Raw genomic sequence first — 57671 nt, 5'->3', positions numbered from 1 at the left:
CTCCACCATGGCATCAGCATGAAGAAGCCGAAGTAAATGATCGCGCAAACTTGGGAGATACGTTCACGAACTGGTGAAGGTGGCTCCACACCGAGGTAACCCAGGGTAACGAAAACAATACCGAAGACGATGTACACAGATTTGTGCCAGTCTGGACGATAACGTATTGATTTAACTGGAGAAACATCCAGCCATGGCAAGAAAGCCAGGATCACGACGGAACCGCCGAACAATACCACACCCCAGAATTTTGCATCGAGACCAAAAGGCATCATGCCGACAATGGCGACCAGTGCAATAGCTGCAATCGCGATTTTCAGCAATTGATGCAACTTGGTAGTCATCCAGATCAATACGACATAAGCTGCAGCGCCAAACTGTACGACGTACAGGAACTCGGAAGTGGTAGCACGCAGAATCGAGTAGAAAGGTGTGAAATACCAGGTCGGAGCAATATGCGATGGCGTTTTCAGTGAATCAGCCGGGATAAAGTTATTGTACTCAAGGAAGTAGCCACCCATTTCCGGTGCAAAGAACACGACTGCACTGAAAATCGTCAGGAACACAGTCACGCCAAAGATGTCGTGGAAAGTGTAGTAAGGGTGAGAAGGCACACCATCAACAGGGTGACCATCAGGGTCCAGGTTTTCTTTGATTTCGATACCGTCAGGGTTGTTGGAACCCACTTCATGCAAGGCGATCAAGTGAGCAACCACCAGACCCAGCAAGACCAGAGGAATAGCGATGACGTGGAAGGAGAAGAAGCGATTCAATGTCGCATCAGAGACCACATAGTCACCACGGATCCACAAGGACAGATCAGGGCCAATGAAAGGAATGGCACCAAACAGGTTAACAATAACCTGGGCACCCCAGTAAGACATCTGACCCCATGGCAGCAGGTAACCGAAGAAAGCTTCGGCCATCAGGCACAGGAAAATCGCGAAACCGAACAACCAGATCAGTTCACGTGGCTTGCGGTAAGAACCGTACAGGAAAGCACGGGTCATATGCAGGTACACGACGATGAAGAATGCCGAAGCGCCAGTCGAGTGCATGTAGCGCACCAGCCAGCCCCAGGGCACATCGCGCATGATGTATTCAACCGAAGCAAACGCCAGGTTGGCATCAGGTTTGTAATGCATGACCAGGAAAATACCGGTAACGATCTGGATAACCAGTACCAGCATCGCCAGGGAACCAAAGATGTACCAGAAGTTAAAGTTCTTTGGTGCGTAATACTTGCCCCATTGATCATTCCACAACTTGGTCAGCGGAAAACGGGAATCAACCCAGTTCAAGGCCTTGTCCACGACAGGTGCGTCTGCCGGGAGTTTTTTCTCAACAAATGCCATGATCAGGCCTCGCCTTTCTCATCTTTACCGATGACGATTTTGGTTTCCGACAAAAACATGTGAGGAGGCACATCCAGGTTTTGTGGAGCTGGTTTGTTTTTATACACACGTCCGGCCAGGTCGAAAGTCGAACCATGGCATGGGCAGAGGAAGCCGCCATTCCAGTCATCAGGCAAAGATGGCTGTGCACCCGACTGGAATTTGGAACTTGGAGAACAGCCCAGGTGGGAACAGATACCGACCGTTACCAGAATGTCGCTATGCTCTTTGCGTGAACGGGTCTGCTTGTCGCAGTACTCAGGCATCGCCATGGTGTAAGGTTTTTCCGATTTTGGATCGGCAACCTTGTCTTCAGTCTTTTTCAGACTGTCCATCATTTCTTGAGTGCGTTTCAAAATCCACACTGGCTTACCACGCCATTCTGTCGTTTGCATTTCGCCCGGCTTCAAGGACGAAATGTCCACTTCCACCGGCGCACCTGCCGCCTTGGCGCGCTCGGATGGCTGGAAAGTGCTTACCAGCGCACCTGCCGTTGCCAAGCCTGCCACACCACCCGCCGCGCAAGTGGCGACGAGTAAACCGCGACGGCCGGAATCGACCTGCTTTTCGATACTCATACCAACCCCAATCTGTCAATAATCAAAACTTGATGAAGCAAAAACCCAGCTTCTAGCAACCTTAAATTATAAATGACCCGGATATGGTTTTAAAGAAAAAGATATCCGAAACGCCAACTTGCTGGCATTTTTCAACAATTCAAGCCCGAATCGCATGTTCGGGCTGGCTGGATTTGTACTTTGAGCACAAAATCACGGGCAATAATAAGTATTTCGGCATTAAGAGAAAAGAAAATTGACAAAAAACTGCGGGCTTTTCATATACTTTGCGCATTAGAATCTTGCTACTTGAATTTTGGACATGCATTTTTGTAGTTTATTTTGCACCAAAATTCGCTCTTTACCACCCCTTTATCAGCCTCTCAAAGGAGAATTCCCATGGGTATGTTGCAAGAATTTAAAACATTTATCAGCCGGGGCAATGTCGTTGACCTGGCAGTTGGCGTCATCATTGGCGCTGCTTTTGGCAAGATCGTTGATTCTCTGGTTGGCGATATCGTCATGCCCGTGATCGGGCGCATCGTCGGTGGCCTTGATTTTTCCAACTACTACATCCCGCTGAATGGCCAGGGCACGCATCTGGTGCTGGCAGAAGCAAAAAAAGCGGGTGGTGTTATCGCTTATGGTAATTTTGTGACTGTCAGCGTCGGTTTCGTTATCCTGGCTTTTGTGATTTTCCAGATGGTGAAACTGGTCAATGCGCTCAAAAAGGCAGAGCCAGCACCGGAACCTGTGCCAGAGGTCACCCCTGAAGATGTATTGCTGTTGCGTGAGATCAGAGACGCCTTGAAGAAGTAAGAGAAAAACTTTTATTTTTCAAAAAAAACCAACTCAAAAAAACAATTGCAAAGTCCCCTCTCTTTCCAAGGGTGGGGCTTAACATCATCGCTAATCACACCGGATTATCAATATCCACAAAACTATGCTGCACCCCGAACGTGTCAGCAATAAACTGCCCCAAACTCTGTACCCCGAAACGCTCGGTCGCATGATGACCGCAAGCGATATAAGCCACGCCTGATTCACGCGCCAGATGCACCGTGGGCTCAGAAATTTCACCACTCAGATAAACCGAGGCACCTGCTGCAATCGCCTGGTCCAGCATATTCTGGGCAGCACCAGTGCACCAGGCAACGCGACCCACTGGCGCTGCCGGATCACCGATCAACAGGGGCTTGCGACCCAGTTTTAACTCTATGTGCAGGGCCAAATCGGCCAGGGTAGCGACCGCACTATCATCCAAAGTACCCAGCCAGGCGAGATCATTTTCACCAAAGCGACCGTCTGCCGTCAGGCCCAGGCGGCGGGCCAGGCCTATGTTATTGCCCAGTTCTGCATGATTATCCAGCGGCAGATGGTAGGCAAACAGGGAAATATCATTCTCCAGCAAGAGTTTCAGACGGCGCTGCTTTTGTCCTATGACGCGCATATCCTCGCCTCGCCAGAAGTAACCGTGATGCACGAGGATGGCGTCGGCCTGCATTTCCACGGCTTTTTCCAATAATGCTAAACTGGCAGTCACGCCACTGACGATATGTTTAATCGTGCTGCGCCCTTCCACCTGTACGCCGTTTGGGCAATAATCACGAAAGTAATTTACTTGCAGTTCTTTTGCCAGGAATTGCGCTAATTCGTCCCGATTCACTGATTTCATACTGATTCTTTCTATGCGTCGTCTTTGGTTATTGTTTGCCCAAACTGTCACTGTCGGTCTGGCGATCTGGTTTATTGTAACCACCTTGAAACCCGATTGGGTAAAAGGGGGGTATAACACCAGGCAAACCCAGATTTTGAATGCTGGCGCCATCGTCAAGGAAGCACCTGCCAATAGCGTACCCGCGCAAAGTTCTTATGGCGCGGCGGCAAAGCGGGCCATGCCATCGGTGGTGAATATTTTCACTTCAAAAGAAGTGCGCCAGCGTCGCAATCCCTTATTGAATGACCCCTTCCTCAGACGCTTTTTTGGTGATCAGCAAAACCCGCAAGCCGAGCGTTTGTCCAGCCTAGGCTCTGGCGTGATCGTCAGTTCAGAAGGCTATATCCTCACCAACAACCATGTAGTTGAAACTGCTGACGATATCGAAGTTGCTTTGGCTGACGGCCGCAAGACCAGCGCCAAGATAGTTGGTACTGACCCGGAAACCGATCTGGCAGTCATCAAAATCAATTTGCCAGATTTGCCTGCAATCACCCTGGGGCGCTCCGATACGGCCAGTGTCGGCGATGTCGTCCTGGCTATCGGCAATCCCTTTGGCGTAGGCCAGACCGTCACCATGGGCATTATCTCTGCGCTGGGACGCAATAACCTGACAGAAAATGCCTTTGAAAACTTTATCCAGACGGATGCAGCAGTCAACCCCGGCAACTCTGGCGGCGCTCTGGTGGATGTCAATGGCAATCTGCTGGGTGTTAATACGGCAATTTATTCACAAACGGGAGGCTCGGTAGGCATAGGTTTTGCCATCCCGGCAACCACCGTCAAGCAGGTCATGGAATCCATCATCACCAATGGCCATGTGGTGCGCGGCTGGATAGGTGTGGAACCACAAGACATTACGCCAGAACTGGCAGACAGTTTTGGTCTGAAGCAAAAATCCGGAGCAATCATCGCCGGCGTGATACGCGGCGGCCCGGCTGACAAGGCTGGCATGAAACCAGGCGACATCCTGATCGCCATCGAAGGTAAACCCGTTGGCGACACCACCCAGATGCTGAATCTGGTGGCACAACTGAAACCTGGTAACAAAGCCAAGATCACGGTCTTGCGCGATACCAAGGAACCTACACTGGAAATCCTGATAGGCAAACGCCCGTCAGCACGCAAAGAAGAAAACCGGGAATAGAAATCCATGCATTTGATCGACTTGCAAGCTTACTTGTCCGAGCTGGGCGACAACAATAACCGCGCCTGGTTCGTCATGAACAAACCGCGCTATGACATTTTACGGGCAGAATTTTTGCAACTGGTCACCGAAATGATCACTGAGATCAGCAAATTTGATCCCGCCATCATAGGACTGGAGCCGAAAAAAGCACTTTTCCGCATTAACCGCGACGTGCGTTTTGCGCATGACAAATCACCGTATAAAACCACCTTCTCTTCCTCTATAGTCCCGAGCGGACGCAAGAAGCCTAGTGAAGGCGGCGGGCCTGCGTATTATTTCCAGATGGATGGTACTGGCCGCCTGTTCTATGCGGTCGGTGAATACATGCCCCCCTCAGACCGTTTGAAGGCGATACGCAATCACATCGTCGCTGACCCGGATGGTTTTGCCAAGGTATTGAAAGACAAGAAGCTGAAAGCACAGTTTGGTACGCTGCAAGATGAAGGCAAGCTGCAGCGCCCGCCCAAAGGCTTTGATGCCGACCTGCCACATATAGAACAGATCAAGCTGAAGAATTTCATGGTATGGACAGAATGCCCGCTCAAGGGCATGGATACGGATGAATTGAAATCTACCCTGCTGACAGCTTACCGCAGTGCCATGCCGCTGGTAAGCTGGTTAAGGTCGGCCTGAAACTTACTGGCTGTTTGATTCGCCAGCTTCTGGTGGCGCCTGGGTTGCCCTGACGAATAGCGGGGCAATGAGCAAGCCCAATTCAAACAATAAAATCATCGGTATCGCCAGTGAGAACTGGCTGACAATATCGGGTGGCGTCACAATCGCGGCAATCACAAAGGCACCGACGATGACATAAGGCCGTATGGCCTTGAGTTTTTCCAGCGATACCAGACCCATGCGCACCAGGACCACGACTACGACCGGCACTTCAAAGGTCACGCCAAAAGCCAGGCACATGGAAATAATAAAATCCAGGTAATTTTCTATATCAGGCGCGACACTGATGGAGGCAGGTGCAAATTCATTGATAAATTTAAAGACACGGCCAAACACCAGGAAATAACAAAACGCTACACCACTAAGAAATAGCAGGGATGAAGAAATAACCAGTGGTGCTACCAGACGCTTTTCATGGGCATACAGACCGGGCGCAACGAAAGCCCAGACCTGATACAAGACCCATGGCAAGGCCACCATGAAAGCCAGCAGCAAGGTCACTTTCATAGGCACCAGGAACGGCGAAATAACACCCGTCGCGATCATTTTCGATCCGGCTGGCAGGGATGCCAGCATGGGTTGCGCCAGAAAATCATAAATCGCTGATGGCCCTGGCCATATCATCAAGACTGCACAGGCGACAAGCACGCCGCCAAGTATCTTGACCAGCCTGTCGCGCAGTTCGACAAGATGCGAGATAAAGCTCTCTTCAGGACTGTGTTCCGTTTGATCGCTCATGCGAATACCGCCAAATTATAAAAACGCAAAGACATAAGCGAAAATTAAAAGAAACTGCCGCCAGAACGGGGATAGGCACGGTGGCGCGCCATTCTTGCCGATCCAGAGATAATATGCTGGCGCTGACCGTGGCGGTTTTTATACCAGGCGGGCAATGCGGAAGTGCGGGCAAGTTTTTTACGACGGAAGCTTTTTACCTTGACCGCCAATTGCTCAGGTGTTGCTGTATGCAACAGGGCCGTATCGGTTTCCTGATCCAGGTTGCGCAATTCCTGCTCGGTTTCTGACCAGGTCTGATGTATGGATTGCTCTACATTGTGAGCGGCATCCTGTACATCTTTTTGCATCTTGCGCAATTCTTCCAGCTCAATTTCACGGCTGACTTCGGATTTGACTTCATTGATATAGCGCTGCGCACGACCCAGCAGGGTGCCAGCCATCCTTGCCACCTTGGGCAATTTTTCAGGACCGATAACAATCAATGCAACCACGCCTATCAATGCAAGCTTGCTGATACCAAGATCTATCATGCTGGCAACCCCGGCAAGGGTTGCACATCAGCGCAAGGAAAATGCATCACAGCTTGGATTTGTCTTTTGCTTCTACGTCTATGGTGCTTTTGTCAGCAACCTGCTGTGACGATCCCGGTTTTTCCTCTTCACCTTTGACGCCGTCCTTGAAGCCCTTGACGGCCTTACCCAGGTCGGAACCGACATTGCCCAGCTTCTTCGTGCCAAACACCAGCACGATGACAACCAGAACGATCAGCCAGTGCCAAATACTTAATGAACCCATTACTTACTCCCAGTGAGAGTCTTGCTCTCGAAAAATATGATAAAAACCTGTAATTGTCACCGCCAGCGAAAGCTGGTGCCAGTGCCGGGTCAATAAAAACCCGCTATCAGCGCTGCCCACGCCAAGGCTTGGGACCACCTATCACATGCATGTGCAAATGATACACCTCCTGCCCACCATCTGGCCCGGTGTTGATCAGGGTTTTATAACCACCTGACAAACTGCCATCGGCCTGCTGTACCGGAGCACAACCCTGCTCTTGCGCCAGCTTTGGCGCCAGCGCCAGCATTTTACCCAACAAGGCAGTATGTTCTGGCTGTATCGAAGACAAAGTATCGATATGAACTTTAGGAATGATCAACAGGTGCACAGGGGCAGCCGGGTTGATATCTTTAAAGGCCAGCAATTCGTCATCTTCATAAACACTGGCAGAAGGAATTTGTTTTGCAGCAATCTTACAAAAAATGCAGTTATCCACGTTTTATCCGTTTCTCAACAAGACGTATACTTATGCTCACGCATCCTTGCGTGCCGCTTTTTCTTCAATGCCAGAAATACCTTCACGCCTGGCCAGCTCATCAAGCACCTGTTGAGGGCTGAGATCATACTGGGCCAACATGACAAGCGAATGAAACCAGAGGTCGGCGCACTCATATAAAAGCTTGGACGCATCACCTGACACCCGGGCATCCTTGGCAGCCATCACGGTTTCTGTTGCTTCTTCGCCTATCTTTTTCAAAATAGCGTCGTCACCCTTGGAAAACAGGCGGGCGACATAGGACTTATCCGGATCGCCACCATTCACCAGCTTGCGGCTTTCTATGATCTCTGCCAGACGCTGCAAGGTCTGCTCTTGTGTATTGCTCATTGCACGATACTCATTTATAGATACTTTCCGGATCTTTCAAGACCGGATCAACCGCCAGCCAGTCACCATCATTGAGGCTGCCCTCAAACTTCTGGAAGAAGCAGGAATGGCGGCCAGTGTGGCAGGCGATGCTGTCAGTCTGTTCTATCTTCAGCAAGACCACGTCTTCGTCACAATCGATACGGATTTCCTTGACCTTCTGGATGTGGCCTGACTCTTCACCTTTATGCCAGAGTTTCTTGCGCGAACGGCTCCAGTAAACAGCTTCACCCAGTTCCACGGTTTTAGTCAGTGCATCGCGGTTCATCCAGGCAAACATCAGAATGTCGTTGCTGCTGGCCTCTTGCGCGATGACAGGCACCAGGCCGTTTTCATCCCACTTGACCTTGTTCAACCATTTTGCCGCGCTCATGACAACCTCATCGGTATATGTTGTGCAGCCATAAATTGCTTGGCTTCGCCTACTGTATGTTGTCCATAATGAAAAATGCTGGCAGCCAGTACCGCATCTGCCCCACCCACTTTGATGCCATCGGCCAGGTCCTGCAAACCACCGACACCACCTGAGGCAATGACGGGTATCGATACGGCATCTGACACTGCACGTGTCAGGCCCAGATCAAAACCGGAACGGGTACCGTCCTTGTCCATGCTGGTCAGCAGGATTTCGCCTGCACCCAGCTTGGCCATATGCTGCGCCCATTCAACCGCATCCAGGCCAGTGGCATTGCGGCCACCATGAGTGAATACTTCCCACTTGCCTGGCCCCACATTTTTGGCATCAATGGCCACGACTATGCATTGAGAGCCGTACTTATGTGCCGCATCTGCTACCAGTTGCGGATTGGTCACGGCAGAAGTATTGATGCCTACCTTGTCAGCACCGGCATTAAGCAAACGGCGTACATCAGCCACGGTGCGCACACCGCCGCCAACCGTCAGCGGGATGAACACTTGTGAAGCGACGGCTTCAATAATCGGCAGTATCAGGTCGCGGCCATCAGAAGAAGCCGTGATATCGAGAAAAGTAATTTCATCTGCGCCCTGCCCGTCATAGCGGCGGGCGATTTCTACCGGGTCACCGGCATCGCGCAGTTCCTGGAAATTAATGCCCTTGACGACGCGGCCAGCGGTCACATCAAGACAAGGGATAATACGTTTGGCTAAGCTCATTCAGTCTCTTCTTCATCATCGAATTCACCGCTGAGCTCGTCAGCACGGTCTTGTGCAGACAACAAATCCAGGGTGCCTTCGTAAATCGAACGGCCACAGATCACACCTTCTATGCCCTCGTCCTGCACAGCGCACAGGGCTTCAACGTCGGCCAGTACATGCACGCCGCCAGAAGCGATAACGGGGATGCTGACAGCCTGCGCCAGCTTGACGGTGGCTTCAATATTCACGCCACCCATCATGCCGTCACGGCCTATGTCGGTATAGACAATGGCTTCAACGCCATAGCCTTCAAATTTCTTGGCAAGGTCGATGACTTCATGGCCAGACAATTTGCTCCAGCCATCGGTGGCTACCTTGCCATCCTTGGCATCTATGCCGACGATGATCTGGCCAGGGAAGGCACTGCAGGCATCCGCCAGGAAACCGGGGTTTTTGACCGCAGCCGTACCTATGATGATGTAGGACAAGCCATCGTCAAGATAACGTTCTATGGTATCGAGATCACGGATGCCGCCACCCAGCTGCACCGGGATTTCTTCAGTATCGGTTTCTTCTGCGTAATCACGCACCGCTTGGATGATGGCTTTGACGGCCGCCTCGTTCTTGGGCTTGCCGGCAAACGCGCCGTTCAAATCCACCAGATGCAGACGACGCGCGCCCTGACGCAGCCAATGGCGCGCCATTTCGGCAGGGTCTTCAGAAAATACGGTGGCCTGGTCCATGTCACCTTGTTTAAGGCGTACGCAGTGGCCATCTTTCAGGTCTATAGCAGGGATGAGCAGCATGATATGAGAAAAAGTAGGAACGTCAATGAGACAATAAAAAAGACAATACCAGTTAAAAATCAGGGTAAACAATTTACATCAGACACTACAGAGCCACTTATGGTTTCCAGTGTACAAAATTCTTATACAGTTGCAAGCCAGCTGTGGCGCTCTTTTCAGGGTGGAACTGGGTAGCAAAGATATTGTCACGTGCTACTGCACAGGCAAAGAGGCTGCCGTAATCCGTCAAGCCCACCGCATGTTGCGTATTTGCAGGTTGGGCATAATAGCTGTGCACAAAATAAAAATAGGCATCATCAGCAATATCTTGCCACAAGGCATGAGACTGCGATTGATGCACACGGTTCCAGCCCATTTGTGGCACTTTGTAACGCGAGCCATCTGCCTGCAATTGCCCATCCAGTTCAAAGCGTACCACTTTACCGGGCAAGAGACCCAGGCCAGGGGTATTACCCTCTTCGCTGACATCAAACAACATCTGCTCACCCACACAAACACCAAACAGGGGTTTGCTGCGTGCAGCTTCCAGCAAGGCGTCTTGCAGGCCCGATTCGCGCAGGCAACTCATGCAGTCCGGCATGGCACCCTGCCCTGGTAAAACAATGCGGTCTGCACTACGGATATCGGCAACTTCGCCAGAAATCAGCACATTCGCTTCCGGTGCTACCGCACGCAGGGCTTGCGCTACCGAGCGCAAATTACCCATACCATAATCTACTACTACAATTTTATTCATAATGAATCACCAGCAAGCTGGTATCTCGTGTCTGCTATCTGTATTGGCATTACGATCAAAGGCTGCCTTTGGTCGAGGGGATGATTCCTGCCGCACGCGCATCCAGCTCAGTTGCCATGCGCAGGGCACGGCCAAAGGCTTTGAACACAGTTTCGCATTGATGATGGGAGTTGTCGCCGCGCAAGTTATCGATATGCAAGCTGACTAAAGCATGATTGACGAAGCCCTGGAAAAACTCACGGGTCAGATCGACATCAAAATTGCCTATCATGGCGCGGGTAAAGGGGATATGGTATTCCAGGCCTGGACGGCCAGAAAAATCAATGACCACGCGCGACAATGCCTCGTCCAGAGGCACATAAGCATGGCCATAGCGGCGTATGCCTTTTTTATCACCAATCGCCTTGGCAAATGCCTGGCCCAGGGTAATACCAACGTCTTCTACCGTATGATGAGCATCAATATGCAGGTCGCCTACGGCTTCTATGTCCAGATCAATCAGGCCATGACGGGCAATCTGGTCCAGCATATGGTCCAGAAAAGGGACGCCGGTATTGAGTTTTTGCTGGCCTGTGCCATCAAGATTGATGGCAACACGGATTTGTGTTTCATTGGTATTGCGGGTAACCGCCGCAATGCGTTCTATGGGCTTATTCATTTTGATGATAAAGATGCTGCCAGGGCAGCAAGAAAAAGAGCATTCTCTTCACGGGTGCTGACTGTAATACGCAGACAGTTACCCAGCAGATTATGCATTTTACCTACATTTTTGACTAAAATTTTTTGTTCGCGTAATTTCACAAAGACTTGTTCGGCATTCGCAACACGTATCAGCACAAAATTGGCAGAAGAAGGAAAGACTTGCACCTCTGGCAAGCTTGCCAGAGCAGCCATTAGTTCCGTGCGCTGCTGGCGCAATTCTGCTGCCTGAGCATCCAGTACCTCGACCCTGCTCAGCACAAATTCTGCTGCTGCCTGCGTCAGTACATTGATGTTGTAAGGCGGGCGCACTTTTTCAAATTCATGCATCAGGGCATTATTGCCAGCCATATAACCGAGACGTATGCCTGCCAGGCCGAGTTTGGAGACTGTGCGCATGACGACCAGATTATCAAACTCCGCCAGGCGTGACATGAAGCTGGCCTGGGCAAATGGCTGATAGGCTTCATCGACGATGACGATGCCTTTATCGCCTACCGCGTGCAGAATAGCGAACATGTCATCCGCGTCATACAGCGTGCCGGTGGGATTATTGGGATAAGCAAGGTAAGTGATGGCTGGTTGATGCTCAGCAATAGCCGCCAGCATGGCTGCCTTGTTCAGCGTGAAATCAGGGTTCAGGTCCACACCGACAAATTCCAGCCCGGCAAACAGGGCAGACATGGCGTACATGACAAAGCCGGGCACAGGTGCGAGCACCTTGGCCCCCGGTTTGGCGCAGGCGATGGAGACCATGCTGATAAGTTCATCCGAGCCATTGCCGAGGACGATGTCATGGCCCGCAGGCACACCGAGTTTGTCGGCAATCAATTGCTTGAGGCTGGCATAGGCAGGTTGTGGATAACGGTTCAGTACAACGCCTGCCAGATGAGTGGCCAGTTCCTGCTGCATGTCAGGTGGCAACAGGTAAGGGTTTTCCATTGCATCCAGCTTCACAAAACCGCTGGCGTCCGGCACGTGATATGCAGACAGACTGGCGATTTCAGGGCGTATCAGTTTGGTGATGCTCAATTCTTGCTCCATGTTCAGCTAGTACATTGAAAATCACGCAGACCTCTGCTCAACACTGTTCAACACAAATCAGGCAGAAAGTTCTTCCGTGTCGATGGAGGCCAGGCGATTTTCTATCATTGCGCAATAGTCGGGATTTAATTCAAATCCGACAAAATCACGCCCGCAACGTTTGGCAGCTACGGCGGTGGTGCCGCTGCCCATGAAGGGATCGAGAACAACACCGCCGGGTGGGCAGGAAGCCTTGATCATGCGCTCGATGATTTCGAGCGGTTTTTGGGTGGGATGTTCTTCACGTTCGGCATGCTCTCTGTGCAGGCGCGACACACTCCAGACATCCTTGGGATTGAATCCCATTTCCAGCCACTTCGCACCCTCAAAAATCTTGCGGCTGCGGGCTTTCTTGGTGGCTGCATCATACGGGATGCGTATCGCATCCAGGTCAAAATAATAATCCTTGGCTTTGACAAAAAACCCTATGGTGTCATGCACCGATGAATACTTCCGTACGGTACCACCCATGGATGGCACCCGTCTGTCCCAGATAATTTCATTCATCATGCTCATACGTTGCTTGAGCATGACAAAGACTTCAGGCGAATAACGCCAGGTCAGGAAGATATACAAGCTGCCATTGGCCTTCAGCTTGGGCAGGGCCAAGTCTATCCACTGCGCCATCCATTCCAGATAAGCAGCCGACTCCATCTTGTCAGACTCGTTGCCATAATCCTTGCCCAGACCATACGGTGGGTCGGCCAGCAATAAGTCTATGCTGGCATCAGGCAGACGCGCCAGACCTTGCAGCGCATCTTCACAAAAAACCTGGTTACGCCATTCGGCCATCATATGCAGGTATTCATAGCAGCCAGCAATTTTGCTTTCATGGCTTGAGCCGCAATTCTGCGCTGCGCGCATGGGCCTGCAAGCCTTCGCCATAGGCCAGCTCTGCGGCTACTTTGCCCAACGTCTGCGCGCCCTGCTCACTGACAAAAATCATCGATGAACGCTTTTGGAAGTCATACACGCCCAGCGGTGAAGAGAAACGCGCCGTGCGTGAAGTCGGTAAGACATGGTTAGGGCCAGCGCAATAATCGCCCAGGGATTCAGACGAATAGCGACCGAGGAACAAGGCACCGGCATGACGTATCTTGTCTGCCCATTGCTGAGGATTTTCTGCAGAAATCTCCAGGTGTTCAGCTGCGATGCTGTTGGCAATTTCGCAGGCTTCATCCATATCGCGCACCTTGATCAGCGCACCGCGATTGGCCAGGGAAGTACGTATCACTTCATGCCTGGGCATGTCCGGCAGCAGCTTGATGATGCTGGCTTGCACTGCTTCGATATAAGCTTCGTCCGGACACAACAAAATGGATTGCGCCAGTTCGTCATGTTCAGCCTGTGAGAACAAATCCATGGCGACCCAATCAGGGTCTGTCGTGCCATCGCACAAGATCAGAATCTCGGATGGGCCGGCGATCATGTCTATGCCGACCACGCCAAACACGCGGCGCTTGGCGGCGGCCACATAGGCATTGCCTGGACCAACGATTTTATCAACTGGCGGTATGCTTGCCGTGCCGTAGGCCAGGGCGCCAACAGCCTGTGCACCACCGATGGTGAAGACACGGTCAACACCAGCAATGGCAGCAGCCGCCAAGACCAGGGGATTTTTTACACCGTCTGGCGTGGGCACCACCATGATGATCTGTTTGACGCCAGCTACTTTAGCGGGTATCGCATTCATCAATACGGATGAAGGATAAGCTGCCTTGCCGCCAGGTACGTAAATACCCACGCGGTCCAGTGGCGTGACTTTTTGGCCGAGTACGGTGCCATCAGCTTCGGTATAGCTGAAACCGGCAGAGCCACATTCTGTCTTTTGAATTTCGTGATAGGCGCGTACGCGTGCTGCCGCGGTTTCCAGCGCAGTGCGGCGTTCTATATTCAGGGATGCCAGTGCTGCCTGCATTTCTTCCTGCGTCAATTCCAGCGCGGCAACGCTGCTGGCATTCAGGCGGTCAAAACGATTGGTCGCTTCCAGCACGGCAGTGTCGCCACTGGCTTTGACGCTGGCCAAAATCTGCGCAGCGGCGCGGTCTATCGCTTCATCTTCACTCGCTTCAAAAGCCAGCAGTGAAGTCAGTTTCCTGGAAAAATCTGCATCTGTTGTATCAAGCCGGGTAATCAGGGATGCCATGCTTTTCTCTTCATCAATTATGCGTTGGCTTTGGAGGCACGATCAAATGCTTCCAGTATCGGTTGCAGGCGCTCACGTTTCAACTTCAGCGCGGCCTGGTTAACCACCAGACGCGAAGAAATTTCCATGATGTGCTCCACTTCCACCAAATTATTCGCTCGCAGGGTGCTGCCAGTACTGACCAGATCGACGATCGCATCTGACAAACCAACCAGTGGTGCCAGTTCCATCGAACCATACAGCTTGATCAGATCGACGTGCACACCCTTGGCAGCAAAATGCTGGCGCGCAGTTTCTGTGTACTTGGTCGCAACCCGCAGGCGCGCACCCTGGCGCACAGCATTTTCATAATCAAAGCCCACAGATACGGCAACCGACATGCGGCATTTGGCGATGTTCAAATCGATAGGCTGGTACAGGCCAGCACCACCATGCTCATGCAAGACATCCTTGCCTGCCACGCCAAAATCAGCCGCGCCATATTGCACATAAGTAGGCACGTCAGATGCGCGCACGATGATGACGCGCACGTCAGGATCATTGGTCGCCAGTATCAACTTGCGCGATTTTTCTGGATCTTCGGTGACGCGTATGCCTGCCGCTTCCAGCAAAGGCAGGGTTTCTTCAAAGATGCGACCTTTGGACAAGGCCAGTGTCAATTGTGGAGTGGTGGGTGAAGACATTTATTTGACTCGCTGTATCTGTGCACCGACTGCGGAGAGTTTGACTTCCATGCGGTCATAGCCGCGATCCAGATGGTAGATACGGTCGATCAGGGTTTCACCCTCGGCTACCATGGCGGCGATCACCAGTGAGGCGGATGCGCGCAAATCAGTTGCCATGACAGGCGCACCGATGAGTTTATCAACACCGTTCACGATGGCAGTGTGGCCATCAATTTCTATCTTCGCACCCAGGCGGTTCATTTCTTGCACATGCATGAAACGATTTTCAAATATCGTTTCAGTGACGATACTGGTACCTTGGGCGATACAGTCCAGTGCCATGAATTGCGCCTGCATGTCGGTCGGAAAACCAGGATATTCAGTCGTGCGGAAACCAACCGCCTTGGGGCGACCACTCATTTGCGCACGTATCCAGTCCGGGCCTGTCGTCAGTATCACGCCAGCTTCACGCAATTTGTCGAGTGCGACATCGAGGATGTCACTGCGCGTGTTTTTCAAGGTGATGTCACCACCAGTGGCAGCTACTGCACAAAGGAAGGTTGCGGTTTCTATACGGTCAGCGATCACGGTATGGGCAGCACCGTGCAGGCTGTCTACACCCTGGATGACGAGGCGGTCTGTGCCTATGCCTTCTATCTTGGCACCCATGGCAACCAGCAAGTTGGCCAGGTCAGTGACTTCAGGTTCGCGTGCGGCATTTTCCAGCACGGTTTCACCTTCGGCGAGCGTCGCGGCCATCAGCAAATTCTCTGTGCCTGTCACGGTAATCATGTCGGTGACTATGCGTGCACCCTTGAGTTTCTTGGCCTTGGCGTGGATGTAACCTGCTTCAATATTGATCTCGGCACCCATGGCTTGCAAGCCTTTGATGTGCTGATCGACCGGGCGCGAACCTATCGCGCAACCGCCTGGCAAAGATACTTTCGCTTCACCAAAACGTGCCAGCAAGGGGCCGAGCACCAGTATCGATGCGCGCATGGTTTTCACCAGGTCATAGGGTGCTTCGAGCTTGTCTATGGCTGCGCCATTGAGTGTGGTCACACCATTTTCCTGCGTGACTTGCAAACCCATTTGACGGAGCAATTTCAGCATGGTGCTGACATCTTGCAGCGAAGGTACGTTATGCAATTCAACGTTACCCGAGGTCAGCAAACCTGCGCACAGGATAGGCAGTGCAGCATTTTTTGCGCCGGAAATCGTGATGTCACCATTCAGGCGATTGCCGCCTGTAATCAATAATTTATCCATTATGCAGCGTACTCTTCTGGCGTCAGGGTTTTCATGGAAAGGGCATGTATTTCTTCACGCATGCGGTCACCCAGCACGGCATAGACGATCTGGTGGCGCTGTATCGGGCGCTTGCCAGCAAAGGCTGTAGACACGATGACTGCTGTGAAATGCTGGCCGTCGCCTTCGACTTCCAGGTGCGTACATTCCAGACCGGCTGCAATGTAATTTTTAATTTGTTCGGGCGTAGGAAACACGGCTAACTCTCTTGATCAAAATGGTGAAGCAATTGTTTTACTGCGTATTGTTTTTTACTTGATACTTATTCAGTGTCGTACTCAGTGTCTTAACTTATATCCACGTTTCAACATCTGAATGGCAATCGTCGCCAGCAATAATGAAAACACGGAAACAATCATCAGGCTATGCAAAGGATCAACATCGGATTTGCCGAAGAAGCCAAAGCGGAAGCCATCAATCATGTAGAAAAATGGATTGAAGCGCGAAATACTTTGCCACACGCCAGGCAGGGAATGGATGGAATAAAACACGCCAGACAGGAAGGTGGCAGGCATGATCAAAAAGTTCTGGAAGGCCGCAAGCTGGTCAAATTTCTCTGCCCAGATACCGGCAATCAAACCCATGGTGCCCAGCATCGCAGCACCAAGAAAAGCGAAAATCGCTATCCACCATGGTGCAACAAAATGCAGGTCAGCAAACCAAGCAGTGACGATAAAGACACCAGCACCTACTGCAACACCGCGCAAGATCGCTGCCAGTACATAGGCACTGAAAATTTCCCAATGCGACAGCGGTGGCAAGAGGATGAACACCAGGTTACCGGTGATCTTGGATTGGATCAGTGAAGAAGAAGAATTCGCAAACGCATTTTGCAAAACACTCATCATGACCAGGCCAGGCACCAGGAAGGCCGTGTATTTGACGCCAGGATAAACCTGTACATGCTCTTCCAGCACATGGCCGAAAATCAGCAAGTACAGGATGGCAGTCATGATAGGCGCAGTGATGGTTTGTGTTGCCACTTTCCAGAAACGCAATACTTCTTTGTAGAACAGGGTATTAAAACCGGTCAAGCTACTCATTTGCTGCCCTCCATGATTTGCAGGAAGACATCTTCCAGATCAGCTTGCAATAAATGCATATCTTCGATAACACAACCATCTGCACGGAAAGCAGCCAGCATGCTTTCTACCTGGTTGTAGTCAGTCACGCGCAGGGCAAACTGACGTGGATCTGATGGGGTTTCATGGGTAATTACTTTGTCGCGCAAGCTGGCAGGCAAAGTCACTACACCGCTTGCCGCCAGGGTGATGCGCAATTGTGAGCCCGAGATGCGCTTGATCAGATTTGCCGTGCTATCCAGGGCCACGACCTTGCCCAGTTTCAGCATGGCGATGCGGTTACACAAGGCTTGCGCTTCTTCCAGGTAATGTGTGGTCAGGACGACAGTATGGCCTTCCCGGTTCAGGCGGGCAATGAATTGCCACAGTGTCTGGCGCAGTTCCACATCGACACCGGCAGTCGGTTCATCCAGCACAATAACGGGCGGCTTATGCACCAGCGCCTGCGCGACCAGCACACGACGCTTCATGCCGCCTGACAAGGCGCGCATATTGACGTCAGCCTTATTGGTCAGGTCGAGGTTTTCCATGACCTCGTCTATCCATTTATCATTATTCTTCAGACCAAAATAGCCGGACTGCATGCGCAGGGTTTCACGCACGGTGAAGAAGGGATCGAATACCAGCTCTTGCGGCACCACGCCCAGCTTCTTGCGGGCATTGCGGTAATCCGTGACCACATCATGGCCTTGCACGGCGATATTACCGGCATCGGCACGGTTAAGGCCTGCCAGTATGGATATCAGGGTAGTCTTGCCTGCACCATTTGGCCCCAGCAAACCGAAAAATTCACCCTCTTCTATCGTGAGTGAAACACCACCCAGTGCTTGTAGCGACTGGTAGCGTTTTTGTATGTTGCTAATTTGTATGGCTGCCATCTGGCGTGTTTGCACTAAGTGCTCATCAGGGAATTAAGAACCGGAAAACCCGGTTTCTGGTCGCTAAAGCGACGAAACCTTTGATTATAGGGGATTTTCGGGATTTGATCTGAAATGGCATGCCTGTATTCTTACAGGCATGCTTTTCAGGAAATAGATTCAGAAAGCGATCAATGTCGCTCTGATGGATGAAGCTGGAATTGCTCGTTGAGACCGTACAGGGTGAGCAAGCTCAGCAGGTTGGCAGAATACCCGCTAAATTGCAATTGCACGCCACGCTCTATAGCCTGACGTTGCCAGGCTATCAAGACGGCGACTGCACTGGAATCAATTTTCGTCAGCGCCGACAAGTCGAACTCTGACTGGCCTGCAGCTATGGCAGACAAGCCTGCAGTAACAACTGCATTGGCATTATCATGGCTAAGCTCACCTGTTACTGTATACACAATACGTTCCCGGACTGATTTTGCGTTATATCTTGCGTTTTATTTCGCTGCGTTTTTTGCCGCACTGGCAGCAGCCAGTTTCTTGTTCTTCTCAGCCAGGGTCTTGATCAGGCCATCAATACCAGATTTGGTGATTTCAGCAGAGAAACTGCCTTTGTACGTTTCCACCAACCAGGCACCGAGTACATTGATGTCAAAAATCTTCCAGCCAGTTGCCAATTTTTCCAGGCGATAGTTCAAGACGATAGGCTCACCACGTGACTGTATAACCTGGGTACGTACCTCAACTTCAGTATCAGTTGGATCAGCACGCATAGGCTTGAATTCGACGCGTTGATCCTTGATCTGGGAAATCGCACCAGAATACGTGAATACCAGCAAAGTGCGGAATTCATTGGTCAGCTGCTTTTGCTGTTCAGGCGTCGCTTCTTTCCAGCTTTTACCGGCAGCCAGGGAAGTCATGCGCGGGAAATCGATGAATGGCAGTATCTTGCTTTCCACCATGTCATAGACTTTCTTTTGATTTCCGGCCTGGATATCCTTGTCATTTTTTGCCGTATCCAGGATTTCCTGGCTCAGGCGTTTGATCAGTGCATCTGGCGCTTCCTGTGCTTGTGCTGCACCGCTGGCCAGGCCAGTGATAAGCAGGCTGGCAAATACAAAGTTAAAAAATTTTGTCAGAGTTCGTTTCATTTTATTATTCCTGTTCCTGATTTTGCGGCAAACACCGCACATGAGCAGTTAACTTGTCAGCAGCCTCGGCGGTTGACCCAGTTCACCACACCTACACCAATTCTTACAATTTCAAAGCAGCTATTTAATCAGCGTCAGGACTTACCTGACCCGCACGGCGTTGCAGATAGGCATCGCGGAAAAATACATATTTATCAAGTGCTGCTTCTTCCAGCAAGCTACCGGCATCCAATACCGATGCACGCTTGTCAACCAGACGCACTACCGAGCCTATGTTCTTGATATACATAGGGCGCTTGTAGTACCACAGATCACCACGCATATCGACTGGCGTAGCCAGGGCATCACGTACTGTCGATGGCCCCAATACCGGCAAGACCAGGTAAGGGCCAGACTTGACACCCCAGCGCCCCAGTGTCTGCCCAAAATCTTCATTATGTTTGGGCATGCCAGCAGCCGAACCTATGTCAATCAAACCACCTATACCTATGGTGGTATTCACGGCAAACCGCATGACGTCAGTAGCACTGTCATTGACCCGGCCCTGCAGCAAATTGTTGACTGCATTCCAGACATCACCAATATTGCTGAAAAAGTTACCTATACCAGTTTGCACAAAGCTGGGCGTAGCAGCACGGTAAGCCTGTGCGACCGGCTTGACTACTGCTGTATCGACAGTGTCGTTAAAGCTGAACATGGCACGGTTAAACCCCTCCAGTGGATCACGTGGGTTTTTGCCTATATTGGTCTTGGTGCTTAATACATCAAGAGTCTGGTCAGCCTTGTCCTTGATTTTTTCTACTGACACCGTGCTGCAACCAGTCAGCAAAACGCTGGTCAGCAGTAGCAACATGGCTAACATCCTGCTACTTGCAGGAAACTTATCTGTTCTTGTCATTTTTTTTCTTCCGTATTGCCGTCTGCTGCTTTGCTGAACAGGAACTGACTGATCAGGCTTTCCAGCACGATGGCATCCTGGGTAAATGTAATTCTGTCGCCAGCAACCAGCAATTTTTCATCACTGCCTGCTGTCAAACCTATATATTGCTCACCAAGCAAGCCTGCTGTCAGTATCTTGATGGATGAATTTTTTGGGAATTTGTAACGCTTTTCCAACTCCATGACGACAGTCGCCTGGTAAGTTTTATCGTCAAATTTGATTTCACTGATGCGCCCTACCACCACACCTGCGCTTTTCACTGCGGCTCTTGGCTTGAGGCCGCCTATATTGTCGAAGCGCCCTGTGACAGTATACGTCTGCTCAAAGGACAGAGAGCTTAAATTGCCCGCCTTGAGTGCCAGAAACAACAGTGCAGCCGCACCCAGCAACACAAACAGGCCTACCCAAAAGTCGAGAGATTTTTTTTGCATTTTTCTTTTCCACCAATTCTTACGATTTCTTGCCATTTTGCCAAACACCCTGCCTCGTTGCAGGTCTTAACAAATAATTCAGCTGCAATGCCAAATGCACTGCCGGCACAGCCCAAAGTACGGGTCAGGCCTGGTCTATTGAAACATCCATGCTGTCAACAGGAAATCCAGCCACAACACCAGCAAAGAGGATATGACCACCGTTCTGGTGGTGGCACGCGCTACACCTTCAGGAGTAGGCTGCGCTTCATAACCCTGGAATAATGCAACAAAGCTTACTGCAAAACCAAAAACTATGCTTTTGACAACACCATTACCTATATCCTGAAATACTTCTACGCCTGCCTGCATCTGCGACCAGAACGCGCCGTTATCAACACCTATCAATTTCACACCAACGACATAACCACCAATAATGCCCATGGCATTAAAGATGGAAGTCAGTATTGGCATGGCGATGATGCCTGCCAGAAAACGCGGTGCCAGCACCCTTTGTATAGGGTTAACTGCCATCATCTCCATCGCAGCCAGTTGCTCACCAGCCTTCATCAAGCCTATTTCTGCCGTCAACGAAGTACCGGCACGTCCGGCGAACAGCAAAGCAGTCACAACTGGCCCGAGTTCGCGGGTCAACGACAATGCCACCAGCAAACCCAGCGCCTCTTCAGAGCCATAACGGTTCAGGGTGTAATAACCCTGATAGGCCAGCACGAAACCGACAAATAATCCCGATACGGCAATAATCACCATGGAATAATTGCCGATGAAATGGATCTGGTCTGTTACCAGACGCGGCCTGCGCCACAAACCCAGGCAATTTGCCAGGATGGAAAAAAAACTGCGAGCCGCATAACCCAGATCAGCCATAACCGATCTGACAAAACCACCAATTTTTTCTATGATCATGCGCACTTCTCCAAACCCAGGTCCGCCTGCAGGGATGCACCGGGATAATGGAAAGGCACGGGTCCATCTGCCTCTGCATGCACAAACTGTTTTACATACGGGTCTTCAGACACCCGCATTTCTTCTGGCGTACCCTGCGCGACGATCTTGCCCTTGGACAGGAAGTAGACATAGTCGGCAATGGCAAAGGTCTCATGCACATCATGCGACACCAGGATGGATGTAGACCCCAAAGCGTCGTTCAAGTTCCGTATCAGATTGGCAGCAACACCCATGGAAATAGGATCCAGCCCGGCAAAGGGCTCGTCATACATGATCAATTCAGGGTCCAGCGCCACTGCACGGGCCAGTGCTACGCGCCTGGCCATGCCGCCAGAAATTTCCGCTGGCATGAGGCCCGCTGCATTGCGCAGGCCAACCGCCTGTAATTTCAGCAGCACCAGGTCACGTATCATGGCCTCGCTGAGGTCAGTATGTTCACGCATGGGGAAGGCGACGTTATCAAAGACATTCAGGTCTGTGAACAAGGCACCATGCTGGAACAGCATGCCCATTTTCCTGCGTATGGTGTACAAGCCCTGGGTATCAAGCTCACCGATTTCCTGACCATTGACCTTGATACTGCCACGCTGAGCACGGATCTGGCCACCTATCAGACGCAAGATCGTGGTCTTGCCGGAACCTGAACCACCCATGACGGCAATCAGTTTACCGCGTGGGAAATCCATACGGAGTTCAGACAGGATAGTCCGGTCTCCATACCCAAACTGGATATCGCGAATTTCTACAAGATTTGGCACAGCAATGGGGAGATAGTTTTATAAAAACTAGATTGTAATGCAGAAAGGCAAAGAGGGTTGTACAGACAACTATGACATAAAAACAACTAATTGACGAATATTCAGAATATTGGCGCTATTTCAAGCAAAACGCGATAAATGCGCATTTTTCCAAATTTAATTCAAATGAGGGGGATGAAAATAAATTTTTTAATGAACGGCAAGTCAGTTATTTGCAAAACTCCCGCAAATACCAACTTGCCGCAGCGGACTTGCCTCTGATTTAGGGAGGCAAATCAAGACCGTGTGAGCGTCACCACCGAGAAATATTGGTGACGGACACGGTTTTCAACCAGGATTAGCGAGGCAAAACAGAATCGCCCATCAAGAAGGCATCCACTTCACGCGCACATTGACGCCCTTCGCGTATCGCCCACACTACCAGCGACTGACCACGGCGCATGTCACCTGCGGCATACACCTTGTCGACATTGGTCTTGTAACAGCCAGTGCCATCTGTCGTCGCCCTTGCATTGCCGCGTGCATCCTTATCAACACCAAAGGCATCCAGCACCTGTTGTACTGGCGAGACAAAGCCCATGGCCAACAAAACCAGGTCGGCCTTCATTTCAAATTCAGAGTCTGGCACTTCCTGCATTTTGCCGTCTTTCCACTCAACGCGGCAGGCGATCAGCTTCTCTACCTTACCTGCCTTGCCTTCCAGACGCTTGGTCGCTACTGCCCAGTCACGGTCGCAACCTTCTTCATGCGAAGAAGAGGTGCGCAACTTGGTTGGCCAGTAAGGCCAGACCATGGGTTTGTTTTCTTGCTCTGGTGGTTGCGGCATGAGTTCAAACTGGGCTACAGATTTGGCGCCATGACGGTTGGATGTACCAACGCAGTCAGAACCAGTATCGCCACCACCAATGACGACGACATGCTTGCCACTGGCCATGATCTGGTCCTTGACCTTGTCACCGGCATTGACTTTGTTTTGCAAGGGCAAGAAGTCCATGGCGAAATGCACACCTTTGAGTTCACGGCCAGGTACAGGCAAGTCACGCGGCGTTTCTGCACCACCGGCGATGATGACGGCATCAAAGTCTTTTTGCAGCTGCTCAGGCGAAATGGTTTCCTTGGCCCAGTTGGTCACTGTTGCGGGAAAGTCCTTGCCGACGAATACGCTGGTGCGGAAAGTCACACCCTCTGCCACCATCTGATCGACACGACGGTCGATATGGGATTTTTCCATCTTGAAATCAGGGATGCCATAACGCAGCAAGCCACCGACACGGTCATTTTTTTCAAATACAGTCACGTCATGGCCGACACGCGCCAGTTGCTGGGCGGCTGCCAGGCCCGCAGGACCAGAACCAACCACGGCGATTTTCTTGCCGGTCTTGATCGATGGCACTTGCGGCAGGACCCAACCATTTTCCCAGCCTTTGTCGATGATGAAATGTTCTATCGACTTGATGCCGACGGCATCGCTATTGATACCCAGGGTACAGGCAGACTCACAAGGCGCAGGGCAAATACGGCCTGTGAACTCGGGGAAGTTATTCGTCGAATGCAGGGTGTCGAGCGCCAGTTTGTAATTGCCGTTGAACACCAGGTCATTCCAGTCAGGGATGATGTTGTTGACGGGGCAGCCGTTATTACAGAAAGGAATGCCACAGTCCATGCAGCGTGCGGCCTGCACCTTGGCCTGGCCATCATCGAGATGCACCAAAAATTCCTTGTAATGCTTTTTGCGTGACTGTGGAGCTTCGCTTGCTTCCTGCAAACGCTGGTATTCCATGAAGCCGGTAACTTTACCCATTTTCTAACCTCAATTTTGTTGCGGGCATCTGCCCTGTCTTAATCTGAAATAAACTGAAATAAGCTAAATAGTCTGGAGAACACAGGAGGACGTGACCGCAGACTGCTGCGGTCACGCTCACTCGACTATGCCGGGACTTTTTCCTTTTTCGCTGCGAGCTGTTTTGCTGCATACATTTCACCCAAAGCGCGCTTGTATTCGGTAGGGAATACCTTGACGAACTTGGCACGGCTGCGGGCCCAGTCATCCAGCAAATTGCGGGCGCGGGTACTGCCTGTGTGTTTGAAATGACGCTCTATCAGATTGCGCAAGATGGCTTCATCTGTCTCGCCATCACCGCCACGCAGGCGGCTGTGCCAGATCGACTTATCCAGGGTCGCCACTTGTACGTCACCAGCCAGGACTGGCTCCAGTGTCACCATGGACATATTGCACTTGGCTTCGAATTCACCTTCCGGGTCATACACATACGCGATACCACCCGACATACCGGCAGCAAAGTTACGGCCAGTATTACCGAGAACGATAACGGTGCCGCCTGTCATGTATTCGCAGCCATGGTCGCCAGTACCTTCAACCACGGTGACTGCGCCAGAATTACGCACTGCGAAACGTTCACCAGCAACACCATTGATAAAGGCTTCACCAGAGATGGCACCGTACAGTACCGTGTTACCGCAGATGATGTTGTCCACTGCCCAGCCACGGAATTCTGTATTCGGGCGGATGATGATACGGCCACCGGACAAACCTTTGCCTACGTAATCATTCCCTTCACCCACCAGATCCAGCGTCACGCCATGCGCCAGGAAAGCACCAGCAGACTGGCCAGCCGTACCTTGCAATTGGATGTGGATAGTGTCATCCGGCAAACCGGCGTGACCATATTTTTTGGCCACTTCGCCAGACAGCATCGTGCCCACAGTGCGGTTCAGGTTTTTGATAGGCGAGATGAAGGATACTTTTTCACCTGTTTCCAGGGCGATTTTTGCCTGGGCGATCAGTTTGTTATCGAGCGCTTTTTCCAGACCATGGTCTTGTACATCAACATGGCGTATCGCTGCACCTTCGGCCAGTTCTGGCTGATAGAAGATGCGGCTGAAATCCAGCCCCTTGGCCTTCCAGTGTGATACTGCTTTGGATTTATCCAGCAAATCAACACGGCCTATCAAATCGTCATAGGTACGGATACCCAGCTGTGCCATGATCTGACGCAATTCTTCTGCAACGAAGAAGAAGTAATTGACGACATATTCAGGCTTGCCAGAGAATTTGGCACGCAAGACTGGGTCTTGTGTTGCCACGCCTACCGGGCAAGTGTTCAGATGGCATTTGCGCATCATGATGCAACCTTCGACTACCAGCGGTGCTGTCGCAAAACCGATTTCATCGGCACCCAGCATGGCGGCAATCGCGACGTCACGACCAGTTTTCATCTGACCATCAGCCTGCACACGAACACGGCCACGCAAGCCATTCAAGACCAGGGTTTGCTGGGTTTCAGACAAACCCAGTTCCCACGGTGTACCGGCATGCTTGATGGAAGACAAAGGTGAGGCTCCAGTACCACCATCATGACCAGCGATGACGACGTGATCAGCCTTGGCTTTGGAGACACCGGCAGCTACTGTACCGACACCCACTTCAGACACCAGCTTGACTGAGATCGATGCTTTTGGATTGGCGTTTTTCAAGTCATGAATCAACTGCGCCAGATCTTCAATCGAATAAATATCATGATGCGGTGGCGGAGAAATCAAGCCCACGCCAGGTACAGAGAAACGCAGTTTGGCGATGTATTCAGATACTTTATGGCCTGGCAACTGACCACCCTCACCCGGCTTGGCACCTTGCGCCATCTTGATTTGTATCTGGTCAGCAGAACTCAGGTATTCAGCGGTAACACCAAAACGGCCAGAGGCGACTTGCTTGATTTTCGAGCGCAGCGAATCACCATCCTGCAAAGGAATATCCACTTCTATCTGGTCTTTGCCGATGACGGAAGCCAGTGTCGCACCCTGCTTGATAGGGATGCCTTTCAGCTCTTGCTGGTAACGCGCAGGATCTTCACCACCTTCACCGGTATTGGATTTTCCACCTATGCGGTTCATGGCCACTGCCAGTGTCGCATGTGCTTCTGTACTGATGGAACCCAGCGACATCGCGCCAGTCGCGAAACGCTTGACGATTTCCTTCGCAGGTTCTACCTGGTCCAGAGATATTGCCTTGGCAGGATCGATCTTGAATTCAAACAGACCACGCAAAGTCATATGACGCTTGCTTTGGTCATTGATGATCTGTGCGTATTCTTTATAAGAATTGTAGTTGTTGGCACGAGTGGAATGTTGCAGCTTGGCGATTGCATCCGGTGTCCACATATGGTCTTCACCACGTACACGGAAGGCATATTCACCACCAGCATCCAGCGCATTTTCCAGTACTGGGTCCTGGCCGAAAGCTGCCTTGTGCAAGCGCAGGGCTTCTTCTGCAACTTCAAATACGCCTATGCCTTCTACATTCGATGCCGTGCCCTTGAAGTATTTGTCGACCAGGGATTTGTTCAAGCCTACGGCTTCAAAAATCTGCGCACCGCAGTAAGACATATAGGTAGAGATACCCATCTTGGACATGACTTTCATCAAGCCCTTGCCAATTGCCTTGGTGTAGTTATAAACGGCTTTTTCTGCCGACAACTCACCCGACAAATCCTTAGCCATATCGGCCAGTGTCTGCATTGCCAGGTAAGGATGGACAGCTTCGGCACCATAACCTGCCAGCAGGGCAAAATGATGGGTTTCGCGGGCAGAGCCAGTCTCGACTACCAGGCCAGTGGTGGTACGCAAACCCTTGCTGACCAGATGCTGATGCACGGTAGATGTTGCCAGCAAAGCCGGGATCGCCACATAGTACTCATCCATCTTGCGGTCCGTGATGATCATGATGTTGTGGCCAGACTTGACCGCATCGACGACTTCAGCACAGATGGATGCCAGACGCGCTTCGATACCATCCTTGCCCCAGGCGATGGGGTAGCAGATATCCAGCTCGTAAGACTTGAACTTGCCGCCGGTATTGGCGCTGATATTGCGCAGTTTGGCGATATCAGCAAAATCCAGTATCGGTTGCGCTACTTCCAGACGCATGGGTGGGTTGATGTTATTGGTATCAAGCAAATTCGGTTTTGGACCGATGAAAGATACCAGCGACATCACCATCGCTTCACGGATAGGATCGATAGGCGGGTTGGTCACCTGCGCAAACAATTGCTTGAAGTAGTTATATAAGGGCTTGAGCTTGTTCGACATCACAGCCAGCGAAGAATCATTGCCCATGGAGCCGATTGCTTCTTCACCTGCCAGTGCCATCGGCGCCATCAGGAACTTCAAATCTTCCTGGGTGTAGCCAAAGGCTTGCTGTCTGTCCAGCAAGGTGGCTGAGTAGACGGTCTTGTCTTCTGCTGCCTTCAACTCATTGAGCTTGATGCGTACCGATTTAATCCATTGCTTGTAAGGCTTGGCATTGGCGTAGGTATCCTTGATTTCCTTGTCATCGATGATGCGGCCAGCTTCCAGGTCAATAAGGAACATCTTGCCTGGTTGCAAACGCCATTTCTTGATGATCTTGGATTCTGGGATAGGCAAGACGCCGGATTCAGATGCCATGACGACCAGGTCATCATCGGTAACGATGTAACGTGCAGGACGCAGGCCATTGCGGTCCAGCGTACCACCAATCTGGCGGCCATCAGTAAAGGCCATGGCGGCAGGGCCGTCCCATGGTTCCATCATGGCAGCGTGGTATTCATAGAAGGCGCGGCGGTTTTCATCCATCATGGTGTGGTTTTCCCAGGCTTCCGGGATCATCATCATCATGGCTTGTGCAATTGGATAACCAGCCATCACCAGCAATTCCAGCGCATTGTCGAAGCTTGCGGTATCAGACTGGCCTTCAAATATCAGCGGATACAGTTTTTGCAGATCGTCGCCGAGCACGGCAGATTTCATGACGCCTTCACGAGCGCGCATCCAGTTGAAATTGCCTTTGACGGTGTTGATCTCACCATTATGCGCAATCATGCGATAAGGGTGGGCCAGTGGCCATTCCGGGAAGGTATTGGTCGAGAAACGCTGATGCACCAGGGCTAGCGCAGAGACACAACGCTCATCCTGCAAATCTTTATAGTAGACACCGACCTGGTCAGCCAGCAGCAAACCTTTGTAGACGATGGTACGGGCTGACATGGATGGTACGAAATATTCCTTACCATGCAAGAGCTTCAAGGCTTCAATCGCATGCACTGCCGATTTGCGTATCACATACAGTTTGCGTTCCAGTGCATCAGTCACCATGATGTCAGGGCCGCGACCGATGAAAATCTGACGGATGACCGGCTCTTTTTCACGCACGGTAGGCGACATGGGCATGTCACGGTCTACCGGCACGTCACGCCAGCCCAGTACGACCTGGCCTTCTGCACGCACGGCACGTTCTATCTCTTGTTCGCAAGCGAGGCGGGATGCATGTTCCTTGGGCAGGAAGATCATGCCTACGCCGTATTCACCGGGTGGCGGCAAGACTATGCCCTGCTTGGCCATCTCTTCACGGTAATACTGGTCAGGAATCTGGATCAGGATACCGGCACCGTCACCCATCAGGGCATCAGCACCAACCGCGCCCCTGTGGTCAAGATTTTTCAAAATCAACAAACCCTGGTCGACGATGGCATGCGTTTTCTTGCCTTTGATGTGGGCAACAAAACCTACGCCACAGGCGTCATGTTCATTGGATGGGTCGTATAAACCTTGAGCGTGCATAGTGGATCTCCGGAGGACAATTTCAATATCAGGACTTACGTGAAACAGCTGTCGGCATGAATAGCTGGCTTGGCTATTCAGCAATTTTGCTGGCTGCGGATGGCAGCTTGATGACGTTAGCTTGAAGGGTGATCAAACTTTATTGGCCAGGCTTCCGGGTAAGGGCATGGCGCTACGCTGGACAAATGTGCCATGCATTTGTTGGTTGTTAATGCGCTGGCACGACAGTTTGGCGTAAATCCTGTCAGGACAAGACAGAGAATAGTGCACTGCAAAATATTACGCAACTGGTTTAATTAGGGTCAGTGTCAATTTTAAATAAATCAATTTTCTTCAATATTTAAATAGGGACATAGTAAAAAGCACCGTGTTTACTGGGTTTTCTGTGCTCAGTGCATGATTTTCAGGTACTGAAGCAGGCTGCAGATCAGTTCATGCAAACGAAAAACTCAGGCGGTTTCCTGGGTTTTGCGGGGGCGGCCACGCTTGACTGGCTCTACCCGCCTCTCGGTGAGCTTGCTCATTTCTATCTTGAATCTGGCGGAGCCCAGCATCCAGGCCTTGGTGGTGGCCTGGGTAATTTCACTGATTTGCGTGTTTGACAAACCCTGTTCCAGGCTTTGTTTATAGGCAGCCTCACGCTGGAAAGGTGTATTGCCAAGTGCCCAATAACAGCTATGATCGGTGATCAAGGGATCAATATGCAGGCCTACATGATGCCGGTAACTGGACCAGGTGTAATCGAGCAAATCCTGCACCAGACCGGCACGCAGGGGATTGCTTTCCATATAAATACTGCAAGGGATGAAGTAACTGGCGGATTCAATAACGGTTGCACGGTAACGTCCCTGCCAGAGGGTGCCCATGCGTTGATATTTGCGATTAAAATAAGGGACATAGTGACGCCCCAGCCATTGCATCATCTTGCCCAGGCCTGGCTCATCACCAGGTGTCAGCAACAAATGCAGATGATCTGGCATCAGTACATAGGCATGGATGGCAACATCAAACAGCTTTGCAGCTTGCTTGAGCCAGTCCAGAAAGCTGCTGTAATCCTCGGCATCCTGAAAAATCACGGCACCAGCATTGCCACGCTGGATAACATGATGTTGCTGATGCGGAATAACGAGTCGGGCTAGTCTGGCCATGTCTGTGCGGGCAATCCAAAAGAGTCTGGATTGTGCTTGGCATCAGTCTGTCTTGTCAAAACTTATCTGCCAGCACATACACGACTGTGCAGCGACACACTGGCAACAGCGAACTGATGCCAAGCATAGCTCTCACCATGAGCACTACCACCATGCCCACGTTGCGGGACATGGGTCAGCAATGAACTGTTAAGGGAGCTTTTGCCGCCGCCAGCTTTCCGGCCTGGCCGGAACGCTGGCAATCACATAGCGCTCAGGCTGCGATGAGTTCTTGAGCCGGGCTTTTCAAGCGGAAGGCTTTGAGTGCGCGGGATGCGTCCGGCACTGCAACGATTTCTGGAGTACCAGTCATCAATTCAGAAATACGGCTCTTCAAGGCTTTTGCCTGTGTTGCCAGGTTAAAATGTGCAGGACGCTGAGTCTGCACAATGCTCCAACGCGCTACAGGCGCATGACCACTACCGTCCAGCAAGGATTTTTCACGCAGCCAGTTCTCGAAAGAACGGGTAGTCATGTTGCTTTCTATCCAGATCAAATGATCGGAAGTCATTTTCTTGCTGTTGTCCGAAGGGCGAACCAGTATTTCGTAAATCATTTTCTGACTCCTTAAAGGGAAACTTTGCTTAAAGGAAGGTGTCAGCAAAGATTCTTTAGTCCGAAAACGCACCGGTTCGCGATTCAGTTGACATGATAAGTTACAAAAGTCAGAAATTTTTTTAAATATTTTATAAAAAAACAATAAATTAGGAAGAATTAGGACAAAATCCCTCGATTTATTGTATTTATTTCAGCTTTTTTTACAAATTACTTGGAACTTTTTAGAGTTATTTGATGCGGGATGCTTCCAGCACAAAGCTCAATTTGCCAAAACGGGCACTGACTTCATCAAATTTCTTTTGTTTTTCCACATCCGTCAGGCTTGGGTTGTTCAAATTATCGCGCAAAAGGCTAAACAATGTTAAATCGGCGATAGGTTTCAATTGAGCATCGGTAGAACGCTGGAAACCGGAAAGATTCAGGATATCTTTCAAGACGACTTGCGCCTGCTTTTGCTTGCCATAATTGATAAAGAAATCTTCCACCCGGGTTTTCAACGCTGGTGACATATCCTTGCGATACAAAATAGGATCATTCGGTATCAAAGGCGAAGTCCAGATAACGCGCACTTTGCTGACCTGGTCTGGCGCTTCTTTCTTCAGTCTGTCCATTTCTTCACTGTTAAAAGTGGCTACATCGGCTTCACCGCGCAAAATGGCAGAGAAATTCGTCTGATGATTACCAACGATGACTTTCTTGAACAGTTTTGCCGGATCTATCTTGTTCTTGGAAAACAGGTAATAAGCAGGAACCAGATAGCCAGAAGTCGATTTTTTATCGCCATCAGAGAAAATATACACGCCAGGCTTGGCAGAAACCTGGTCAAAGCTGATCAAAGCACTCTTGCTGGAGGCGATGAGAACGGAGTTATAACCGCGTGAGCCATCGCTTTTCACCATTTGTGCAAACACTGTGGCTTTGCCGTCTTCAACCGCATCAAGGGCGACCTTGCTGCTCAGCCAGGCGATTTGTATCTTGTTCTCTTTCAAACCAGCAACGATATCGCTGTAATTGGAAGAAATGGCAGCAGTCACTTCTGTACCTGTGCTTTTTGCCAGATCATCAAGCAAAGGCTGCCAGCGCTTGCGTGTATCCTCTATGCTGGTGGTAGCAATCAGGCCCACGGTGAGCTTTTCTGCAGCTTGTGCAAGGGACATGAACATACTGCTGATCAGCAGTATCAAAGTGAAACTTTTCTTAAACATAAAACCTCAATAGAAAATACAAATACCCAATGCACAGCAGTGCTTGTGACCGGTCAAACATGTATGCGGTAGCAGACAAACAAGTGACGTCAGAGACGTACTTTGGGACAGGAATTGGAGATGGTGATTGGAAACACAATGATTAATTTATGTGCATCAATTGCCTGCTATTATAGCATTAGATGAATTTGAGCAACCAATTCCCCTAAAGCAAGAAATGTTTTAGAGTTAATTCACCAGACACTTGGCTATGGAATTCGGTTAGTACGCCATGCGCTTTACTCACTATCACCTGTTCACGTTTCGGGGCGGTGTGACAGAAAAACGGAAACTGGTAACAGAGTTAAACACTTGCCCGGGGTTAAGCACAGTCGAGGGGAAATTCGCGTGATTCGGGCTGTCGGGCAAGTGCTGGGTTTCAAAGGCAAAACCGTCATGACGCTGATAGCCTGAGGCTTCACTGCCATCAAAACCATTACCACTATTGAACTGTACTGAGGGCTCTGTGGTGTAGATATGCATTTGCCGGCCAGATACAGTTTCAGTGATACGTGCAACGGCCCGCAAGGACTGATCCCAATTGGCAAACAGCAGGCTGTGATCATAAGCAGTTGGCTGCCCCAGCAAGGCGTCACCTTGTTCAAGACGGCGTGTGATGGCGGAGGACTTTCGCATATCCAGCACGCTGCCATCCACCGGTAAAATACGTCCTGTGGGTATGCGTTTATTGTCGGTCTCAGTATAACGATCGGCATGGATTTGAAACAGGTGCGTACTCAAACCTCTGCTGCCTGCTCCAGCCAGATTGAAGTAGGCGTGATTGGTCAGGTTGATGACCGTAGCTTTATCACTGACGGCACGATATTCAATATTGAATTCATTGTGCGCCCTGTACAAGCGGTAAGTGACAGTCACCTGCATTTCACCGGGAAAGCCCTGGTCACCGTCGGGGCTGAGCAAATTAAAATGCGTGCCCAGGCTGTCGTTCTCCTCAAAATCCTGGCGTGACCACACCCGCTTGTCAAAGCCTTGCGGGTCACCATGCAGGGCGACGCCTTTTTCATTGGCAGGCAACCGATAAGTTTGTCCGTTCAATGCAAATTCAGCTTTGCCTATACGCCCAGCATAGCGCCCTATAATGGACGCATGCCTGTGCCTGGTAATTAAATAAGCTGGCAGATCGGGAAGCCTGAGCATAATATTGGCTAGCCTGCCATCGCGGTCTGGCACTTCGACAGTGGTTATTGTCGCGCCATAATCCAGATAGCAAACCCGCATCTGTGTATCATTCTGCAGGCAATGTTCCTGCACCACCTGACCAGTAGCTGTCTTGCCCCAGTCACTATCTTGACTGTGGGCTGCGAGTACGGCCGTATTAATACACGCCATACACGCCATACACGCCAGAATGACAAGCTTTACTAGCGAACTAACGGCAACTGGAATCCGGCTGGCCACCGCGCGTAATACCAAGATTGGCAAAATAGACGTAATCATCCTTGTCCTGATTCAGCATTGCATGGTGCTTGCGGTAGATCCCCCATTTCGGGCGCATGTGCTCTGCCCCTGTGCGCCACAATTGCAGACCTGCACTGTCGATTTCCAATACAGGCTGATCGTCCTGACCGCGCATGGTCAATTGATAGCGACCTGCAGAATTTGAGAATGTGATCTGCTCACGCACGTCTATCCATTGCCCCTGTATCTGCGACAAGGCCACTGTGCCGAGTACATGATAAGCACCACCGTCATTTTTCAAATCATCAATTTGTCGCACTTCCATACGTCCACTGGACAATGGTGTAAAAGTGATCAGCGGCGGCTCAGCATAACGGCCACCATAGGCCTTGATCTGGTGGATATGCGTAAATGAGGGAGAAAACTTCATGCCTGCATCAATCTTGAAGCGCCAGCTATACACAAAGCTGTTATTTTCACGTGCCTTGAAGGCCTGGTGCATACCCATCAGGCTGGGCGCAATCTTGATCTCGGTGCGGGATCGGTCGCTACCTTCAGCCATGGTCTTGCCATCCAGGTTGACATCTGTCGGGTCTATCGCCAGCACTGCAAAATAGGCTGGCACCATATCATCACTCGCTTCAATAATATGCGGCCTGACTGGCGCGTAGTGCGTATCACCCGGGGCCTCTACTGCACCCTTGCCAAAAACATTTTCTATACGCGCATAAGTATCTGTGCTACCCGGTTTTTGCGCATTCAGACACAAGGTATTACCCGTCACGCCGGAAGTCGCATCAGCGGCAAAAGCGCTAATAGAAACCAAGGTAAAACCGGCAAGCAAGCTGCCAGACAAGATAAGTAAATACATGAAGCTGCCTCAGTCCTGGTATTGCGGCCCGGCCACAACAAACGGCCCACCCTGATAGGTGCTGGTCATGTCGTCAGCATCGGGCCAGCTCGCAGTCAGCGGGAAGCGTCCGGCAAACTCGCTTGAGCTATCCTTGGGTGTAAACCCGAGGTGGGCTGCCTTGCTGTTGTCCCACCATTTCGCCGGATTGTCCGATACGCCAAAGACGATGCTATGCCCCACCTTGGGCGTGAACAATGCCGTTTTGATCAACCGCAGCAAATCATCGTAACTAAGATAAGTCACCATCATGCGGGTATTACGGGGTTCAGGAAAGGACGAGCCTATACGCAGGCACACCGTCTCTATGCCAAAACGGTCATAATAATAACGCGACAGCGCTTCGCCATAAGATTTGCTAAGACCATAAAAACCATCTGGCCGCAGCGGGCTGTCCGCATTCACTTTCTCTGTCGTCGGATAAAAACCAACGACATGGCTGGAGCTGGCATAAATAACGCGCTTGATACCCAGCTTGTGTACCGCTTCATACAAATGATACATGCCCAAAATATTAGCCTGCATGATGGGTTCAAACTTGTCCTCGACAGAGATGCCACCAAAGTGCAGCACGGCATCGACATCTTTCAGTAATTCAAATACTCCTGCCCTGTCAGCCAGGTCGCAGGTCTGCGCCTCTTCGCCAGGCACCAGGTTTTCTATATCGACGATATCGCTGAGCCTGAGTATTTTCGTCCATGGCTTCAGGCGCTCACGCAAAACCCGCCCCAGGCCACCGGCTGCACCCGTCAAGAGCAGGCGATTAAAAGGCTTTTCACTGGATTGCTCACTAAATTGTTCAGTCATCATCATTTTTGATTTCAGGTTGGTGTAGGCCCTGATTTGCCCTGTTGAAGTAAACCTGGCAAATCAATTTATTAGTTAAACGTTTAACTAAGTATATAGAAATTTCTGCCGCGGTCAAATATTTCCTTGCACTCGAAGTAAATTCATACCGTGCTCCCGGAAAATGCGATCTCCCTAGGTGCGCATGGAAGATGACATTGATACATGTCTGGCAGGTTGTACGGTAAGATACATCCTGAATCAGCTTGGCAGTTAAACGCTTACAGCCATAGCTTGTCTGGAATACTTTTTATACGCGATGAAGAAAAAACCACCGACCATACGTGATGTCGCCGCTGAAGCAGGCGTCTCTACTGCCACCATCTCCAAATTCATCAATGGTACCCAGCGTTTTTCTTCTACCGTAGAAGCCAGGATCACGGCTGTCATTGACAGCCTGGGCTACCGCTCCAACCCGCTGGCCCAATCCATGATCACCGGGCGCACCAAGTCCATAGGCCTGTCGATACTGGATGTCAGCAATCCCCATTTCACCAGCATCGTAAAAGGGGCCAACCGCATCGCCATAGAACATGGTTATACCTTGCTGCTGGTCGATACCGAAGAAAACCTGGGTCGTGAAAAACCCTTGATAGAAGCATTAAGCCGCCGTGTCGATGGCATGATACTTTTTTCACGCATGAGTGAAGCCGATCTGAGTTGGACCGAGCAACTGGAAAAACCACTGGTATTCTTTGGCCGCCTGAGCCAGCTCAGCTCCCCCTGTGTCAGCAGTGATGACCACAAGGGTGCCTACATGCTGGCGCAGCACTTGCTGACCCTGGGACATAAGCGCATTGCCTATATGGGTTTCAACAAGTCCCGCCGTGATGAAGAACGTTTTGGTGGCCTGCAGGAATGCCTGAGCGAGCATCAACTGACAGCAGAAATCTACAACGTCAACTCACCATCTGCACAAGAAGGCGAGCGCCTTTGTTCTTCCATCATGCTCGGTAAACAACATCCTGATGCCGTGGTTTGCTATAACGATTTAATGGCACTTGGCTTCATGAAAGAAGCACAAAACCTGGGTTTTGATATTCCCAGAGATGTCTCCATTGCTGGCTTCGACAATATCCAGTATGGCCGCTATACCTCGCCCGCACTGACCTCAGTCGATCTGCAAAGTGAAGAAATGGGCGTCGCTGCCATGCGCACGCTGATCAGCATGATCAATGGCGAAACTGCCCGTGGCCTGACCACGATAGAACCGCAACTGATTTTGCGCTCCTCAGTCATGAACAGAAGAAGCCCGGCCAATTCCTGAAAATTACGCACGAAACAAATCGTATTTGTGCAAAAAAACGACAATCCGAGAAAACGTTTTCTTTAATGCGCTGCCCAGCCGCATCTCTGCGTGCAGAAAACGCACTGCCTTGTCAATTCAACTCTTGCATCTCAATTTTGATAGGCTAATAAAAAAATCTAAAATCAGGTTTACCTTCAATTTGAATTCATCTACTATTTAGTTAAACGTTTTCCTAAAATACTTTCAAATGCAAATTTGAAACCGCATACCAAGGGAAACATAACAAAATCAGGAGATGTATGTCTTACCGCAAGCCCTTCCTCAACAATCTGCACAAGCTTTGCATCGCAGCGTCAGCACTGTCACTGAACATTAGCGCTTCAGCCCATGCTGAACTCACTGCATCTGTGGCGCAAGTGCAGCCCCCCATGAACACGCTGGTGCAAGAATCGCTTTACCCCCAGCTTGATTACCTGTCACAAAAACTGCTGGTCGAGAGATTGCAAACCACGCTGGCGAGTTACCCTGCCTTCAATGGCAAGGATAAATTCCTGCCAGGGAAAATCGCTACCGGCCTCGCCCATTTAATGCTGAACCCTGCCCTGACACCAGAAGCCAGGCGCAAGGCAGCAGAAAATTTTCGTACCAGTGCCGACATGACGGTCGATATGAAAAACCATACCTGGGGCATTTATTATTATTTGCTGGCACTGCAACAGATACAGCAAGCGGGCTTGCTGGAGCAAGCCGTCAGCCCTGCCACTTTGGCCAAACTCAAGAAGCAACTGGACTGGCGCAGCTTTGTCAATGAAGCGGACCTGAAACTCATCAACCTGCCCACCAATTATTATGGCGTGGCATTTGGCGTGGCACGCCTGCGCATGTTGCTCGGTTGGGAAGATGCCAGTGGCAGTGAAAAACTCTTGAATACCCTGCTGGCGCACTACGATGCACATTCTGGCGAATATGGTTTTTCTGATGAAACCGATGGTGAAGGTCGCTTTGACCGCTACAGCATTTTACTGATTGCCGAGATTTGCCACAGGCTCATAGAAACCGGCAAGGAAGTGCGACCTGACTTGAAACTGAAACTCAGGAAAGCCGCAGACATCGCCCTGAATATGGCAAATGACAAGGGCGATGGCTTCAGCTTTGGCCGCAGCATAGGCGCTTACGGTGATACCGCGATACTCGAAATCCTGTCGGCATCTGCTTATCTGGATGTCTTGACGCCTGTGGAAAGAGATTATGCCTATGCCTACTCTACCCATGTATTCAACAAGTTTTTAAGCTTCTGGTATGACCCGCAATTGCATTCAGTCGATTTGTGGGGCAAGGGCAGGAAGACCGATGCCTACCGTGGTGCGCACAGGGTTCTGGGTGAAAATTTCTCACTCCTGCATCAATTGCTGACCACCAATGCCATCTGGCACAAACTCGGTTATGACCAGCGCATACCGCTGGCCGACCTGCAAGCATGGGCAGATAAAACCCAGCCACGTTTCAGCTTCAACTGGTTTGCCCGCGGTGAGTATGACAGGGCATTGGCGATCTACCGCGACCGCCAGCATGTGTTCAGCCTGTTACTGGCCAATGGTGGTGCTGGCCAGCATGCGAACAGCCCCTATTACCCACTGCCGTTTTCAAATGATCTCATCGTCGGCATACCAGACAGCGGCTTTGCCCATCCGCAGCTTGTCCCCAGTCTGACGCTGACAGATGGCAGCAAACTGCTAGCCACCGCTTTCATGAGCAATATCCAGACTGGCAAAACAGAAAAATCTGCATTCATCAGCTATCAGCAAAGCGGGCTGACACGCATGACAGGCGAAGGCAAGCCACCACAAAAAGATGACCGGGTAAAACTCAATAGCCGCTACCAGTTTGAATCCGGCAACATCAGCAGGACAGATGAATTTACAGCGACCGGCAGCACGCAGATACAAGAAGCCAGTCTGGAGTTCAGCAGCTTTTCTGATGCGGTCAGGCAGGATGGAAATCACATTTATTTCAGTAAAGGCGGTGTGACGGAATTCGTCGTGGAAGGTCTGGAAAAATGCGCGGTTAAACGGGTAGTTGGTGACGCCTACTTCCAGACCCCGACTGGACCCTTCATCAACCATATCAGTTGCAACACGCAACAGCTAAAGCCTGGTCAGCCACTGAAAATCAAATGGACGATACGGTATCAATAGAATTGAACAGCGAGAATTTAGTAACGAAAATTCATCAAAAAATCAGCAGTAAAAAATAGTATAAAACTACAATTTCCGGAGACAAGAATGTCAGCACAATTCAGCAGCAAACAACACCCCATGCAACTCAAACCCCTGAGCTTCGCCATCAGCCTGGCCATGCTGGCCCTGACACAGGCAGCGCAGGCACAACAGGCTACTACTGCAGAAACATCCGACGGCAAACTCAATGAAGTCGTCGTGTCGGCCAACAAGCGCATAGAAAAACTTGACCATGTGCCGATGGCGATTTCAGTCCTGGGTGATGCCACCTTGCAGCGTAATAATGTCAGGGAAATCGCTGACGTCATCAATCTGTCACCCGCATTGTCGATTACCTATGGTTCGACACCAGCCAATAATGGCATCAATATGCGCGGTATAGGTACCACATCGATAGGCATAGGTGTGGAAGCTGATGTGGCAGTCATCATCGATGATATTCCCATGGGCATGCAGGTCAAGGCCTTCCAGGATCTGACTGACATCTCACGCATAGAAATTTTAAAAGGTCCGCAAAGCACACTGTTTGGTAAAAGCGCTATTGCCGGTGCGGTCAATATCGTCACCAAACCCATCTCCGGCCCGCTGGCAGGAAGCGCCAGCACTTTATACACAAGTGATGGTGAATGGCGCTTTGGACTCAGCTACGGCGGTGAGGTATCAGAGAAATTTGGTTTTCGTGTCAGTGCCAGCGATAACCGCTTCCCCGGCAATGTGAATAACCTGACTGATGGCAGCAAGGTCAACGGCTCTGGCGGCAAGACCTTTATGGCCAAACTGAGCTGGCACCCTACCGATAATATCGATGTCGATTTCTCGCCACGTTATAACAGCACGGTGACATCCTGCTGCGTGCTGGCGCTGACCAGCCTGACACCGGCACAAGGCGGTCTGTTGTCGAATATTGCGCAACTGCCTGCAACGACCTTATTGAATGGCATACGTATAGGTCCGGACAATACCGATGTGCGCAATGACGCCATGACAGGCCAGACCTCGACCAGCCGTGGCGCGGGCTTGAAATTCACTTACAACTTTGCCGATGGCTCTTCGCTGACCTCGATTTCTTCAATCGACCGTTACTATGCCAATGACTCACGCGACCAGGACTTTGTCGATGTGCCTACCCTGCTGTATTACCCGCTGACGAACGGCAAGCCTGCCGGTATTAATGCCGGTTATACCCAGTACGGCACCTTCGACGTCAAATCGCAAACACAGGAATTGCGCTTCACCTCTAATGACAAGAATGCCGTGCGTTATGTGCTCGGTTACTGGTATGGAAAAAATTCCATAGAGCGCCATTTCGTGCGCGGCTACAACGGCATTACACTGACCACGCCTGTGCAATATTTTACCGACACTTACAATGTCAACAGCGCCGTGTTTGGCCAGGCAACCTGGGACTTTGCCAAGAACTTCAGCCTGCTCGCAGGCCTGCGCTATAACCGTGAAACCTCGGGTTACCGTTTCTCTGTCGGCGCACCACCACCCGGTGCTTATGTACAGACAGACTATTTTTCCAGCCTCGACAATACCGAAAACTCCACCACCGGCAAACTCAGCCTGCAGCATCAGGTCAGCAACAACCTGATGGTATATGCCATGGGCTCTACCGGTTATAAAGGTCTTGCCTATGACCTGACCAGCGGCTTGAATGCAGCCACTGCTGCCCAGCAACCAGTTAAATCAGAAACTGCCAAGACCTTTGAAATCGGCCTCAAAGGTAATTTCCTGGATAACCGTTTGACGCTGAATATCGCTGCCTTCAACAGCAAGTTCAGCGATTACCAGCAAAATTCTGGTGGCTATCTGCCTGGTACGACAACTTATGTGACCCGCCTCAATAGTGTAGGTGGTGTGCAGACGCGTGGCGTGGAAATGGATGTCTCGGCACTGGTAACCAGGGATTTGATACTGAATGGCAGCATAGCCTACACCGATGCCACCATTACAGAGTTCCCGAATGCCCCTTGCTATAATGTTGCTGGCAGTCCGAATGGTGGTTTCAATGCAGAATGCCAGTTAAAGTCTGCACAGTATGGCGGGCAGAACGTGCAAGACCTGGCAGGGGCCAGGATGCCAAATGCACCAAAGATCAAGGCCAATATTGGTGGACAATATGACCTGCGCTTCAGCAACCTGCCTTTCGATGCTTTCATCACAGGCAGTGTGCGTTATCAAAGCGATGTCATCACCAACCTGAACCAGGACCCTACACTGGCGGTGTCTGCCATCAGCGTGACGAATATCGGTTTTGGCATCAGGGACAAGATGAACAAGTACAAACTGAGCTTCTTTGTTAACAACCTGTTTGACCGCCACTATGCCAATACTGGTTTCACTGGCGTAGGTAGCTGGAGTTCAAAAGCACCAAATCCTGTGCTGACAGTGACCAACACTACCTGGACACCTGCGCGTGACGCATTCCGCTATTTCGGTGTCAGGCTGGATGCCAAATTCTAAGCGTCTTTAGTCAAAAATGAAGCTCGTGATGAACAATCTGTACCGTTCATCACGACTTTGAAGATCAAGCATTCCCCCCCTTTTTCAAATTCCGGCACTTCTGCCGGATGGTTTTCTGCCGTCTGTTTTTTATAACGAGAAGTTAATTCCATCCAAACAAGCAAGGAGTACATCATGTTATCTGCAAAACCAAATAGCAAAACAGTTTTCCTGAAACCGGCTTTGGCATTCATCACTTGCGCCCTGTCAGTAGCAGCATTGCCTGCAATGGCGACGACGTACAAGGTAAAAACCGCCAAGGAATTACAAGACGCCATCAGCAAGGTTAAAGCAGGTGATGTGATACAACTAGCGGCAGGCACCTACAAAGACAAGTTCGTCATCAAGAACAAAAATGGCAAGGCCGACCAGCCCATACAACTGACAGGCCCTGCCGGATCATCTGCCGCAGTGCTGGCGAACAGCGGCGGTTATGGTCTGTATCTCGATCATGCGAACTACTGGATCATTGATGGCATCACAGTCAATAATTCAGGTAAGGGCATCATCCTTGATACCTCCACCAACAACGTATTGCAAAACCTGACGGTGCATGATGTCGATGATGAAGGCATACACTTTCGCGCCTTCAGCACCGACAATGTATTGAAAAACAGCCACATCTACAACACTGGCAAGAAGCAGGCTGGATTTGGTGAAGGTGTGTATATAGGATCAGCCAATTCCAACTGGTGCACCTACACTTCATGCAACCCGGACAAGAGTGACCGCAACAAGGTACTGACCAACAGCATAGGCCCTAACGTCAACGCCGAAGGTATAGACATCAAGGAAGGCTCGTCTGATGGTTTGATACAGGGTAATATCTTTGACGGCAGCGGCATCAGTGGAGAAAATTATGCCGACAGTGTGATTGATGTCAAAGGCAATAATTACGCAATCACCGGCAATACCGTCAATAACCACCCCACCTCCAGCGACAAGAACCTGCTTGATGGCTTTCAAGTCCATCAGGCTTATACCGGCTGGGGCAAGAACAATAAATTCAGCAGCAACCGTTTTAATCTCAATACCAAGGGCTATGGCATCAATGTGCAGTCAGGCCTGACTGGCAATATCGTCTGTGACAATAACTCGGTAACGAATACCAGTTCAGGCGTGGCGAACGTTGCGCTTACTCATTGCACAAACTAAAGCCAGGCCTTGTCCAAATTCAAATCAAGGCCTGCTAAAACAAGGCCTTGATCTTCTTTATCCAATTTCCCAGAATCGACGTTTTTTCTGGAAGTGACTTAGCTTCGCGAGACTGCATAGGAGATTGAATAACAGCGTCCGACTCGCTGCTTTTTTTAGCATGACCTTCGTCACCATCAACTGGTTTATTGTCTTGTTCAGGTGCAGACTTCACTATCTCAGGAACAAGGCGGTTTGGCGGCATAAAGAACGTGACGATTTGTGCATTGGATGTTACTGGCGTGCATCCTGCAACCCCCTCAACCAAACCTGCCCGCATGAGGATTACATGAAATTGCTCAAGGAAATCAGATAAATCGCGCGGCAACTTACCGGCATCCGTAATTCGATCTGCCCGGTCAAACGCAAGTATGTCTGTGTAGGAATGATAAGGTGGCGTTTGATCATGCCGAAACAGATTCCAGTTCTTTTCTATGGAATTATTTGGAAAAAGCCTGGCAATATCTCCACTCAAAAAATATGTCAGTGTCCGCATATCGACTTTGCCAGCCTGGCATTCGCGTTCAAGTGCCTGCTGCATCTGAGTGCGAGCGCCCTCATCAAAGTCTGGATGCTGTAACAAGTGCCCCAGGTCAAATAAATCCTTGAAACGTGGCCTGACCAGGGTCTGATGAATTTTCCATGCGATTTGCAAGGACAGTGGAACTGTATTTTTAATCAAAAAAGCGTCGCCCACAACCGGCCTGTAGAGCAAAGGCACAGGCCCCTGTGCCAGATCCAGATTCAGAGACACATCCATACTAATTTCATTGTATGGTGCATCTCCCACGCAGTAAGCCAGATCAGTATTCACCGTAGGAAAATCTTCTGCCATGGCGTAATCTATCATTCGCCAAAAAGCATTTTCTCTAAAGCTGCGAAAATGTATGCCATCTTCTGCCACAGTTTCAGTGACTGCCACTGCCCATGGGTCAAGAATAGTGCGCGCGCCCGCGGCATCAACGACTCCCTGCGCGCATACCCAATCAAGATCAGCAGGAATGCGTTGAGCCGGGTCTTGAAAATATTGCCGTGTCAAGAAACTGCCTTTCAGCATGAAAGGTAAATCCAGACTTGCGGCACGACGTATGAAAGCCTCACCGGCCAGGAAAGCGGGGGAAACATCACATGCTGGTAAGTTAGAAGATGACATCAAAGAGTTCCTGATTTTCCATTAAAGAGACTGATACAGCCAACCGTGATCCAGCGCACAGTTATCATCAAAGATGCAGTATTCGAAACGCTCGTGCATAATGGTCCAGACACTGTCCTTCAGACCTTTTTGCAAAGCTTCAACCCTGCGCAAAAAAACAGCCTTGCTACCCGATTCGCGCAAAGTCACAAAACGCATTCCAGGTTCATTTCTGAGGGAATTTCTGGATAGATGCACTTCATGATTTTCACAAAACCGCAGCAAATCTTCGGACCTGGAGAAATTGATTTTACCGTGCCATTCATAGTAAACATCTGATGACATGGCTACATTTTTTTTATACTCTTCTGCGTATTGCAGGGGTATCTCTATTTTCAGGCGGCTTGTTTTGTAAGCTCGCTGGTTCAATATGCAGCCATAGTTTTTTGCTACCTCCAATACGGCATCCAGTCGATCCGCCATCAGAAGTTTGCTCAACATCAGTTGCTGATAATGCGTACCTCTTGATAATTCTATCAGGAGCGGTTTTGCCTTGATCTCCCCGCAGAACTCAATGAATCCCGGAATATCTGCTTCCTGTACATTTGCTACCGTCAGATGAATCTCAAATGGCAACATGGTTTGAGACGCAGCACTCGCAAAAGCTGGCTGTCCAGAAATATTTTCGCGCATTTATTTATTGTTTTCGGCCAACTCACGCAGCTTGTCTTTCTTGCTTTTGCGCTTGCCCTTGATGCCACCGGTGGGCGCATCGGGGCTATCCTCAGAGTCTGCCTTGTTTGCTGCAATTGCCACAGGCTCAAAACCGGGCAAGGTCTCGCGTGGCACACGTTTGTCCTGACGTTTTTCTATGAGGCGGAAATGCATTTCATGTTCAGCCAGGATAAAGCTGATCGCCGTGCCGCTCGCACCGGCACGGCCAGTGCGGCCTATGCGGTGGATGTAGTCGTCAGCCGAGCGGGGCAAATCATAATTGACGACAGCAGGCAGGCCAGCCACGTCAATACCACGGGCCGCCAGGTCAGTAGCAACCAGCACCTGTATGCGGTTGGCCTTGAAGTCAGTCAACATATGCTGGCGTGCCCCCTGGCTGGCATCGCCGTTAAATGCTTCTGCCTTGATACCTGCTTTTTTCAATTTATTGCTGACGGTGTCGCTCGCATATTTGGTGGCGACAAAGACCAGTACGCGTTCCCATTGCTGCTCTTTGATCAGGTGTACCAGCAGGCGGGTACGCTTGTCACTATCCACCGTAATCGCTCTTTGCGCGATGTCTGGCAGGTTTTCACGCAGGTCGGCAATTGCAATACGTCTGGGCTCATGTAACAAAGTCAGTGCCAGTTTTTTGACTGCGGGTGAGAAAGTGGCTGAGAAAAACAGGTTTTGACGCTTGGCAGGTAACTGCTCAAGTATGCGTTTGATCTCATCGGCAAAGCCCAGGTCCAGCAAGCGGTCTGCTTCATCCAGTACCAACGTTGCCACGTCCTTTAACGACAGGGCATTGCTATCCAGCAAATCCAGCAAGCGGCCTGGTGTACTGATGACGACATCGGCGCCGCCACGTAAATGCATCATCTGCGGGTTGATGGAAGCACCGCCATAGATAACAGCTACCTTCAGCTTCTTTGGCAAATGCTCTGCCAAAGCCTCAATTGTTTGGCCTACCTGCCCGGATAATTCACGGGTAGGTACCAGTATCAGGACTTTGACTTTACGCTGTTTGCTGCTTTCTTCCATGTCCTTCTGCGTGCGCTGCAACAATGGCAAAGCAAAGGCAGCCGTCTTGCCAGAACCGGTCTGTGCCAGTGCCATGACATCCTCGCCAGCCAGTATTGCCGGAATAGCTTCCGCCTGCACCGCAGTAGGTGTTTCATACTGGCGTGCGGCGACCGCTTGCAAGAGTTCCGGGATCAGGCCTAGGGATTCAAAAGTCATGGGTAAAGTCTAAGAGGAAGAAGAGAAATTTTTGATTGAGCGTTACACTATTGATATTAATGCGCATCAAGGTATAGATTGCGCCAGTGCTTTAATCCCTATCAATGCGCATTGTAGTGCAAAACTGCCATACACCTGCAGATGTCAACCCCTGCAATATCTGCGATTACTCATTTAAGGAGTCAGCATTTTGACAACAATTACTTTCATCAAGGCTGATATTGCGCAACACAAAGATGTCCTCATCACCATGAATATGGAATATATGGGCTGGGTGGCAGCGAACATAGCGCAAGATTTTGGTATTACTACTGAAGCTTTACTTGGTATGTCACTGGCTGAATATGTGCCTGGCGCGCTGGATAAAATTTGTGGTGCAGATGCACTTGATAGCATGTTTTATCTGGTCGAAGTAGATGGTCAGTTTGCCGCCATGGGTGGCAGGCGCGGCATACAAACTGGCATTGCCGAGATAAAACGCTTGTACGTATTACCGGCTTTTCGCGGACTGCATCTGGGCGACACACTTTTACAGCACTTGCTCAACGATGTCCGCAGCCTGGGCTATCAACGTGTGCGCCTGGACAGCGCACCCTTCATGCATGCAGCCCACAGACTGTATGAAACTGCCGGCTTCAAGGACTGCCCACCTTATGAAGGTGCGGAAGTGCCATCTGCCTTGCATCCACGCTGGCGGTTTATGGAATTGGTGCTGTAACCTGGATTCTTTATGTGAGCTGACGAACAGTCCGCCAATTGCGACTGGCGTAAGCTGCGGGTTAAAGTGATTGGCAAGCTATTTATACTCCAAGGAAATACCATGCAAGTTGAAACTATCCTGGCCTTTGGTGGCCACAGCGAAGCAGCTATTCAGTTTTATCAAGAGGCGCTGGGGGCAGAGGTAATCGTCATGATGCGCTGGAAAGACAGTCCTGACCCGGCGTTGCGCGCGGTTTCACCAGATCCTGACAAAATCATGCATGCATCATTTCGCATAGGCAATACCACGCTGATGGCAAGCGATGGCGTCGAGACCCTGGCCCACCCGGACATCAAAGGTGTCACACTGAATCTGGAAGCCAAAGACGATGCCGAGGCGCAAAAATTATTTGCTGCACTCAGCGATGGCGGTAAGGTGCAGATGCCTTTGGCAAAGGTGTTCTGGACATCCCTGTCTGGCATGGTCATCGACCGTTTTGGCGTGTCATGGATGGTCAACGTGGCTGAGCAGGAAAACTGATACCAGACCCCAAATATACATGTCATTCATGCTCAGGAGATTTTCACATGGTTACACCACAACTCAAGTCAGCAATCGAATTGGCAAGCAAGAACACTGTGCATTTCCCTAACGAAAGTAAAGAATACAGACTTGCCCGGAATGCTTTACTCGCGGAGGAAATTGAGCTCCGGCGGCAGATAGAACGCGTAGCAGAACAGCGGCGCGCCCTGCCACCAGGAGGTGAAGTAGCCAAGCAATATCACTTCGAAGGCGAAGACGGCCCTGCCGACTTCGCCAGCCTGTTTGGCGACAAGCAGACCCTGGCGATTTACAGTTACATGTTTGGCCCGAAACGGGAACGGCCATGCCCCATGTGCACCTCTTTGCTGTCCGCCTGGGATGGCGAAGCAACAGATGTTGCACAACGCATCTCTTTGGTGGTCATCGCCCGTTCTTCAATTGAGCGCCTGATCTCTTTTAAAAAAGAACGTGGCTGGCAGCATCTCAGACTGTATTCCGATGTCAGTGGCGACTACACCCGCGATTACGTCAACGCAGACGATGCCGACATTCCCGCTTTCAATGTGTTTACCCGGCGCGATGGCACTATCCGGCATTTCTGGAGCGGCGAAATGGGTGCCGACAGCGCAGATCCCGGTCAGGATCCACGTGGCGCACCCGACCTCATGCCACTCTGGACCATACTCGACAGCACTCCCGAAGGACGTGGGGCTGACTGGTATCCTAAACTCAGTTATCCAAAGACATAGAGATCATCCCCATAAAAACAAATCAGCTCTTCCCCACACAAGACGGAGGCAAACAATGAAAGTTCTGGTTATCGTCAAGGCGACGCAAGATTCCGAGGCTGGCGTAATGCCAAGCGAAAAAATGCTGACAGAAATGGGGAAATACAATGAAGAACTCGTGAATGCCGGCATCATGCTGGCAGGGGAAGGCCTGCATCCATCATCAAAGGGCGCACGGGTCAGATTCTCAGGAACTGACCGCAAAGTGATAGAAGGCCCGTTTGCAGAAACCAGTGAACTGGTGGCTGGCTTCTGGATTTGGCAAGTTAAATCGCTTGCGGAGGCGATAGACTGGGTAAAACGCTGCCCCAATCCCATGCCGGGCGAATCAGAAATTGAGATAAGACCAATATTTGAGAATGAAGATTTTGGCGAAGTGCTCACTCCAGAATTGCGTGAACAGGATAACCGTTTGCGCAAGCAGATTGCCGACAAGAATTAAGCAAGAGAATTTTGGAAGCACACAGGTTTATTCCATGGACTTAGGTTTTATCAAACCTGTTAAAGCAATGGCATCTTCAACTCTTCAGCTCCCGTAGAAAATTCTCTGTGAGAAAAAATTGCATTGGATAAACTGCTGCCAGGCACGCCTGTGGCTGTCTAGCTGATACTAGAACTCCTTTCATAAATAGGGGTGAGTGCGAACAAGACGATTTGAGATGCAGTGCAAGGCCTAAGGTGTGTACCCTGTGAAGCTAAGGCTGATGCCTTAGCGAGGGAGGGGTGACACACTACGCGCTGCAATGCGCCCAAATCGTCAGTTCACTAAGAGGGTTTGCCTCGTAACGCACGCCGGACTGCAGGTTTTGACAATTCGACTCGTGATCAATAGCACCGCTATTGACTGCCTTGTCCATAGTTTTACCCTTGGCCACCCCATGTTAAGAGGCAAACGCATCTCACCGTATTTATGAAATGCGTTCTAAGTACATAGAGTTAGCCGGGTACTTTTTCCAAGCATCCCTTCGTTGCTATAAAACCTCTCAGCATTAACGCAAGCAGCAAAGCCCAGTCAATGGTTTCGTTTATCGGGCATCGTGATTATTTACTCTTCAGTTGCTCGAGAAGTGCACTCACATCTTCAACGTGATGATTCGCTACGAATTTATGGTCCTTGATTGTAAAAATATCGACACCCACAAAGGACACTTGATTACCGGTTGGAAGGTATGAAAAGAATGGGCCCGAATGCGTGCCAGTGAACGTAAAGTAAACCAGTACCCTATCTTCACTCAAAGACTCCATCATGACAAAACTGCGCTTGCCATCCGGAAAACCAACTGAGAGATTTTTCAGGAGGTTCAATGCACTTTGCTTGCCGCTAATACCAGGTGCGTTCTTGCGAGGTGGATAACTTTGGTAACTATCATCAAAGAAGCTGGATATGGCTTCTTCGCTGTATGGCCGCATTTCGGCTGTCTGATAATAGTTCCGGACCATATTTTCATGGCTATTGGCACTGGATGCAGCAGGCACTTCTGTATGCATGATCGTATCCCCTGGCGTTCTCGCCCTCGATGTTGACGGAAAAAAAAGCACATATGAAGCAGCAAGCAAGGTAACAACTGAAAATATTCTTGAAAAAACAAGTTTGTTCATATGATTCCCTTTTTTAATATTCATATGCAATTTGTTGCATATGAATATTATCACGCCAATTTTAGCTATGCAATAAGTTGCAAAGCTATGATATCCTTCAATGATGGCTCTCGCGCACGCAATCTTGTCCTCTATCCTGAAGCATCCTCGTAGCGGTTATGAACTGGCGAAGGAATTCGATCGCGTCGTCAGTCACTTCTGGAATGCGACACACCAGCAGATTTACCGAGAACTTGCGATGATGGAGCGGGATGGTTTGGTCACGGCTGAATTGGTCGAGCAACGAGACCGCCCCAACAGCAAATGCTATTCCATTACCGATCAAGGGAGACAGGTACTGGCAACGTGGATAGCCGAGCCAATTGGCGTATCAGCCATGCGTGAGGATCTGTTGATTAAGCTGCGGGCAGAATCTCTGGTTGACCGCCGTGTATTGATAGAGGAAATAAAGCGACATCGACAGATCCATCTTGATAAGCAAGAATTTTATCAATCAGTGATTGCGCGTGATTTTCCAGATGCAGATACCCTGTCGCCAACTGCGCTGGCGGATTACCTGGTCATCCGTTGTGGGGTTCGTTACGAACTAGCCTATGTGGATTGGTGCGATGAAGCGCTTGCAGCGCTCAATGCGCAGACCTCCACAAAAACTCCTGAAGCTACAAAAGCAAAATAGCAGCAAGACGGTTCTCGCAAACCTGCCCCCGTTTCCCCCAGGACATACGCGCAGTTTTTGTCACCAATTCAATGCGAGCTAAGACCAAGGCCAGAGGCTCATTCGACTCGTCTGGCCAGATCTGGTCAGAAATGAATTTCAAAAAGGCTTTCGCCAATGGTGCCTGCATCTCGCCACCGTTGCTAAGCACAGCAAACAGTGATTTGATCCCGGCATCATCTTTACTGCCAACAAAAAACCCACTCCTCATAGAGGAAGTGGGCTCTTGTTTACATTTTAAAAAGTTCGGGGTTAAAACGGAATATCATCATCCATATCCGAGAAATTCGGTGCCGGGCGTGAGGCTGGGGCCTGGCGTTGCTGTGGGGCTGCCTGTTGGCGTGGGGCTGGTGCTCCGCCGCCACCGCCGTAGCCGCTGTCGTCCATCGGTGCGCCGCCGCCCATGCCCTGGCGGCTGCCCAGCATTTGCATGCTGTCTGCCTTGATGTCAGTCGCGTATTTTTCTACGCCGTCTTTGTCAGTGTACTTGCGGGTGCGCAGGCTGCCTTCAACGTAGACTTGCGAACCTTTTTTCAGGTATTGACCGGCGATTTCTGCCAGTTTGCCGAAAAAGGTGATGCGGTGCCATTCTGTCTGTTCTTTCTTTTCACCGCTGGATTTGTCTTTCCAGCTATCGGTGGTTGCCACGGTGATGCTGGTCATTGCATCGCCTGATGGCATGTAACGGGTTTCCGGGTCTCTCCCAAGGTTGCCGACGATAATGACCTTGTTCACTGATGCCATGTATTTCTCCTAATTTTTCCTGATACAAATTAATTTATGCCTTGACCGCGGCGACAGTTTTGCTGCGCTTGGGGATATTGGGCATATTGATAGCGATTATAAGCCACGCTGCTGTAAGCACAGAACTAACAACAAAAACTGATGATGGGTTGAAACTTTGCTTGAGCCATCCCCCCAGCAAACCACCGCAGAACAGGCCCAGGGCCTGCAGGGTGTTGTACACACCTAGCGCCGCACCTTTGGCGGCTGGCGGGGCGATACGCGATACCAGGGATGGCTGGCATGCCTCCAGGATATTGAAGGCGATAAAAAATGCAAACAGCAAGCCTACCAGCATGGCTGGGGATTGCAAGTATTGCCACAGACCAAGCTCCACCACCAGCAAGAGGGTAATGGCGGCAACAAAGACCTGTTTCATCTTGCCAAATTTCTCACCGATGAAAATCGCTGGCAACATGGCGATGAAAGAGGCGAACATCACGGGCAGATAGACTTTCCAGTGCGCAGCAACGGGAAGGTCAGCATATTGCACCAGTGCCGCTGGCACCACGACGAACATGGCCATCTGTGTCAGGTGCAGGGCAAACACGCCGTAATTGAGGCGCATGAGTTCGGTATTCTTCAAGACTACGGACAGGGGTACAGGTTTATGGCGTATGGCTGGTGCTTCTGGCGTGATGAATACAACAACAGCGATGCCCACCAGTGACAAGACACCAGTCATGGCAAAGATGCCGCTCATGCCTATGCTTTGGTACAGCAAGGGTGCGGCCACTAGTGAAAATGCAAAGGTCAGGCCTATGGAGCCGCCCACCATGGCCATGGCCTTGGTGCGGTGTTCTTCTCTGGTTGTATCGGCAATCAAGGCGGTGATGGCGGCGGAGATCGCGCCTGCACCCTGTATGCCACGACCGATGATGACACCTACGACTGTGGTTGCAGATGCTGCAACAAAAGCGCCAATGGCAAATAGCAACAGGCCGATGACGATGATGCGCTTGCGGCCAAACTTGTCCGAGGCTATGCCAAAGGGGATTTGCCCGAACGCCTGGCTCAGGCCATACATGCCCATGGCGAGGCCAACCAGGCTGGCATTGTCACCATCAGGCAGGGTTTTGGCATGAATTGCAAATACCGGCAGGATGAGAAACAGACCCAGCATGCGCAAGGCAAAGATGGAAGCGAGGGAAGCACTGGAGCTGATTTCCTCACGGCTCATGCCGGCAGGTTCTTGCTCACTCAGTGCGGATGCGTCGGAAGATGTTGCAATAGTCATATTCAAAAAAGCTCGCCAAATCAGTTTAGTTTGCGTAAAGCAAAGACGAGCCCGCGTTAATTTTCAAAACCCGTTATAGTATCAGGTTGCACGCCTACTTCCTCCAATTCGGCCCAAATTCAGCACAGAGATTATGACGACACGCACAAAAGCAGTAAAAGCGCCCAAACCGGCAGAAATTGACTTTGATGCCAGTGATGTTCAATTGGCACAAAAACGTGAATTGATACGCGTACGCGGTGCACGCACCCATAACCTGAAAAATATCAGCATAGACTTGCCGCGCAATAAGCTGGTGGTCATCACCGGCCTGTCTGGTTCGGGCAAGTCTTCACTGGCTTTTGATACCCTGTACGCAGAGGGCCAACGCCGCTATGTCGAATCGCTGTCAGCCTATGCGCGTCAGTTTTTGCAGTTGATGGAAAAACCGGATGTGGACTTGATTGAGGGCTTGTCACCGGCTATCTCCATCGAACAAAAAGCCACGTCGCATAATCCGCGCTCTACCGTTGGCACGGTCACCGAGATCCATGATTACCTGCGCCTGCTGTATGCGCGCGTAGGTACACCGTATTGCCCGGATCACCCTGAAAACCCGCTGGCTGCGCAGTCAGTGTCGCAAATGGTGGATGCCGTGCTGGCCATGCCGGAAGATACCAAGCTGATGATACTCGCGCCTGTGGTCGCCAACCGCAAGGGTGAGCACATGGATTTGTTTGAGCAGATGCAGGCACAGGGCTTTATACGTTTTCGCGTACAGAGCGGCACGCATGAGGCGAAGATTTATGAAGTCGATAATCTGCCCAAGCTGAAGAAGACTGAAAAGCATACGATAGATGTAGTCATCGACCGCGTCAAGGTCAAGGCGGATATCAAGCAGCGCCTGGCAGAATCTTTCGAGACTTGCTTGCGCCTGGCGAATGGCCGCGCCCTGATTGTGGACATGGACAGCAACCATGAGCAATTATTCTCGAACAAATTTGCCTGCCCTATTTGCGGTTATTCATTGCAAGAACTGGAACCGCGTCTGTTCTCTTTCAATAATCCCATGGGTGCCTGCCCTGAATGTGATGGTCTCGGACATATAGAATTTTTTGATCCTAAACGTATCGTCGCCTTCCCTAATTTGTCATTGGCAAGTGGTGCAGTCAAGGGTTGGGACAGGCGTAATCAATTCTACTTCCAGATGCTGTCCAACCTGGCGGCTTACTACGAATTTGATATTGATACGCCTTACGAGCAATTGCCGGAATCTGCACAGCAGACAATATTGTATGGTTCAGGCAAACAGCAGATACCGTTTACCTATATCAATGAAAAAGGCCGTACCGTCATCAAGGAGCATAGCTTTGAAGGCGTGGTCACGAACTTGCAACGCCGTTATCGCGAAACCGATTCCATGGCCGTCAAGGAAGAACTGGCCAAGTTCATCAATGAAAAACAATGCCCGTCTTGCGATGGTGCACGCCTGCGCATAGAAGCACGTTATGTCAAGGTGGGGACAGGCAAACAAGAGAAGGCGATTTACGATATCAGCGCCATGCCTTTGCGCGAAACCCTGCATTTCTTTGAACATTTGAAATTGACTGGCTCCAAGCGCGATATCGCTGACCGCATCATCAAGGAAATCACGGCACGCCTGACTTTCCTGAATAACGTCGGTCTCGATTATCTGTCGCTGGAACGCAGTGCCGATACCCTCTCTGGTGGTGAAGCCCAGCGCATACGTCTGGCATCGCAAATTGGTTCTGGCCTGACGGGTGTCATGTATGTGCTGGATGAACCATCTATCGGCTTGCATCAGCGCGACAATGACAGGCTCATTGATACGCTCAAGCACTTGCGTGATATTGGCAATAGCGTGCTGGTGGTTGAGCATGATGAAGATGCGATACGCTGCGCCGATTTTGTGGTCGACATGGGTCTGGGTGCAGGTGTACATGGCGGTGAAATTATCGCCCAGGGTACGCTGGCAGATATCATGGGCAACAAGCGTTCACTGACTGCGCAATACCTGAGTGGCGCGCTGGAAATTGCTGTGCCCAAGAAGCGTACGAAAGCAGACCCTGCCAAGCAATTACTGATTGCCGGTGCGCGTGGCAATAACCTGAAAAAAGTGTCGATGAAATTGCCAGTGGGCTTGCTGACATGCGTTACCGGTGTTTCTGGCTCAGGCAAATCAACGCTGGTGAATGACACGCTTTATCACGTCGCTGCGCGTCACTTGTATGGTTCGCAAACTGAACCGGCAACATTTGATCATGTCAGCGGTCTTGAACATTTTGACAAAGTCATTTCTGTCGATCAGGCACCGATAGGTCGTACACCACGTTCCAACCCTGCTACATACACAGGCTTATTCACACCTATCCGTGACCTGTTCGCGACTGTGCCAACGGCAAAAGAGCGTGGCTATAGCGCTGGCCGTTTCTCTTTCAACGTCAAGGGTGGTCGTTGTGAAGCCTGCCAGGGCGATGGCGTGATCAAGGTAGAGATGCATTTCTTGCCTGACGTGTATGTGCCTTGCGATGTCTGCCACGGCAAGCGTTATAACCGTGAAACCCTGGAAGTGCATTACAAGGGCAAGAACATCAATGAAGTGCTGGGCATGACGGTAGAAGATGCGCATGAATTCTTCAAGGTCGTGCCTATCATTGCACGCAAATTGCAAACCCTGCTGGATGTGGGCCTGGGTTATATACGGCTGGGACAGAGCGCCACTACCCTGTCGGGTGGTGAGGCGCAACGTGTCAAGCTGTCGCTGGAATTGTCCAAGCGCGATACTGGCCGCACCCTGTACATCCTGGATGAACCTACCACTGGCCTGCACTTCCATGATATCGCTCTGCTGTTGAAGGTAATACACAGGCTGCGTGACCAGGGTAATACGGTGGTTATCATTGAGCATAATCTGGACGTGATAAAAACCGCTGACTGGCTCATCGATCTTGGCCCTGAAGGTGGTGCTGGTGGCGGCAAGATTATTGCGACAGGCACACCGGAAGAAGTGGCTGCCAACCCTGAGAGTGTGACGGGCAAATATTTGTTGCCGCTGTTAAAAAAACCCAAGTAAGTTTTTGAGATTCATTGAAGCACCGTTCCCGTCATGGGAGCGGTGCTTTTTTATTGGCTGGCTGTGTCCGTATATGAACAAGCAAACTTGTCGCTGACTTGTCCATTTCCGGACAGTTTCGCAAGAAATATGACACAGATACTGGTTTTAAGGGCAGGACATGCCTGGCACAGGCTTTGCAATAGACATACTGAGACAGCAGACAAATCCAGAGATGAACCAGCCAAATGCACGCCCCGCCATTACCGGCGAGGCGATGGACAAAGTGATACCCGGAAAGCGTAAGCAGCGCTGGCTGCGGACTTGCTTTGCGCTGGTGCTGCTTGGCGGTTTAGCCAGCCTGGCCTGGTATATGATGCCGCAAGGCTTACTGGTAAAAGCAAATGAGCTGCGTATTGCCAGCGTTGAACAAGGGATTTATCTGGATGATCTGATGTTGCGCGCCACCGCAGAGCCACTCAATTCAGTAGTGCTTGATGCTGTTGAATCTGGTCGCGTGGAAGAAGTATTTGCTCAGGATGGAAGCATGGTCAAACAGGGGCAATTATTGTTTCGTCTATCGAATCCACAGCGCAACCTAGAATTGCTGGCGCGGCAGGCAGAACATACGCAACAGATTTCCAATCTGGCAAATTTGCGCGTGAATTTTCAGTTGGGTAATACGGATCACCAGCGTCGTTTGTCGACACTGGAATTTGAACTGGCGCAAACAAAAAAGCAACATGCCAGAAATAAAAAACTGGCAGAGAAAAATTTTATTTCTTTAGTGGCACTGGAAGAGTCGGCAGACAAACTGGAACGTGCACAATTTGCCGTCGATGAAGAAAAAGCCAGCCGCGATGCAGAGCTGAAAGTGAAGCGTGATGCGCAATTGCAAATGGAAAATGGCATCCGGGACTTGCAGTCAGGTTTGCAACTGGTGAATGCCACGGTCACAGCACTAGCCGTGCGCGCCCCGGTCGCAGGCAGGTTGACTGACTTTCATTTGCAAGTTGGCGAAACCATGACGACGGGAAAACGCATAGGCCGCATCGATGACCCAAGGCTGGTAAAACTGGTGGCACAAATAGATGAATATTATTTGAACCGAATTGCCAGCGGGCGCAATGGCATAGTACATCTGGGGGATAAAACCCTGGCCGTCGTGGTACGTAATGTCTTCCCGCAAATCAAGGATGGCCGCTTTAAGGTGGAACTGGAGTTTGCGCAAGAGCAGGATTATGCGATCAGCCCAGGTCAAAGCCTGGAAGCCAATATCACGCTGGGTGAACCGGGCCAGGCTTTATTATTGCCCAATGCGAGCTATGTCACGGATACAGGTGGCAACTGGGTGTTTGCTCTTAAACCCGATGGGACACAAGCCGTAAGGCGTGAAATAAAAACCGGTAGGCGCAATAATCGCCAGATAGAAGTCTTGTCAGGTCTGGCAAAAGGAGACAAAGTGATCGTATCGGGCTATGCCAATTTTACTAATGCAGAACGCTTGCAAATCAGTAAATAAAAATCAGGAAACTTATCATGATCAAACTAAGAGCTGTCAGCAAAATCCATATCACCGGCGAAATACAAACCACGGCACTGGACCAGATAGACCTCGATATTGATGCAGGCGAGTATGTCGCCATCACCGGGCCTTCTGGTTGTGGCAAATCTACATTGCTGGGTTTGCTGGGCTTGCTCGATGTACCTACGCATGGCGACTATGTGTTCGAAGGCCAGAATATATCTTCCTGGAGTGAAAACAAACTTAATCAATTGCGTCGTGGTCGCATAGGTTTTATTTTTCAGAGCTTTAATCTGATCGAAGAATTATCCGTCGCAGAAAATGTGGAACTGGCACTGGAATATACCGCCACGCCAGCCAAGGAAAGACGTGAACGCGTTGCTGCCATGCTGGAGAAACTGGGTATCAGCCACAGGGCAAAGCACAGGCCTTCACAATTGTCTGGCGGCCAGCAGCAGCGCGTGGCGATTGCCCGCGCCCTGATTGCCAATCCGGCGGTCTTGCTGGCTGATGAACCTACTGGCAACCTCGATAGTGCGCATGGTGATGAAGTCATGCGCTTGCTGCGCACCATCAATGCAGAAGGCACGACTGTGGTCATGGTCACCCACTCACCATCACACGCAGCGCAGGCTTCACGCACCCTGCATTTGCTTGATGGCCGTATCGTCGTCGATGCCTTGCAGGCAGCATGAGGCAGAACCTGAGATGAAATTAAGAGATTTCCGCATAGGCTGGCGCGTGCTGGCACAAGAACCTGGCTATTCAGGCATCAGCATATGCATACTCAGCTTAGGCATGGCGATATGTCTGTTGATGCTGGGTTTTGTACGCTTTGCTTTTGAATACGATAGCCAGATACCGCACGTCGATGAAGTGTATGTCATCAAGCATAAATACAATGTTGACCCGGCAGAAGCACGGTTTGACCAGGCCCCCGCCCTGCTTCGTATACCGGGCAAGAATATCC

At 50.6% G+C, this 57671-nt stretch carries 58 protein-coding genes (2 of these 58 cut by a window edge); 16 read left to right on the top strand and 42 right to left on the bottom strand.

From position 1 onward, the window contains the following. Both AC07OI_RS17280 and petA read right to left on the bottom strand, forming a co-directional pair. Window positions 1-1358: the 5' portion of a cytochrome b gene (locus AC07OI_RS17280; RefSeq protein ID WP_495258108.1), read on the bottom strand. The gene continues 55 nt to the left of window position 1, outside the view; only the first 1358 of its 1413 coding nucleotides appear in the window; it begins with the start codon at window positions 1356-1358; the stop codon falls past the left edge of the window. Further along, a complete protein-coding gene (gene petA, locus AC07OI_RS17275) occupies window positions 1358-1972 on the bottom strand; it encodes a ubiquinol-cytochrome c reductase iron-sulfur subunit (RefSeq protein ID WP_492704972.1) in 615 nt (204 codons plus the stop codon). The genes AC07OI_RS17280 and petA overlap by 1 nt, the downstream gene beginning before the upstream one ends. Before the next feature lie 378 nt (window positions 1973-2350). Between petA and mscL the strand changes: the two genes are divergently transcribed. Further along, window positions 2351-2770 carry a large conductance mechanosensitive channel protein MscL gene (gene mscL, locus AC07OI_RS17270; RefSeq protein ID WP_495258051.1) on the top strand — a complete coding sequence of 140 codons (420 nt, stop codon included), beginning with the start codon at window positions 2351-2353 and terminating at the stop codon, window positions 2768-2770. Between the two features lie 94 nt (window positions 2771-2864). Here the strand turns inward: mscL and AC07OI_RS17265 are convergent, their stop codons facing one another. After that, the gene (locus tag AC07OI_RS17265) at window positions 2865-3626 is read right to left on the bottom strand and encodes a Nif3-like dinuclear metal center hexameric protein (RefSeq protein WP_495258050.1); all 762 of its coding nucleotides are present in this window, start codon (window positions 3624-3626) and stop codon (window positions 2865-2867) included. 13 nt (window positions 3627-3639) lie between these two features. On the opposite strand from AC07OI_RS17265, the gene AC07OI_RS17260 reads away from it, so the two are divergent. Both AC07OI_RS17260 and AC07OI_RS17255 read left to right on the top strand, forming a co-directional pair. Beyond that, window positions 3640-4815, top strand: a complete 1176-nt coding sequence (locus AC07OI_RS17260) for a Do family serine endopeptidase (RefSeq protein WP_492704967.1) — start codon at window positions 3640-3642, stop codon at window positions 4813-4815. A 6-nt stretch (window positions 4816-4821) separates the two neighbouring features. Then, a complete protein-coding gene (locus AC07OI_RS17255; RefSeq protein WP_492704965.1) occupies window positions 4822-5490 on the top strand; it encodes a DUF2461 domain-containing protein in 669 nt (222 codons plus the stop codon). Between the two features lie 3 nt (window positions 5491-5493). On the opposite strand, the gene tatC is transcribed toward AC07OI_RS17255, so the two are convergent. The 32 genes from tatC to AC07OI_RS17095 form a co-directional block, all read right to left on the bottom strand. Beyond that, a complete protein-coding gene (gene tatC / locus AC07OI_RS17250; RefSeq protein ID WP_492704964.1) occupies window positions 5494-6270 on the bottom strand; it encodes a twin-arginine translocase subunit TatC in 777 nt (258 codons plus the stop codon). A 44-nt stretch (window positions 6271-6314) separates the two neighbouring features. Next, the gene (tatB, locus tag AC07OI_RS17245) at window positions 6315-6800 is read right to left on the bottom strand and encodes a Sec-independent protein translocase protein TatB (RefSeq protein ID WP_492704963.1); all 486 of its coding nucleotides are present in this window, start codon (window positions 6798-6800) and stop codon (window positions 6315-6317) included. Between the two features lie 46 nt (window positions 6801-6846). Next, window positions 6847-7065 carry a Sec-independent protein translocase subunit TatA gene (gene tatA, locus AC07OI_RS17240; RefSeq protein WP_492704961.1) on the bottom strand — a complete coding sequence of 73 codons (219 nt, stop codon included), beginning with the start codon at window positions 7063-7065 and terminating at the stop codon, window positions 6847-6849. A gap of 106 nt (window positions 7066-7171) precedes the next feature. Continuing rightward, window positions 7172-7543, bottom strand: coding sequence for a histidine triad nucleotide-binding protein (locus AC07OI_RS17235; RefSeq protein WP_495258049.1), 372 nt, complete (start codon window positions 7541-7543; stop codon window positions 7172-7174). 36 nt (window positions 7544-7579) lie between these two features. After that, window positions 7580-7933 carry a phosphoribosyl-ATP diphosphatase gene (locus AC07OI_RS17230; protein ID WP_492704959.1) on the bottom strand — a complete coding sequence of 118 codons (354 nt, stop codon included), beginning with the start codon at window positions 7931-7933 and terminating at the stop codon, window positions 7580-7582. Window positions 7934-7943: 10 nt separating this feature from the next. Then, window positions 7944-8345: a phosphoribosyl-AMP cyclohydrolase gene (gene hisI, locus AC07OI_RS17225; RefSeq protein WP_423005153.1), complete on the bottom strand. Its 402-nt coding sequence runs from the start codon at window positions 8343-8345 to the stop codon at window positions 7944-7946. Continuing rightward, window positions 8342-9106, bottom strand: coding sequence for an imidazole glycerol phosphate synthase subunit HisF (gene hisF / locus AC07OI_RS17220; protein WP_110256503.1), 765 nt, complete (start codon window positions 9104-9106; stop codon window positions 8342-8344). The genes hisI and hisF overlap by 4 nt, the downstream gene beginning before the upstream one ends. After that, a complete protein-coding gene (hisA, locus tag AC07OI_RS17215) occupies window positions 9103-9894 on the bottom strand; it encodes a 1-(5-phosphoribosyl)-5-[(5-phosphoribosylamino)methylideneamino]imidazole-4-carboxamide isomerase (RefSeq protein ID WP_110256502.1) in 792 nt (263 codons plus the stop codon). The genes hisF and hisA overlap by 4 nt, the downstream gene beginning before the upstream one ends. 97 nt (window positions 9895-9991) lie before the next feature. Continuing rightward, window positions 9992-10630 carry an imidazole glycerol phosphate synthase subunit HisH gene (gene hisH, locus AC07OI_RS17210; protein ID WP_495258048.1) on the bottom strand — a complete coding sequence of 213 codons (639 nt, stop codon included), beginning with the start codon at window positions 10628-10630 and terminating at the stop codon, window positions 9992-9994. 55 nt (window positions 10631-10685) lie between these two features. Beyond that, window positions 10686-11288, bottom strand: coding sequence for an imidazoleglycerol-phosphate dehydratase HisB (hisB, locus tag AC07OI_RS17205; protein ID WP_492704956.1), 603 nt, complete (start codon window positions 11286-11288; stop codon window positions 10686-10688). Continuing rightward, window positions 11285-12373: a histidinol-phosphate transaminase gene (gene hisC / locus AC07OI_RS17200; RefSeq protein ID WP_495258047.1), complete on the bottom strand. Its 1089-nt coding sequence runs from the start codon at window positions 12371-12373 to the stop codon at window positions 11285-11287. The genes hisB and hisC overlap by 4 nt, the downstream gene beginning before the upstream one ends. Window positions 12374-12430: 57 nt before the next feature. Next, window positions 12431-13204, bottom strand: coding sequence for a DNA-methyltransferase (locus tag AC07OI_RS17195; RefSeq protein ID WP_495258107.1), 774 nt, complete (start codon window positions 13202-13204; stop codon window positions 12431-12433). A 37-nt stretch (window positions 13205-13241) separates the two neighbouring features. Beyond that, the gene (hisD, locus tag AC07OI_RS17190) at window positions 13242-14558 is read right to left on the bottom strand and encodes a histidinol dehydrogenase (RefSeq protein ID WP_495258046.1); all 1317 of its coding nucleotides are present in this window, start codon (window positions 14556-14558) and stop codon (window positions 13242-13244) included. A 17-nt stretch (window positions 14559-14575) separates the two neighbouring features. Then, the gene (gene hisG / locus AC07OI_RS17185; RefSeq protein WP_492704951.1) at window positions 14576-15241 is read right to left on the bottom strand and encodes an ATP phosphoribosyltransferase; all 666 of its coding nucleotides are present in this window, start codon (window positions 15239-15241) and stop codon (window positions 14576-14578) included. Further along, on the bottom strand, window positions 15242-16492 hold the full coding sequence (gene murA / locus AC07OI_RS17180) for a UDP-N-acetylglucosamine 1-carboxyvinyltransferase (protein WP_492704949.1): 1251 nt from the start codon (window positions 16490-16492) through the stop codon (window positions 15242-15244). Next, the gene (locus AC07OI_RS17175) at window positions 16492-16728 is read right to left on the bottom strand and encodes a BolA family protein (protein WP_492704947.1); all 237 of its coding nucleotides are present in this window, start codon (window positions 16726-16728) and stop codon (window positions 16492-16494) included. The genes murA and AC07OI_RS17175 overlap by 1 nt, the downstream gene beginning before the upstream one ends. Before the next feature lie 81 nt (window positions 16729-16809). After that, entirely contained in the window at window positions 16810-17565 is a 756-nt protein-coding gene (locus tag AC07OI_RS17170; RefSeq protein WP_492705062.1) for an ABC transporter permease, read from the bottom strand. Window positions 17566-17570: 5 nt separating this feature from the next. Then, on the bottom strand, window positions 17571-18491 hold the full coding sequence (locus AC07OI_RS17165; protein ID WP_495258106.1) for an ABC transporter ATP-binding protein: 921 nt from the start codon (window positions 18489-18491) through the stop codon (window positions 17571-17573). A 170-nt stretch (window positions 18492-18661) separates the two neighbouring features. After that, a complete protein-coding gene (locus tag AC07OI_RS17160) occupies window positions 18662-18940 on the bottom strand; it encodes an STAS domain-containing protein (RefSeq protein ID WP_492705058.1) in 279 nt (92 codons plus the stop codon). Window positions 18941-18976: 36 nt separating this feature from the next. Continuing rightward, window positions 18977-19630, bottom strand: a complete 654-nt coding sequence (locus AC07OI_RS17155; RefSeq protein ID WP_495258045.1) for an MlaC/ttg2D family ABC transporter substrate-binding protein — start codon at window positions 19628-19630, stop codon at window positions 18977-18979. 124 nt (window positions 19631-19754) lie between these two features. After that, window positions 19755-20483 carry an MlaA family lipoprotein gene (locus tag AC07OI_RS17150; RefSeq protein WP_495258044.1) on the bottom strand — a complete coding sequence of 243 codons (729 nt, stop codon included), beginning with the start codon at window positions 20481-20483 and terminating at the stop codon, window positions 19755-19757. Window positions 20484-20524: 41 nt separating this feature from the next. Further along, window positions 20525-21001 carry an outer membrane lipid asymmetry maintenance protein MlaD gene (mlaD, locus tag AC07OI_RS17145; RefSeq protein ID WP_423005172.1) on the bottom strand — a complete coding sequence of 159 codons (477 nt, stop codon included), beginning with the start codon at window positions 20999-21001 and terminating at the stop codon, window positions 20525-20527. A 135-nt stretch (window positions 21002-21136) separates the two neighbouring features. Next, window positions 21137-21907: a lipid asymmetry maintenance ABC transporter permease subunit MlaE gene (gene mlaE, locus AC07OI_RS17140; RefSeq protein WP_492704941.1), complete on the bottom strand. Its 771-nt coding sequence runs from the start codon at window positions 21905-21907 to the stop codon at window positions 21137-21139. After that, entirely contained in the window at window positions 21904-22707 is an 804-nt protein-coding gene (locus AC07OI_RS17135; protein WP_492704939.1) for an ABC transporter ATP-binding protein, read from the bottom strand. Before AC07OI_RS17135 ends, mlaE begins: the two co-directional genes overlap by 4 nt. 337 nt (window positions 22708-23044) lie before the next feature. Further along, complete coding sequence (locus AC07OI_RS17130; protein ID WP_495258043.1) at window positions 23045-24508, bottom strand: glutamate synthase subunit beta; 1464 nt, start codon at window positions 24506-24508, stop codon at window positions 23045-23047. A gap of 125 nt (window positions 24509-24633) precedes the next feature. Continuing rightward, on the bottom strand, window positions 24634-29322 hold the full coding sequence (locus AC07OI_RS17125) for a glutamate synthase-related protein (protein WP_495258042.1): 4689 nt from the start codon (window positions 29320-29322) through the stop codon (window positions 24634-24636). Window positions 29323-29771: 449 nt separating this feature from the next. Next, a complete protein-coding gene (locus AC07OI_RS17120) occupies window positions 29772-30470 on the bottom strand; it encodes a transposase (RefSeq protein ID WP_495258041.1) in 699 nt (232 codons plus the stop codon). A gap of 253 nt (window positions 30471-30723) precedes the next feature. After that, complete coding sequence (locus AC07OI_RS17115; protein ID WP_162043511.1) at window positions 30724-31065, bottom strand: hypothetical protein; 342 nt, start codon at window positions 31063-31065, stop codon at window positions 30724-30726. A 229-nt stretch (window positions 31066-31294) separates the two neighbouring features. Next, on the bottom strand, window positions 31295-32272 hold the full coding sequence (gene phnD / locus AC07OI_RS17110; RefSeq protein ID WP_495258040.1) for a phosphate/phosphite/phosphonate ABC transporter substrate-binding protein: 978 nt from the start codon (window positions 32270-32272) through the stop codon (window positions 31295-31297). Between the two features lie 288 nt (window positions 32273-32560). Beyond that, a complete protein-coding gene (locus AC07OI_RS17105) occupies window positions 32561-33661 on the bottom strand; it encodes an aldose epimerase family protein (protein ID WP_495258039.1) in 1101 nt (366 codons plus the stop codon). Between the two features lie 40 nt (window positions 33662-33701). Beyond that, entirely contained in the window at window positions 33702-34601 is a 900-nt protein-coding gene (locus tag AC07OI_RS17100; protein WP_495258038.1) for a heparin lyase I family protein, read from the bottom strand. Between the two features lie 9 nt (window positions 34602-34610). Beyond that, complete coding sequence (locus tag AC07OI_RS17095) at window positions 34611-35450, bottom strand: NAD-dependent epimerase/dehydratase family protein (RefSeq protein WP_495258105.1); 840 nt, start codon at window positions 35448-35450, stop codon at window positions 34611-34613. Between the two features lie 295 nt (window positions 35451-35745). Here AC07OI_RS17095 and AC07OI_RS17090 point away from each other — a divergent pair, with 295 nt between their 5' ends. From AC07OI_RS17090 to AC07OI_RS17080, 3 genes are all read left to right on the top strand, one after another. Continuing rightward, window positions 35746-36753 carry a LacI family DNA-binding transcriptional regulator gene (locus AC07OI_RS17090; protein WP_492704927.1) on the top strand — a complete coding sequence of 336 codons (1008 nt, stop codon included), beginning with the start codon at window positions 35746-35748 and terminating at the stop codon, window positions 36751-36753. A 281-nt stretch (window positions 36754-37034) separates the two neighbouring features. After that, window positions 37035-38930, top strand: coding sequence for a hypothetical protein (locus AC07OI_RS17085; protein ID WP_495258037.1), 1896 nt, complete (start codon window positions 37035-37037; stop codon window positions 38928-38930). An 87-nt stretch (window positions 38931-39017) separates the two neighbouring features. After that, window positions 39018-41438, top strand: coding sequence for a TonB-dependent receptor (locus AC07OI_RS17080; protein ID WP_495258036.1), 2421 nt, complete (start codon window positions 39018-39020; stop codon window positions 41436-41438). On the opposite strand, the gene AC07OI_RS17075 is transcribed toward AC07OI_RS17080, so the two are convergent. Beyond that, complete coding sequence (locus tag AC07OI_RS17075) at window positions 41435-41614, bottom strand: hypothetical protein (protein WP_495258035.1); 180 nt, start codon at window positions 41612-41614, stop codon at window positions 41435-41437. The genes AC07OI_RS17080 and AC07OI_RS17075 overlap by 4 nt on opposite strands. Between AC07OI_RS17075 and AC07OI_RS17070 the strand changes: the two genes are divergently transcribed. Next, window positions 41613-42632, top strand: a complete 1020-nt coding sequence (locus AC07OI_RS17070; RefSeq protein WP_495258034.1) for a right-handed parallel beta-helix repeat-containing protein — start codon at window positions 41613-41615, stop codon at window positions 42630-42632. The genes AC07OI_RS17075 and AC07OI_RS17070 overlap by 2 nt on opposite strands. Before the next feature lie 34 nt (window positions 42633-42666). Here the strand turns inward: AC07OI_RS17070 and AC07OI_RS17065 are convergent, their stop codons facing one another. Genes AC07OI_RS17065 through AC07OI_RS17055 form a run of 3 tightly spaced genes read right to left on the bottom strand, consistent with a single transcriptional unit; the run spans window position 42667 to window position 45759 of the window. Next, a complete protein-coding gene (locus tag AC07OI_RS17065; RefSeq protein WP_495258033.1) occupies window positions 42667-43824 on the bottom strand; it encodes a nucleotidyl transferase AbiEii/AbiGii toxin family protein in 1158 nt (385 codons plus the stop codon). A gap of 21 nt (window positions 43825-43845) precedes the next feature. Beyond that, window positions 43846-44496 (bottom strand): hypothetical protein, encoded by a 651-nt coding sequence (locus AC07OI_RS17060; RefSeq protein ID WP_492704922.1) that lies wholly within the window; start codon window positions 44494-44496, stop codon window positions 43846-43848. Further along, the gene (locus tag AC07OI_RS17055) at window positions 44497-45759 is read right to left on the bottom strand and encodes a DEAD/DEAH box helicase (protein ID WP_495258032.1); all 1263 of its coding nucleotides are present in this window, start codon (window positions 45757-45759) and stop codon (window positions 44497-44499) included. It abuts the gene before it with no gap. Between the two features lie 190 nt (window positions 45760-45949). Here AC07OI_RS17055 and AC07OI_RS17050 point away from each other — a divergent pair, with 190 nt between their 5' ends. From AC07OI_RS17050 to AC07OI_RS17035, 4 genes are all read left to right on the top strand, one after another. Continuing rightward, on the top strand, window positions 45950-46477 hold the full coding sequence (locus AC07OI_RS17050) for a GNAT family N-acetyltransferase (protein ID WP_495258031.1): 528 nt from the start codon (window positions 45950-45952) through the stop codon (window positions 46475-46477). Between the two features lie 102 nt (window positions 46478-46579). Then, the gene (locus AC07OI_RS17045; RefSeq protein ID WP_492704916.1) at window positions 46580-46999 is read left to right on the top strand and encodes a VOC family protein; all 420 of its coding nucleotides are present in this window, start codon (window positions 46580-46582) and stop codon (window positions 46997-46999) included. Between the two features lie 47 nt (window positions 47000-47046). Further along, window positions 47047-47751: a DUF899 family protein gene (locus tag AC07OI_RS17040; protein WP_495258030.1), complete on the top strand. Its 705-nt coding sequence runs from the start codon at window positions 47047-47049 to the stop codon at window positions 47749-47751. 55 nt (window positions 47752-47806) lie between these two features. Further along, window positions 47807-48232, top strand: a complete 426-nt coding sequence (locus tag AC07OI_RS17035) for a YciI family protein (RefSeq protein ID WP_495258029.1) — start codon at window positions 47807-47809, stop codon at window positions 48230-48232. Between the two features lie 599 nt (window positions 48233-48831). On the opposite strand, the gene AC07OI_RS17030 is transcribed toward AC07OI_RS17035, so the two are convergent. Beyond that, on the bottom strand, window positions 48832-49389 hold the full coding sequence (locus AC07OI_RS17030; protein ID WP_495258028.1) for an ester cyclase: 558 nt from the start codon (window positions 49387-49389) through the stop codon (window positions 48832-48834). Between the two features lie 100 nt (window positions 49390-49489). On the opposite strand from AC07OI_RS17030, the gene AC07OI_RS17025 reads away from it, so the two are divergent. Further along, entirely contained in the window at window positions 49490-50065 is a 576-nt protein-coding gene (locus tag AC07OI_RS17025; RefSeq protein WP_495258027.1) for a PadR family transcriptional regulator, read from the top strand. Window positions 50066-50356: 291 nt separating this feature from the next. Here the strand turns inward: AC07OI_RS17025 and ssb are convergent, their stop codons facing one another. Both ssb and AC07OI_RS17015 read right to left on the bottom strand, forming a co-directional pair. Then, entirely contained in the window at window positions 50357-50848 is a 492-nt protein-coding gene (gene ssb / locus AC07OI_RS17020) for a single-stranded DNA-binding protein (RefSeq protein WP_495258026.1), read from the bottom strand. A 34-nt stretch (window positions 50849-50882) separates the two neighbouring features. Further along, on the bottom strand, window positions 50883-52067 hold the full coding sequence (locus AC07OI_RS17015; RefSeq protein ID WP_495258104.1) for an MFS transporter: 1185 nt from the start codon (window positions 52065-52067) through the stop codon (window positions 50883-50885). 190 nt (window positions 52068-52257) lie between these two features. On the opposite strand from AC07OI_RS17015, the gene uvrA reads away from it, so the two are divergent. The 4 genes from uvrA to AC07OI_RS16995 form a co-directional block, all read left to right on the top strand. Further along, the gene (uvrA, locus tag AC07OI_RS17010) at window positions 52258-55197 is read left to right on the top strand and encodes an excinuclease ABC subunit UvrA (RefSeq protein WP_492704905.1); all 2940 of its coding nucleotides are present in this window, start codon (window positions 52258-52260) and stop codon (window positions 55195-55197) included. Window positions 55198-55411: 214 nt separating this feature from the next. Then, window positions 55412-56698 (top strand): efflux RND transporter periplasmic adaptor subunit, encoded by a 1287-nt coding sequence (locus tag AC07OI_RS17005; RefSeq protein ID WP_495258025.1) that lies wholly within the window; start codon window positions 55412-55414, stop codon window positions 56696-56698. A gap of 17 nt (window positions 56699-56715) precedes the next feature. Then, window positions 56716-57396 (top strand): ABC transporter ATP-binding protein, encoded by a 681-nt coding sequence (locus AC07OI_RS17000; protein ID WP_495258024.1) that lies wholly within the window; start codon window positions 56716-56718, stop codon window positions 57394-57396. Window positions 57397-57409: 13 nt separating this feature from the next. Beyond that, window positions 57410-57671, top strand: the 5' end (the start) of a protein-coding gene (locus AC07OI_RS16995) for an FtsX-like permease family protein (RefSeq protein ID WP_495258023.1). Its footprint extends 2174 nt past the window's final position; 262 of the gene's 2436 nt are visible here — the first part of the coding sequence; the start codon lies at window positions 57410-57412; the stop codon falls past the right edge of the window.

It is taken from the genome of Undibacterium sp. GW821-FHT07F11 (assembly GCF_059418665.1).
Note: the sequence above shows the minus strand (reverse complement) of the source record. Positions and strands in the feature narration are given on the sequence as shown.

Bases quoted from the DNA above. Each gene is read 5' to 3' on its own strand.
- AC07OI_RS17105 (WP_495258039.1), bottom strand. From the start codon at position 33,661: ATGGCGTGTATTAATACGGCCGTACTCGCAGCCCACAGTCAAGATAGT.
- tatC (WP_492704964.1), bottom strand. From the start codon at position 6,270: ATGAGCGATCAAACGGAACACAGTCCTGAAGAGAGCTTTATCTCGCAT.
- hisB (WP_492704956.1), bottom strand. From the start codon at position 11,288: ATGAATAAGCCCATAGAACGCATTGCGGCGGTTACCCGCAATACCAAT.
- AC07OI_RS17055 (WP_495258032.1), bottom strand. From the start codon at position 45,759: ATGACTTTTGAATCCCTAGGCCTGATCCCGGAACTCTTGCAAGCGGTC.
- AC07OI_RS17100 (WP_495258038.1), bottom strand. From the start codon at position 34,601: ATGTATTTACTTATCTTGTCTGGCAGCTTGCTTGCCGGTTTTACCTTG.
- AC07OI_RS17075 (WP_495258035.1), bottom strand. From the start codon at position 41,614: ATGATGTACTCCTTGCTTGTTTGGATGGAATTAACTTCTCGTTATAAA.
- phnD (WP_495258040.1), bottom strand. From the start codon at position 32,272: ATGTTTAAGAAAAGTTTCACTTTGATACTGCTGATCAGCAGTATGTTC.
- AC07OI_RS17005 (WP_495258025.1), top strand. From the start codon at position 55,412: ATGAACCAGCCAAATGCACGCCCCGCCATTACCGGCGAGGCGATGGAC.
- AC07OI_RS17230 (WP_492704959.1), bottom strand. From the start codon at position 7,933: ATGAGCAATACACAAGAGCAGACCTTGCAGCGTCTGGCAGAGATCATA.
- tatB (WP_492704963.1), bottom strand. From the start codon at position 6,800: ATGATAGATCTTGGTATCAGCAAGCTTGCATTGATAGGCGTGGTTGCA.
- AC07OI_RS17155 (WP_495258045.1), bottom strand. From the start codon at position 19,630: ATGAAACGAACTCTGACAAAATTTTTTAACTTTGTATTTGCCAGCCTG.
- mlaE (WP_492704941.1), bottom strand. From the start codon at position 21,907: ATGATCATAGAAAAAATTGGTGGTTTTGTCAGATCGGTTATGGCTGAT.
- AC07OI_RS17040 (WP_495258030.1), top strand. From the start codon at position 47,047: ATGGTTACACCACAACTCAAGTCAGCAATCGAATTGGCAAGCAAGAAC.
- tatA (WP_492704961.1), bottom strand. From the start codon at position 7,065: ATGGGTTCATTAAGTATTTGGCACTGGCTGATCGTTCTGGTTGTCATC.
- AC07OI_RS17065 (WP_495258033.1), bottom strand. From the start codon at position 43,824: ATGTCATCTTCTAACTTACCAGCATGTGATGTTTCCCCCGCTTTCCTG.
- hisI (WP_423005153.1), bottom strand. From the start codon at position 8,345: ATGAGCGCGGCAAAATGGTTGAACAAGGTCAAGTGGGATGAAAACGGC.
- hisC (WP_495258047.1), bottom strand. From the start codon at position 12,373: ATGGAGCAAGAATTGAGCATCACCAAACTGATACGCCCTGAAATCGCC.
- AC07OI_RS17070 (WP_495258034.1), top strand. From the start codon at position 41,613: ATGTTATCTGCAAAACCAAATAGCAAAACAGTTTTCCTGAAACCGGCT.
- mlaD (WP_423005172.1), bottom strand. From the start codon at position 21,001: ATGCAAAAAAAATCTCTCGACTTTTGGGTAGGCCTGTTTGTGTTGCTG.
- AC07OI_RS17265 (WP_495258050.1), bottom strand. From the start codon at position 3,626: ATGAAATCAGTGAATCGGGACGAATTAGCGCAATTCCTGGCAAAAGAA.
- hisD (WP_495258046.1), bottom strand. From the start codon at position 14,558: ATGGCATCCCTGATTACCCGGCTTGATACAACAGATGCAGATTTTTCC.
- uvrA (WP_492704905.1), top strand. From the start codon at position 52,258: ATGACGACACGCACAAAAGCAGTAAAAGCGCCCAAACCGGCAGAAATT.
- AC07OI_RS17045 (WP_492704916.1), top strand. From the start codon at position 46,580: ATGCAAGTTGAAACTATCCTGGCCTTTGGTGGCCACAGCGAAGCAGCT.
- AC07OI_RS17035 (WP_495258029.1), top strand. From the start codon at position 47,807: ATGAAAGTTCTGGTTATCGTCAAGGCGACGCAAGATTCCGAGGCTGGC.
- AC07OI_RS17255 (WP_492704965.1), top strand. From the start codon at position 4,822: ATGCATTTGATCGACTTGCAAGCTTACTTGTCCGAGCTGGGCGACAAC.
- AC07OI_RS17150 (WP_495258044.1), bottom strand. From the start codon at position 20,483: ATGTTGCTACTGCTGACCAGCGTTTTGCTGACTGGTTGCAGCACGGTG.
- AC07OI_RS17260 (WP_492704967.1), top strand. From the start codon at position 3,640: ATGCGTCGTCTTTGGTTATTGTTTGCCCAAACTGTCACTGTCGGTCTG.
- AC07OI_RS17125 (WP_495258042.1), bottom strand. From the start codon at position 29,322: ATGCACGCTCAAGGTTTATACGACCCATCCAATGAACATGACGCCTGT.
- ssb (WP_495258026.1), bottom strand. From the start codon at position 50,848: ATGGCATCAGTGAACAAGGTCATTATCGTCGGCAACCTTGGGAGAGAC.
- AC07OI_RS17195 (WP_495258107.1), bottom strand. From the start codon at position 13,204: ATGGCCGAATGGCGTAACCAGGTTTTTTGTGAAGATGCGCTGCAAGGT.
- AC07OI_RS17165 (WP_495258106.1), bottom strand. From the start codon at position 18,491: ATGGCAGCCATACAAATTAGCAACATACAAAAACGCTACCAGTCGCTA.
- AC07OI_RS17015 (WP_495258104.1), bottom strand. From the start codon at position 52,067: ATGAGCCGTGAGGAAATCAGCTCCAGTGCTTCCCTCGCTTCCATCTTT.
- AC07OI_RS17030 (WP_495258028.1), bottom strand. From the start codon at position 49,389: ATGAACAAACTTGTTTTTTCAAGAATATTTTCAGTTGTTACCTTGCTT.
- murA (WP_492704949.1), bottom strand. From the start codon at position 16,492: ATGGATAAATTATTGATTACAGGCGGCAATCGCCTGAATGGTGACATC.
- AC07OI_RS17025 (WP_495258027.1), top strand. From the start codon at position 49,490: ATGATGGCTCTCGCGCACGCAATCTTGTCCTCTATCCTGAAGCATCCT.
- hisA (WP_110256502.1), bottom strand. From the start codon at position 9,894: ATGCTGCTCATCCCTGCTATAGACCTGAAAGATGGCCACTGCGTACGC.
- AC07OI_RS17115 (WP_162043511.1), bottom strand. From the start codon at position 31,065: ATGATTTACGAAATACTGGTTCGCCCTTCGGACAACAGCAAGAAAATG.
- AC07OI_RS17130 (WP_495258043.1), bottom strand. From the start codon at position 24,508: ATGGGTAAAGTTACCGGCTTCATGGAATACCAGCGTTTGCAGGAAGCA.
- AC07OI_RS17000 (WP_495258024.1), top strand. From the start codon at position 56,716: ATGATCAAACTAAGAGCTGTCAGCAAAATCCATATCACCGGCGAAATA.
- hisF (WP_110256503.1), bottom strand. From the start codon at position 9,106: ATGAGCTTAGCCAAACGTATTATCCCTTGTCTTGATGTGACCGCTGGC.
- AC07OI_RS17085 (WP_495258037.1), top strand. From the start codon at position 37,035: ATGTCTTACCGCAAGCCCTTCCTCAACAATCTGCACAAGCTTTGCATC.
- petA (WP_492704972.1), bottom strand. From the start codon at position 1,972: ATGAGTATCGAAAAGCAGGTCGATTCCGGCCGTCGCGGTTTACTCGTC.
- mscL (WP_495258051.1), top strand. From the start codon at position 2,351: ATGGGTATGTTGCAAGAATTTAAAACATTTATCAGCCGGGGCAATGTC.
- hisG (WP_492704951.1), bottom strand. From the start codon at position 15,241: ATGTCTTCACCCACCACTCCACAATTGACACTGGCCTTGTCCAAAGGT.
- AC07OI_RS17060 (WP_492704922.1), bottom strand. From the start codon at position 44,496: ATGCGCGAAAATATTTCTGGACAGCCAGCTTTTGCGAGTGCTGCGTCT.
- AC07OI_RS17080 (WP_495258036.1), top strand. From the start codon at position 39,018: ATGTCAGCACAATTCAGCAGCAAACAACACCCCATGCAACTCAAACCC.
- hisH (WP_495258048.1), bottom strand. From the start codon at position 10,630: ATGAATAAAATTGTAGTAGTAGATTATGGTATGGGTAATTTGCGCTCG.
- AC07OI_RS17120 (WP_495258041.1), bottom strand. From the start codon at position 30,470: ATGGCCAGACTAGCCCGACTCGTTATTCCGCATCAGCAACATCATGTT.
- AC07OI_RS17090 (WP_492704927.1), top strand. From the start codon at position 35,746: ATGAAGAAAAAACCACCGACCATACGTGATGTCGCCGCTGAAGCAGGC.
- AC07OI_RS17095 (WP_495258105.1), bottom strand. From the start codon at position 35,450: ATGATGACTGAACAATTTAGTGAGCAATCCAGTGAAAAGCCTTTTAAT.